The 57,498-nt window shown below is 72.6% G+C and carries 48 protein-coding genes, 1 tRNA gene, 1 pseudogene and 1 riboswitch (2 of these 51 cut by a window edge); of the genes and pseudogenes, 29 read left to right on the forward strand and 21 right to left on the reverse strand.

The window, feature by feature from the left end:
* Positions 1 to 352 carry the 5' portion of a carboxymuconolactone decarboxylase family protein gene (locus tag QK440_RS02180; RefSeq protein WP_282791191.1) on the reverse strand. The gene continues 245 nt to the left of window position 1, outside the view, so only the first 352 of its 597 coding nucleotides appear in the window; its start codon is at positions 350 to 352; the stop codon falls past the left edge of the window.
* Between the two features lie 47 nt (positions 353 to 399).
* On the opposite strand from QK440_RS02180, the gene QK440_RS02185 reads away from it, so the two are divergent.
* Positions 400 to 1,833 carry a PLP-dependent aminotransferase family protein gene (locus tag QK440_RS02185; RefSeq protein WP_282791192.1) on the forward strand — a complete coding sequence of 478 codons (1,434 nt, stop codon included), beginning with the start codon at positions 400 to 402 and terminating at the stop codon, positions 1,831 to 1,833.
* 78 nt (positions 1,834 to 1,911) lie between these two features.
* Here the strand turns inward: QK440_RS02185 and QK440_RS02190 are convergent, their stop codons facing one another.
* Complete coding sequence (locus tag QK440_RS02190; protein ID WP_282791193.1) at positions 1,912 to 2,361, reverse strand: cupin domain-containing protein; 450 nt, start codon at positions 2,359 to 2,361, stop codon at positions 1,912 to 1,914.
* Positions 2,362 to 2,585: 224 nt separating this feature from the next.
* On the opposite strand from QK440_RS02190, the gene QK440_RS02195 reads away from it, so the two are divergent.
* From QK440_RS02195 to QK440_RS02205, 3 genes are read left to right on the forward strand one after another with little or no spacing between them, the layout of a single operon-like run.
* On the forward strand, positions 2,586 to 2,822 hold the full coding sequence (locus tag QK440_RS02195; RefSeq protein ID WP_282791194.1) for a phosphopantetheine-binding protein: 237 nt from the start codon (positions 2,586 to 2,588) through the stop codon (positions 2,820 to 2,822).
* On the forward strand, positions 2,798 to 4,060 hold the full coding sequence (locus QK440_RS02200) for a beta-ketoacyl-[acyl-carrier-protein] synthase family protein (protein ID WP_282791195.1): 1,263 nt from the start codon (positions 2,798 to 2,800) through the stop codon (positions 4,058 to 4,060). The genes QK440_RS02195 and QK440_RS02200 overlap by 25 nt, the downstream gene beginning before the upstream one ends.
* Positions 4,061 to 4,084: 24 nt before the next feature.
* Positions 4,085 to 4,963 carry an alpha/beta fold hydrolase gene (locus QK440_RS02205; RefSeq protein WP_282791196.1) on the forward strand — a complete coding sequence of 293 codons (879 nt, stop codon included), beginning with the start codon at positions 4,085 to 4,087 and terminating at the stop codon, positions 4,961 to 4,963.
* Here the strand turns inward: QK440_RS02205 and QK440_RS02210 are convergent.
* Positions 4,960 to 5,391, reverse strand: a complete 432-nt coding sequence (locus QK440_RS02210) for a helix-turn-helix domain-containing protein (protein ID WP_282791197.1) — start codon at positions 5,389 to 5,391, stop codon at positions 4,960 to 4,962. The two genes, QK440_RS02205 and QK440_RS02210, sit on opposite strands and share 4 nt — an antisense overlap.
* 119 nt (positions 5,392 to 5,510) lie before the next feature.
* Between QK440_RS02210 and QK440_RS02215 the strand changes: the two genes are divergently transcribed.
* Positions 5,511 to 6,326: an NAD(P)H-binding protein gene (locus QK440_RS02215; RefSeq protein WP_282791198.1), complete on the forward strand. Its 816-nt coding sequence runs from the start codon at positions 5,511 to 5,513 to the stop codon at positions 6,324 to 6,326.
* Positions 6,327 to 6,365: 39 nt separating this feature from the next.
* Here QK440_RS02215 and QK440_RS02220 read toward each other — a convergent pair whose 3' ends face one another.
* The gene (locus tag QK440_RS02220) at positions 6,366 to 6,968 is read right to left on the reverse strand and encodes an ATP-binding protein (protein ID WP_282791199.1); all 603 of its coding nucleotides are present in this window, start codon (positions 6,966 to 6,968) and stop codon (positions 6,366 to 6,368) included.
* A 319-nt stretch (positions 6,969 to 7,287) separates the two neighbouring features.
* Between QK440_RS02220 and QK440_RS02225 the strand changes: the two genes are divergently transcribed.
* The 9 genes and pseudogenes from QK440_RS02225 (at position 7,288) to QK440_RS02265 (ending at position 18,102) form a co-directional block, all read left to right on the forward strand.
* The gene (locus tag QK440_RS02225; protein ID WP_282791200.1) at positions 7,288 to 8,127 is read left to right on the forward strand and encodes a hypothetical protein; all 840 of its coding nucleotides are present in this window, start codon (positions 7,288 to 7,290) and stop codon (positions 8,125 to 8,127) included.
* 251 nt (positions 8,128 to 8,378) lie between these two features.
* Positions 8,379 to 9,164, forward strand: a complete 786-nt coding sequence (locus QK440_RS02230) for a YcnI family protein (protein ID WP_282791201.1) — start codon at positions 8,379 to 8,381, stop codon at positions 9,162 to 9,164.
* Positions 9,165 to 9,254: 90 nt separating this feature from the next.
* Complete coding sequence (locus tag QK440_RS02235; protein ID WP_282791202.1) at positions 9,255 to 10,010, forward strand: SCO family protein; 756 nt, start codon at positions 9,255 to 9,257, stop codon at positions 10,008 to 10,010.
* Positions 10,007 to 10,480 (forward strand): annotated as a pseudogene (locus QK440_RS02240) (copper chaperone PCu(A)C); the annotation flags it as partial. The gene QK440_RS02235 and the pseudogene QK440_RS02240, both read left to right, overlap by 4 nt.
* Positions 10,481 to 10,775: 295 nt before the next feature.
* On the forward strand, positions 10,776 to 12,980 hold the full coding sequence (locus QK440_RS02245; RefSeq protein WP_282791203.1) for a copper resistance protein CopC: 2,205 nt from the start codon (positions 10,776 to 10,778) through the stop codon (positions 12,978 to 12,980).
* A gap of 6 nt (positions 12,981 to 12,986) precedes the next feature.
* Positions 12,987 to 14,246, forward strand: coding sequence for an iron uptake transporter deferrochelatase/peroxidase subunit (gene efeB, locus QK440_RS02250; protein WP_282791204.1), 1,260 nt, complete (start codon positions 12,987 to 12,989; stop codon positions 14,244 to 14,246).
* Between the two features lie 100 nt (positions 14,247 to 14,346).
* Positions 14,347 to 15,282 (forward strand): prephenate dehydratase, encoded by a 936-nt coding sequence (gene pheA / locus QK440_RS02255; RefSeq protein ID WP_282791205.1) that lies wholly within the window; start codon positions 14,347 to 14,349, stop codon positions 15,280 to 15,282.
* 727 nt (positions 15,283 to 16,009) lie between these two features.
* Positions 16,010 to 17,299: a serine--tRNA ligase gene (gene serS, locus QK440_RS02260; RefSeq protein WP_282791206.1), complete on the forward strand. Its 1,290-nt coding sequence runs from the start codon at positions 16,010 to 16,012 to the stop codon at positions 17,297 to 17,299.
* Positions 17,296 to 18,102: an HAD family hydrolase gene (locus QK440_RS02265; protein WP_282791207.1), complete on the forward strand. Its 807-nt coding sequence runs from the start codon at positions 17,296 to 17,298 to the stop codon at positions 18,100 to 18,102. Before serS ends, QK440_RS02265 begins: the two co-directional genes overlap by 4 nt.
* Positions 18,103 to 18,215: 113 nt before the next feature.
* Here QK440_RS02265 and QK440_RS02270 read toward each other — a convergent pair.
* The 5 genes from QK440_RS02270 to QK440_RS02290 form a co-directional block, all read right to left on the reverse strand.
* A tRNA-Ser gene (locus QK440_RS02270) sits at positions 18,216 to 18,302 on the reverse strand.
* A 308-nt stretch (positions 18,303 to 18,610) separates the two neighbouring features.
* Entirely contained in the window at positions 18,611 to 19,333 is a 723-nt protein-coding gene (locus QK440_RS02275; RefSeq protein ID WP_282791208.1) for an ABC transporter permease, read from the reverse strand.
* 11 nt (positions 19,334 to 19,344) lie between these two features.
* Positions 19,345 to 20,256 (reverse strand): ABC transporter ATP-binding protein, encoded by a 912-nt coding sequence (locus QK440_RS02280; RefSeq protein ID WP_282791209.1) that lies wholly within the window; start codon positions 20,254 to 20,256, stop codon positions 19,345 to 19,347.
* On the reverse strand, positions 20,253 to 21,161 hold the full coding sequence (locus tag QK440_RS02285; protein ID WP_282791210.1) for an ABC transporter permease: 909 nt from the start codon (positions 21,159 to 21,161) through the stop codon (positions 20,253 to 20,255). Before QK440_RS02285 ends, QK440_RS02280 begins: the two co-directional genes overlap by 4 nt.
* Positions 21,158 to 22,222 (reverse strand): ABC transporter ATP-binding protein, encoded by a 1,065-nt coding sequence (locus QK440_RS02290; protein WP_282791274.1) that lies wholly within the window; start codon positions 22,220 to 22,222, stop codon positions 21,158 to 21,160. The genes QK440_RS02285 and QK440_RS02290 overlap by 4 nt, the downstream gene beginning before the upstream one ends.
* A gap of 489 nt (positions 22,223 to 22,711) precedes the next feature.
* On the opposite strand from QK440_RS02290, the gene QK440_RS02295 reads away from it, so the two are divergent.
* The 6 genes from QK440_RS02295 (at position 22,712) to QK440_RS02320 (ending at position 29,100) form a co-directional block, all read left to right on the forward strand.
* Complete coding sequence (locus QK440_RS02295; protein ID WP_282791211.1) at positions 22,712 to 23,572, forward strand: M24 family metallopeptidase; 861 nt, start codon at positions 22,712 to 22,714, stop codon at positions 23,570 to 23,572.
* Positions 23,569 to 25,341 (forward strand): SDR family oxidoreductase, encoded by a 1,773-nt coding sequence (locus QK440_RS02300; protein WP_282791212.1) that lies wholly within the window; start codon positions 23,569 to 23,571, stop codon positions 25,339 to 25,341. Before QK440_RS02295 ends, QK440_RS02300 begins: the two co-directional genes overlap by 4 nt.
* Before the next feature lie 170 nt (positions 25,342 to 25,511).
* The gene (locus QK440_RS02305; RefSeq protein ID WP_282791275.1) at positions 25,512 to 26,444 is read left to right on the forward strand and encodes a MerR family transcriptional regulator; all 933 of its coding nucleotides are present in this window, start codon (positions 25,512 to 25,514) and stop codon (positions 26,442 to 26,444) included.
* Positions 26,445 to 26,658: 214 nt separating this feature from the next.
* A complete protein-coding gene (locus QK440_RS02310) occupies positions 26,659 to 27,105 on the forward strand; it encodes a hypothetical protein (RefSeq protein ID WP_282791213.1) in 447 nt (148 codons plus the stop codon).
* 56 nt (positions 27,106 to 27,161) lie between these two features.
* Entirely contained in the window at positions 27,162 to 28,064 is a 903-nt protein-coding gene (locus tag QK440_RS02315; protein WP_282791214.1) for an LLM class flavin-dependent oxidoreductase, read from the forward strand.
* A 133-nt stretch (positions 28,065 to 28,197) separates the two neighbouring features.
* Positions 28,198 to 29,100 (forward strand): HAD hydrolase family protein, encoded by a 903-nt coding sequence (locus QK440_RS02320; RefSeq protein WP_282791215.1) that lies wholly within the window; start codon positions 28,198 to 28,200, stop codon positions 29,098 to 29,100.
* 96 nt (positions 29,101 to 29,196) lie between these two features.
* Here QK440_RS02320 and QK440_RS02325 read toward each other — a convergent pair whose 3' ends face one another.
* The 6 genes from QK440_RS02325 to hisC form a co-directional block, all read right to left on the reverse strand.
* Entirely contained in the window at positions 29,197 to 30,267 is a 1,071-nt protein-coding gene (locus tag QK440_RS02325) for a M23 family metallopeptidase (RefSeq protein WP_282791216.1), read from the reverse strand.
* A 192-nt stretch (positions 30,268 to 30,459) separates the two neighbouring features.
* Positions 30,460 to 32,223 (reverse strand): GAF domain-containing protein, encoded by a 1,764-nt coding sequence (locus QK440_RS02330; RefSeq protein ID WP_282791217.1) that lies wholly within the window; start codon positions 32,221 to 32,223, stop codon positions 30,460 to 30,462.
* A gap of 228 nt (positions 32,224 to 32,451) precedes the next feature.
* Entirely contained in the window at positions 32,452 to 35,973 is a 3,522-nt protein-coding gene (cydD, locus tag QK440_RS02335; RefSeq protein WP_282791218.1) for a thiol reductant ABC exporter subunit CydD, read from the reverse strand.
* Positions 35,974 to 36,038: 65 nt separating this feature from the next.
* Complete coding sequence (gene cydB / locus QK440_RS02340) at positions 36,039 to 37,124, reverse strand: cytochrome d ubiquinol oxidase subunit II (protein ID WP_282791219.1); 1,086 nt, start codon at positions 37,122 to 37,124, stop codon at positions 36,039 to 36,041.
* A gap of 15 nt (positions 37,125 to 37,139) precedes the next feature.
* A complete protein-coding gene (locus QK440_RS02345) occupies positions 37,140 to 38,684 on the reverse strand; it encodes a cytochrome ubiquinol oxidase subunit I (RefSeq protein ID WP_282791220.1) in 1,545 nt (514 codons plus the stop codon).
* A gap of 671 nt (positions 38,685 to 39,355) precedes the next feature.
* Positions 39,356 to 40,435: a histidinol-phosphate transaminase gene (hisC, locus tag QK440_RS02350; protein ID WP_282791221.1), complete on the reverse strand. Its 1,080-nt coding sequence runs from the start codon at positions 40,433 to 40,435 to the stop codon at positions 39,356 to 39,358.
* A 700-nt stretch (positions 40,436 to 41,135) separates the two neighbouring features.
* Here hisC and QK440_RS02355 point away from each other — a divergent pair.
* The 3 genes from QK440_RS02355 (at position 41,136) to QK440_RS02365 (ending at position 45,413) form a co-directional block, all read left to right on the forward strand.
* Positions 41,136 to 42,257 carry a LacI family DNA-binding transcriptional regulator gene (locus tag QK440_RS02355; RefSeq protein WP_190134544.1) on the forward strand — a complete coding sequence of 374 codons (1,122 nt, stop codon included), beginning with the start codon at positions 41,136 to 41,138 and terminating at the stop codon, positions 42,255 to 42,257.
* 922 nt (positions 42,258 to 43,179) lie between these two features.
* A complete protein-coding gene (locus tag QK440_RS02360; RefSeq protein ID WP_282791276.1) occupies positions 43,180 to 44,340 on the forward strand; it encodes a metallophosphoesterase in 1,161 nt (386 codons plus the stop codon).
* A 194-nt stretch (positions 44,341 to 44,534) separates the two neighbouring features.
* Positions 44,535 to 45,413, forward strand: a complete 879-nt coding sequence (locus QK440_RS02365; protein WP_282791222.1) for a hypothetical protein — start codon at positions 44,535 to 44,537, stop codon at positions 45,411 to 45,413.
* A 387-nt stretch (positions 45,414 to 45,800) separates the two neighbouring features.
* On the opposite strand, the gene thiC is transcribed toward QK440_RS02365, so the two are convergent.
* The gene (thiC, locus tag QK440_RS02370) at positions 45,801 to 47,657 is read right to left on the reverse strand and encodes a phosphomethylpyrimidine synthase ThiC (RefSeq protein ID WP_282791223.1); all 1,857 of its coding nucleotides are present in this window, start codon (positions 47,655 to 47,657) and stop codon (positions 45,801 to 45,803) included.
* A riboswitch (TPP riboswitch) is annotated at positions 47,650 to 47,795 on the reverse strand. It overlaps the preceding gene by 8 nt.
* 71 nt (positions 47,796 to 47,866) lie before the next feature.
* Here thiC and QK440_RS02375 point away from each other — a divergent pair.
* The gene (locus tag QK440_RS02375) at positions 47,867 to 49,474 is read left to right on the forward strand and encodes a YibE/F family protein (RefSeq protein ID WP_282791224.1); all 1,608 of its coding nucleotides are present in this window, start codon (positions 47,867 to 47,869) and stop codon (positions 49,472 to 49,474) included.
* Between the two features lie 167 nt (positions 49,475 to 49,641).
* Here the strand turns inward: QK440_RS02375 and QK440_RS02380 are convergent, their stop codons facing one another.
* The 4 genes from QK440_RS02380 to QK440_RS02395 all read right to left on the reverse strand — a co-directional run bounded on the left by QK440_RS02380 (position 49,642) and on the right by QK440_RS02395 (position 52,516).
* Positions 49,642 to 50,079: an SsgA family sporulation/cell division regulator gene (locus QK440_RS02380; protein WP_190134548.1), complete on the reverse strand. Its 438-nt coding sequence runs from the start codon at positions 50,077 to 50,079 to the stop codon at positions 49,642 to 49,644.
* Between the two features lie 101 nt (positions 50,080 to 50,180).
* Positions 50,181 to 50,957, reverse strand: a complete 777-nt coding sequence (locus QK440_RS02385) for an IclR family transcriptional regulator C-terminal domain-containing protein (protein ID WP_282791225.1) — start codon at positions 50,955 to 50,957, stop codon at positions 50,181 to 50,183.
* Positions 50,958 to 51,597: 640 nt separating this feature from the next.
* Positions 51,598 to 51,825 carry a DUF5326 family protein gene (locus QK440_RS02390; protein WP_282791226.1) on the reverse strand — a complete coding sequence of 76 codons (228 nt, stop codon included), beginning with the start codon at positions 51,823 to 51,825 and terminating at the stop codon, positions 51,598 to 51,600.
* Between the two features lie 373 nt (positions 51,826 to 52,198).
* Positions 52,199 to 52,516 (reverse strand): cupin domain-containing protein, encoded by a 318-nt coding sequence (locus tag QK440_RS02395; protein ID WP_282791227.1) that lies wholly within the window; start codon positions 52,514 to 52,516, stop codon positions 52,199 to 52,201.
* 69 nt (positions 52,517 to 52,585) lie between these two features.
* On the opposite strand from QK440_RS02395, the gene QK440_RS02400 reads away from it, so the two are divergent.
* The 5 genes from QK440_RS02400 (at position 52,586) to QK440_RS02420 (ending at position 56,622) form a co-directional block, all read left to right on the forward strand.
* Complete coding sequence (locus QK440_RS02400) at positions 52,586 to 52,963, forward strand: phage holin family protein (protein ID WP_282791228.1); 378 nt, start codon at positions 52,586 to 52,588, stop codon at positions 52,961 to 52,963.
* A gap of 161 nt (positions 52,964 to 53,124) precedes the next feature.
* On the forward strand, positions 53,125 to 53,682 hold the full coding sequence (locus QK440_RS02405) for a low molecular weight protein-tyrosine-phosphatase (RefSeq protein WP_282791229.1): 558 nt from the start codon (positions 53,125 to 53,127) through the stop codon (positions 53,680 to 53,682).
* Positions 53,679 to 54,926 (forward strand): cystathionine gamma-lyase, encoded by a 1,248-nt coding sequence (locus tag QK440_RS02410; protein ID WP_282791230.1) that lies wholly within the window; start codon positions 53,679 to 53,681, stop codon positions 54,924 to 54,926. The genes QK440_RS02405 and QK440_RS02410 overlap by 4 nt, the downstream gene beginning before the upstream one ends.
* A 248-nt stretch (positions 54,927 to 55,174) precedes the next feature.
* Complete coding sequence (locus QK440_RS02415; RefSeq protein WP_282791231.1) at positions 55,175 to 56,080, forward strand: LysR family transcriptional regulator; 906 nt, start codon at positions 55,175 to 55,177, stop codon at positions 56,078 to 56,080.
* Positions 56,081 to 56,139: 59 nt separating this feature from the next.
* The gene (locus QK440_RS02420) at positions 56,140 to 56,622 is read left to right on the forward strand and encodes an NUDIX hydrolase (protein ID WP_282791232.1); all 483 of its coding nucleotides are present in this window, start codon (positions 56,140 to 56,142) and stop codon (positions 56,620 to 56,622) included.
* A gap of 35 nt (positions 56,623 to 56,657) precedes the next feature.
* On the opposite strand, the gene QK440_RS02425 is transcribed toward QK440_RS02420, so the two are convergent.
* Positions 56,658 to 57,498 carry the 3' portion of a globin domain-containing protein gene (locus tag QK440_RS02425; RefSeq protein ID WP_282791233.1) on the reverse strand. It continues 812 nt past the right edge of the window, so only the last 841 of its 1,653 coding nucleotides appear in the window; its start codon lies beyond the right edge, outside the window; its stop codon occupies positions 56,658 to 56,660.

The raw sequence follows: 57,498 nt of genomic DNA on the forward strand, positions 1-57,498 counted from the left end.
CCATGTGCAGCCGGTCCTCGCTCTCGCCCGCCTTGCGCGCGTCGTTGGTGTGCATGTGCAGGCAGTACGCGCAGCCGTTGAGGTGCGAGGCGCGGATCTGGATCAGCTCGACGAGGGCCGGGTCGAGCCCGTCACGGGCGGCGGCGTCCAGGCCGATGACGGCCTTGAAGACCCGGGGAACGGCCTTGGCGAAGTCGAGGCGGGGGGCCGGGGTCGCGGCACCGGCGGCGGCGGTCGTCGTGGCGCCCCCGGCAGCGGCAGCGGCCGTCGTGGACGCGGCGGAAGCGGCGGCGGTCGTCGTGGCGGCGATGGTCGTCGTGGCGGCGGCGGGAGCGTGCGTGGTGTTCGTCATGCCCATGAATCTAGGGTCTGGATAGACCACGCGTAGGGTGCATTCCCATGACGGAATCATGGGTCAATTCCGCCGAGCGTATCGGCCGTGACCTGCATGTCGACCTCTCCGGGGGCGGCAGCCGCCGGGCCGCCCTCCTGCACGCCCTGCGGGAGGCGGTGCGCTCCGGGCGCCTCGCGCCGGGCACCCGGCTGCCGCCGTACCGCTCCCTGGCGGCCGACCTCGGCCTGGCCCGCAACACCGTCGCCGACGCCTACGCCGAACTGGTCGCCGAGGGCTGGCTGACCGCGCGCCAGGGCTCGGGCACCCGGGTCGCCGAACGCGCCGCACCACCCCCGCGCGTACGCGTCCCCAAGCGCGCCCCCGTCGCGCCCGAGCCGCCCGCGCACAACCTCGTCCAGGGGCAGCCGGACGCCGGCTCCTTCCCCCGCGCCGCCTGGCTCGCGGCGGCCCGGCGCGCGCTGACCGCCGCGCCCAACGAGGCGTTCGGGCCCGGCGACCCCCGCGGCCGCGTCGAGCTGCGGCGCGCCCTCACCGCCTATCTGGCCCGCTCCCGCGGCGTACGGGCCGACCCGGAGCGGATCGTGGTGTGCTCCGGGTTCGCGCACGCGCTGCGGCTGCTGTTCGGCACGGGCGGCGGCGGAGTCCTGCGCGGGCCGCTCGCCGTGGAGGCCTACGGGCTCGGCTTCCACCGCTCCCTGCTCGCGACCGCCAAGGTGCGGACCGTACCGCTGCCCCTGGACGAACACGGCGCCCGCGTCGAGGAATTGGCGGACGCTCCGGTTCCGGTACGGGCGGTGCTGCTCACGCCCGCGCACCAGTTCCCCACCGGCGGGCCGCTGCACCCGTCGCGCCGGGCCGCCGTCGTCGACTGGGCCCGGGCCCGCTCCGGGATCGTCCTGGAGGACGACTACGACGGCGAGTTCCGCTACGACCGCGAGCCCGTCGGCGCCCTCCAGGGCCTCGACCCCGAACGGGTCGTCCACATCGGCTCGGTGAGCAAGAGCCTGTCCCCCGCCGTGCGGCTCGGCTGGATGGTCCTGCCCGAGCACCTCGTCGACGCCGTGGTCACCGCGAAGGGCGAGCGGGAGGCGTGGGTGAGCGTGCCCGACCAGCTCACGCTCGCCGACCTCATCGAGTCCGGCCACTACGACCGGCACGTACGCCGCATGCGCCAGCGCTACCGGCGCCGCCGCGACCAACTCGTCGCCGTGCTCGCCGAACGCGCCCCGCACGTCACCGTCACCGGCATCGCCGCCGGGCTGCACGCGGTGCTCCGCCTGCCGCCCGGCACGGAGGCGTCCGCGGTCAAGGCCGCGGCGTGGCACGGCGTCGGCCTGGAGGGGCTGGCCGCCTACCGCCACCCCGAGGCGCGGGCCCCGGCACCGGACGGGCTCGTCGTCGGCTACGCGACACCCGCCGAGCACGCGTACACGGCGGCGCTCGACGCGCTGTGCCGGGCCCTGCCGCCACCGCCCTAGCCCCGGCCCGCCCCTCGCGGCCCCGCCCACCCCGCTTGGGAATGGTCCTTCCTGGCGCGGCCCCTACTGGCACGGCCCTTACTGGCGCGGTGTCGACTCCGTGAGCTGGTACAGCTCCGGCACGGGCACCTTGATCGGCTCCTGGGTGGTGCGGGCGATGACGACGACCGCCGGCTCGTCCGGGTCGGGGTTCTCCTCGCGGTGCGGCACGAACGGGGGCACCAGTACGAAGTCGCCGGGGCCCGCGGTGATCCGCACCTCCCGCTCGCCGTCGTGGAAGACGAACACCGGGTGGCCGCTGACCACGTAGATGCCCGCCTCGGAGTCGCCGTGGTGGTGGTTGTCCGTCGAGCTCAGCGGCGGGTTCTCCACCTTCCCCATCCAGAGCCTCTTCGAACCGACCGTGTGCCCGCTGAGGGCGGCGTACCCGTCCAGCTCGTCGGCGCGGACGTGGTGCACCCGGTTGTTCAGCGACGAGCCGGTGTCCGTGGTGCGCGCGGAACCGACGCCTTCGTCAATCGCGGTCATGGGAAAGCCTCCTGACGGTCCTTCGAGTGCTGCGGTGCGGACCCCAGCGTGCGCCCACAACAACCGGTACGGCAACGAAAGTTGCCGTACCGGCAAAGTCGTCCTGAGACGCGGAGGCGTTGTGCCGAACGGGTCAATCACGGCCGCTCCGACGTCACTTCGCGCGCGGACCGGCGTTGCACAACGAGAGCTCTTGAGCAGTCCCGAGCAAGGAGCAGCAGTTGATGGATGCCGCGGACCGGGTCACCGCCGTACTGGTCAGGATGTACCGGCTCGCGCCGGAGACGGTGCTCCCCGACGTACCGCTGCACCGGCTGCACATCGACTCCCTGGCCCTGGAGGAACTGCGGCTGGTGCTGGAGGACGAGCTCCACATCGACCTCGAGGATGTGCGACTGACGTCCCGCAGTACCGTAGGGGAGCTGCTGGACGCCGTGTGCGCGAAGACGGCAGCGGTGTGACGGCGGGGACAGCAGGGCCCTGCGCCGCCGCGGTGACAGGGATCGGCCTGGTGACCGCGGCGGGCCACGATGCCAAGGAGACCTGGAGCGAGATCACCACGGCCCGGGCCCCCCGTGGCGTGCGCCGCCTGGAGTCCCTTCAGGGTCTGCCCTGCGACTTCATGTACACGGTGGAAGGGCTCGACCTCGAGGCGAGGCTCGGCCGCGCCACCCTGCTCCTGGACCGCTTCGCCCAACTGGCCGTGATCGCGGCCCGTGAAGCCGTGGCCGACGCCGGGCTCGATCCGGACACCTGGGACGGCACCCGCGTCGCGGTCGTCGTGGGCACCGCTCACGGCGGCCTGCACTACTACGACGAGCAGCAGGCCGTGATGGCCGAGCGCGGCGCCCGCAGGGTCGCGCCGAAAGTCGCGCCGCTGAGCGTCAACAACAACGCCGCCGGCGGGGTCTGCCAGGACCTGGGCGCCCGCGGGCCGAGCCTGGCGGTCAGCACGGCCTGCGCCTCGGGCACCGACGCGATCGGCACCGCCCTCGGCTGGCTGCGCGCCGGCCGCTGCGACATCGCCGTGGCCGGAGGGGCGGAGTCCCTGCGTTCCCGGCTGATGTTCGCCAGCACCTGCCGGATGAAGGCGCTGTCCACCCGGGTGGACGACCCGGCCGCCGCCTGCCGGCCCTTCGACACCGGCCGGGACGGCTTCGTCGTCGGCGAAGGAGCCGGACTGCTGGTGCTGGAGCGCCCGGAGCACGCCTGGGCCCGGGGCGCCGCCGTCCGGGCGCACCTGGCCGGGTACGGATCGTCCAACGACGCCCTGTCCCCCGTCGCCCCCGACGAGAGCGGCCAGGGCATCGAACGGGCGCTGCGCGCCGCGCTGACCGACGCCCGCGTCGCCGCCGAGGACATCGGCCACGTCAACGCCCACGGCACCTCCACGGTCATGAACGACCTCGTCGAGAGCGCGGCCCTGCACCGCGTGTTCGGTGACCGCCCGCTCGTCACGTCCACCAAGGCCATGACCGGACACGCCCTGGGCGCCGCCGGCGGCATCGAAGCCGCCCTGACCGCCCTGGCCCTGGAGGAACAGGTGGTCCCGCCGACGGTGAACCTGGAGGAGCAGGACCCGGGCGTGCTCGTGGACGTGGTGGCCGGGGCCGCCCGCCCCGCGCGGCTGGAGTGCGCGGCGACCTCCTCCCTCGGCTTCGGCGGCCACAACGCCGTCCTCGTCCTCACCAGGGCCTGACACGGGGACCGGATCATGGAACACGTGCGCACCCTGACCGCGGACGGGCTGACCTACCGCTACCGGCTCGTACATCCCACCGCCGCCCGGACCGAGCCGCTGATCGCGCTGGGCGGCGCCTTCCAGGGGCTGTACGACTGGGTGCAGCTCGAGGACGCCCTCACGGACGTCGCCTGCCTGGTCACCGCGGGCCTGCCCGGCGCGGACGGCTCCGACGTGCCGCGCCCCGAGCACACCGTCGACACCCTGGTCACGGCGCTCGACGCCGTCGTCGACGACCTGGACGTACCGCGCGTCAACCTCCTCGGCTACTCCCACGGCGCGGTCATCGCCTTCCGCTACGCGCAGCGCCACCCCCGGCGCTGCGCCCGCCTGCTCCTCGGCGGCGTACCCGCCCACCTCACCGACGCCCCCTTCGCCCACTACCGGGAAGCCGGCAGGCTGCTGGCCTCCGGCGACACCGAGGGCTTCGTCTCGGCGGTCTCCGCGGCGATGTTCTGCCTGGACGACAGCCGACGGGTCCACCGCCGCGCACTCGCCCTGCGCTCCTTCCGACGCTCCCTGCTGCACGTCACCCAGAGGCCGCACGCCGCGTACGTGCTGGCCCGCGCCCTGGGGGCCCGCACCGCCCTCACCGGAGGCCTGACCGGCGTGCCCACCCTGGTCTTCACGGGCGCGCACGACACTCTCACCCCTCCCGACCTGCAACGCGCCTTCGCCGCGACCATCGACGGCAGCCGCTTCGTGACGATCCCCGACTGCGACCACATGCTCCTGATGGAACGGCCCGACGCCGTCGCCGCCTTGGCCAGGGCCTTCATCACCGACAGCGAGCCACCCGCACACGCGCTGGGACCCGCTGTCGGCCGCGATGACCGCGCCGGGCGGGCAACGCCCCGCTAGCGCGGACCGCCCGGCACGCCCTGCGCCTCGTCGTACGCCTCCCGTGCCGCCGCTATGGCCGGGCGGTGCGCTATCGACCAGTCCGCCAGCGACTTGATGAGATGCGTCAGGCTGTGCCCCATCTCCGTCAGCTCGTACTCGACCTGCGGCGGAATCGTGGGGTGCACCGTCCGCCTCACCAGGCCGTCCCGCTCCAGGCGCCGCACGGTCAGCGTCAGCATGCGCTGCGAGATGCCGCCGTGGATGCGGCGCTGCAACTCCTTGAACCGCAGGATCCCGCCCGCGAGTTCGACCACGACGTACACCGACCACTTGTCACCGAGCCGGTCCAGCACGTCCCTGACACCGCACTCGTCCTGCGGCGTCTCACAACTGATCACCGGCCCCTCGACCGGTGACCCGGTTACCGTCTTGTGCCCGACTGACATCAAAGTGCCTCCTTACGCGCTCCCCCACCACCGATCCACGATGGTCACGCACCGAGTGCACCGCACCTCCAGCACCGGTCGTCATCCATCTCAACTGCCCACGACGGGGGATCGTTCCCATGCTGCTGATCACCGGCGCCACCGGCGCACTCGGCACCCTCATCACCACCGAGCTCACCGCCCGCGCGACCGACGACGTCGTCATCGGCACCCGCTCGCCCGGCCCCGGCCAACGCCGTGTCGACTTCGACGACCCGTCGTCCCTCGACTTCACCGACGTCGACACCCTGCTGGTCATCTCCGCCGGCGCCGCGGAGGACGACGTCGTCATCGCCCGGCACGACGCCGTCATCTCCGCCGCCGAGAAGGCCGGCGTCGGCCACCTCGTCTACACCAGCCTCAGCGGCGACGGCGACCACCTCACCTACGCCCTCGCCCACCGCTGGACCGAGCGCAGACTCCGCCGCTCCTCCCTGACCTGGACGGTCCTGCGCAACGGCCTGTACGCGGAGTTCCTCGCCGCCATCGCCGCGCCCGGCCCCGACGGGACGATAGCCGCGCCGCTCGGCGCCGGACGGCTGGCCGCGGTCGCCCGGGAAGACCTGGCCGAGGTCGCCGTCCGCGTGGCCACGGACCCGGCCCCGCACGCGGGCCGCACCTACGAACTCGTCGGCGAAGAAGCCCTGGGAGGCGCCGAGTTGGCCGCCGCGACGGGCGGCTCCTACGAACCGGGCACGCTGGAGGCGACCCGCGCCGCGGTGACGGCGGCCGGCGAGGCCCTGCCCTTCCAGATACCGATGCTGCTCAGCACGTACTCCGCGATAGCGGGCGGCTTCCTCGACGGCACGTCCATAGCGGACAACGCCCTGCGCACCCTCCTCGGCCGCGCGCCCCGCTCCGCCCTGGAGGTCTACGCGGCGGCGACGCGGAGCTGAACGCCGCCCCCGGCCACGGCGGGCCGGCAGGGGTGCCGCTCAGGACACCATCAGCGGCGCGTCCTCGCGCCACTTGAGGATCTTGTCGAAGCTGATCACGGCGCCGCCGTCGCGGCCCGGCTTGTTCCCGAAGTGCACGTCGTCGGCGAGCTCACGGATGAGACACAGACCACGTCCGCTTTCGGAGGTCTCAGGGGGAGGGGTGGGGGAGGGGGAGGGGGAGGGGGGAGCCCCCTGAGGACGCGACTGACGCCGCCCCCGCACCGCCTCCGTCCGAGCCCTCCGCCGCGTCCGGCGCCCCCGTCGGCCGTCGTCCCTCCGGCCCTGGGCGGGCCGCGGGGCGAGGGTGCTCGCGCCACTGGCGAAGACGCGGCCCGGCGGCAGGCCGGGGCCGGAGTCGGCCACCTCGATGCGGCACTTCTCGCCGTCGAGGTAGGCGGTGACGCGGTACTCGCCGGTGGCGGGGTCGGTCTCGCCGCCGTGCTCCACCGCGTTGGCGCAGGCCTCGGTGAGGGCGAGCGACAGGTCGTACGAGACCTCCGGGTCCACGCCGGCCGTCTCCATCGTGCCGATGAGCAGACGGCGGGCGAGCGGGACGCTTGCGGCTTCACGCCGCAAATGGAGGGACCACCAGATGCTCATGCTTCAGCCTCCTGGCATGCTCCAGCCCTCTGGCCGCGGCTCGACATACCCCTACGTATTGCCGCGAGTGCCCGGGGATAAGCGCTCAGTTGACGTGATGACGCCCATACGGCGGACGCGGCGGGAAGCTTGTCCGGTGTACCGGGACACGCGCCGTCACGTCCCTGCCGGTGCGGGCAGATGCGTCACGAGCAGGCCTTACCCGCACTTTCCGGGCTAGCCGCATCATTTCGGGTGATTCCGGCATCTTGCGGCATCCACGGGAGCATGCGGACCTGCCGTACGGCGTCGGGCGGCCCAGTGCGATGATGGCCCGGCCATGACTGCCCCCCACCAGCGCCAGGCGCGCGCCGGAGCCGATCTCCGGCTGCTGCGGGCCGCGATGTTCGCCGCGGTCTGCCTCGTGCTGTCCGCCGGGGGCCATGTGCTCGCCTCCTGCGCCACCGTCCCGCTGTGGACGCTCGGCGCCGGCTTCCTCGCCGTACTCGTGGTGGCGGTGCCCCTGGCCGGGCGGGAACGCTCGCTCCCGGGCATCGCGGGGGCGCTCGCGGCCGGCCAGCTCGGGCTGCACGCGCTGTTCGGGCTCGGCCAGCACGGCACGGCCATGGCGACGGCCGGCGGCACCGAGAGCCTCTCCCTCGTCGAGCGCGCCGCGCGCATCGTGTGCGGGGCGGGCGGGGCGACGATCACCCCCGTCCAGGCCCGGCACATCCTCGAAACGGCGGGCATCGACCCGTCCGGCGCCCACGGCGCCCACGCCCACGCCACGGGCGGGGCCGCGGCCACCCACAGCGGGATGGCCGCCGGTTCCGCGGCGTCCCTGCTGCCGTCCCTGCCGATGCTGCTCGCGCACCTGCTCGCGGCGCTGGCCGCGGGCTGGCTGCTGCGCCGCGGTGACGTCGCGCTCACCCGGCTCGTCCGGCTCTCCGCCCAGGGGGCGCAGGAAGTGGCGCAAGGGGCGCTCATGCGTTCCCTGCGCGCCGCCCTCACGCTGGTGCGCGCGCTGCGGGTCGGCCTGATCGGTACGCCCGACCCGGTGACCGGCCCGGCGCGGGCCGCCGGTGCCCTGGTGCCGCCGAAGCTCCGGGCGGCCGCTCTTCAGCACACGGTGATCCGGCGCGGCCCGCCCGCGGCCGCCGCGCTCACGCTCGCCGCCTGACGCGGGCCGCTCCGAGTCGACGTACGCGTACATCCGTACGTACTGCTGTACGTCCGTACGTACTGCTGTCGGAGGGGTGCCGCGCGGCGTGTCCGCGCGCGTGCGGGGGCCGACCGGTCCGCCGCGGCGCGTCCCCCCTTTCCGATCACCCAGTACGCACGGCCGTGCCTTCCGCTCCGCGCGGGTCCTCCGGGGTCCGCCGCGCCGGGCCCGGTCGCAGCGCACTCCTGCCGAAACCGGAGTACTCCGCCATGACGACCCAGACTCAGACCCAGCAGTCCTCGACGTCGCCGAAGTCCGCTCTGACCCGCGTCTCCCTGGTGGGCGGCGTCGCCGCCTCCGCCGTCCTCCTGCTGTCCGTGCCCGCCTTCGCGCACGTCAGCGTCAGCCCGGAGGGCGAGGCCGCGAAGGGCGGCTACGCGACCGTCAACTTCAAGGTCCCCAACGAGCGCGACAACGCCTCGACGACCAAGCTGGAGGTCACCTTCCCGGCCGAGCACCCGCTCGTGTCCGTGATGCCGCAGCCGGTGCCGGGCTGGAAGGCGAAGGTCACCAAGACCAAGCTCGACAAGCCGCTCGAGATGCACGGCAAGAAGATCGACGAGGCGGTCTCCAAGGTCACCTGGACCGCCGACGGCAAGGGCGTCGAGCCCGGCTACTTCCAGAAGTTCCCGCTGTCCCTCGGCCAGCTTCCCGAGGACACCGACCAGCTCGTCTTCAAGGCGCTCCAGACGTACGACAACAAGGAGGTCGTCCGCTGGATCGAGCCGCAGCAGAAGGGTGCCGAGGAGCCGGAGTTCCCGGCGCCCGCGCTCCAGCTCTCCGCCGCCTCGGACGACCACCACGGTGCCGCCGCCTCCGACAAGGACGACGCCAAGTCCGGCGGCGCCGACTCCGGTGACAAGAAGGAGTCCGCCTCCTCCGACGGCGACAGCAGCGACACCACCGCCCGCACCCTCGGCATCGTCGGCATCGTGGTCGGCGCCGCGGGCGTCGCCTTCGGGGTGCTCGCCCAGCGCCGCCGCGCCAACGGCTGAGGCGTCCGCCCCCGGCTGCCCTCGGGACGCGCCGCCCGGCCACACCGGCCCCGGCGCGTCCCGGCCCCCTCACATCTGGGACATTTTCGTATGCGCAAGTTGAGCAACCACACCCTCACCCCGGGCTCGAAGACCCCTCGGACCACGGCCTCGCGGACGGCGACGTCGCGGGCGCTCGCCACCGCGGCCCTGCTCGCCGCCGCAGGCCTGACGCTGAGCGCGTGCGGCAGTGACAGCGGCGACAAGGGCGACGCGGCGGACAAGGTCGCCGACGTCTCCGTGGAGCCCGAGTCGAAGCAGGCCGCGACCGTCCTCGACCGGCCGTTCAAGAAGCCGGACCTGGTCCTCACGGACACCCACGGCAAGAAGTACGACCTGCGCGAGCGGACCAAGGGCAAGCCCGTGCTGCTGTACTACGGCTACACCAACTGCCCGGACGTCTGCCCGCTGACGATGAGCAACATCGCCGTCGCCAAGAAGGACCTCCTCCGCAAGAAGGCCGTCAGCAAGGCCGAGCTCGACCAGCTCCAGGTCGTCTTCGTCACCACCGACCCCGAGCGGGACACCCCGAAGGAGCTCGGCAAGTGGCTGAAGGCCCAGGACCCCGAGTTCATCGGCCTGACCGGTGACTTCTCGACCATCCAGGCCAGCGCCCGCACCGTCGGCATCAGCATCGAGCCGTCCAAGAAGCTCAAGAACGGCAAGATCGAGTCGATGCACGGCACCCAGGTCGTCGCCTTCTCGCCGAAGACCGAGGCGGGCTACGTCGTCTACAACGGCCAGGACACCCGCGCCGAGGAGTACGCGCAGGACCTCCCCAAGCTCATCAAGGGACAGAAACCGTGAACCACCGCACCACCCGGCGCCGCCTGCTCACCGGCGGAGCCCTGGCACTGGCCGCGGGCCTGGTCCTGACCGGCTGCGACAGCGGCGGCGACGGCTCCGGCGACGCGGCGAAGAAGCCCGAGCTGAAGGTCAGCGGCGCCTACATCCCCGCCCCGGCCATGGCCGACATGGCGGGCGGCTTCTTCACGCTGACCAACAAGGGCGCCGCCGACAAGCTCACCTCGGCGTCCAGCCCGCTCGCGGGCAGCGTCACCCTGCACGCCACCCGGGGCGGCACGATGAAGGAGCAGCGGTCCTTCGACGTGCCCGCGAACGGCGAGCTCGTGTTCGCGCGGGGCGGCAACCACATCATGCTCGAGAAGCTGAAGCGCAAGCCCAAGCAGGGCGACACGGTGGAGGTCACGCTCCGGTTCGAGAAGGCGGACCCGATCACGGTGGAGATGCCGGTGAAGGCCGCCACGTACAACCCGGGCACCGGCGGTGACCCGAGCGCGCACTCGGGCGACTCCACGTCCCACGAGGGGCACTCGAAGTCGCACGAGGGGCACTCGAAGACCGGCACCGGCGACCCGCAGCCGCACACCGGCGCGTCGAAGACCCACGGCGAGGAGTCCCGCTCCGGCGGGGCGACCCGCTCCGGCGATCCGACGGACCGCTCCGGACACCCGAAGACGCACACCGAGAACGATCAGCACGGCACGGCCGAGGAACCCCCGGCCGAGATGCACGCCTCGCACTCGTCGCACTGAGGGGACTGAAGAGTTGATGCGGACCACCGCCCCCCGCCCGGGGCCGGACCTCGCCGGACGCGGACGGCTGCTGCTCGTCGTCGCGGCCCTGTTCGCCGCCGCGCTCGGGGCCGTCCTCGCCACCGCGGCGCCCGCCGGCGCGCACGCCGCGCTCACCGGCAGCGACCCCCAGCGGGGCGCGGTGGTCGCGAAGGCACCCGACCAGGTGTCCCTGACCTTCTCCGAGAAGGTCGCCATGGCCGACGGTTCGGTACGGGTCCTCGACCCCGCGGGCAAGCGCGCGGACACCGGCAAGACCAGTGACCTCGGCTCGAACACGTACGGGGTGAAGCTGAAGCCGGGCCTGCCCGACGGCACGTTCACCGTGGCCTACCAGGTCGTCTCCGCCGACAGCCACCCCATCGCCGGGGCCTTCACCTTCTCCATCGGCGCCCCGTCCGACACCAAGGTCGTCCTGCCCGACCAGGAGGTCGGCGGCGGCCTCGTCGGGACGCTCTACGACACCGCGCGCTACCTCGCGTACGCCGGGTTCATCGTCGTCGTCGGCGGTGCGGCGTTCGTCCTCGGCTGCTGGCCGCGCGGCGCGGGGGTGCGGCCGTTGCAGCGGCTTGTCGTGGCCGGCTGGCTCGTCCTGACCGGTGCCACCCTCGCGACGCTGCTGCTGCGCGCCCCCTACACCGGCTCCGGGAAGCTCGCCGACGCCTTCGACCTGGCCGCGCTCGGCGACGTCCTGCAGACCAAGACGGGCGCCGCGCTCGTCTCCCGGCTGCTGCTGCTCGCCGCCGCCGCGCTGTTCATCGCCGTCCTGTTCGGCGCGTACGACAAGCGCGAGGACCCCAAGGAGAAGCGGGACCTCGCCTTCGGTCTGGCCGTCGGCGGCGGGGTCGTGGCCCTGGGCATCGCGGCGACGTGGGCGCTCGCGGAGCACGCCTCGACCGGTGTCCAGGCGGGGCTCGCCATGCCCGTCGACGTGCTGCACCTGGTGGCCGTCGCCGTGTGGCTGGGCGGGGTGGGCACGCTGCTGCTGTGCCTGTACCGCGCGCCGCTCGTCGACGCGCGGGCCGTGCGCCGCTTCTCCCGTGTCGCCTTCGCCAGTGTCGTGGTGCTGGCCGTGACGGGCCTGTACCAGTCCTGGCGGCAGGTCGGCTCCTGGACCGCGCTCGTGGAGACGGACTACGGGCAGCTCCTCCTGGTGAAGGTCGCGCTGGTCGTGGTCCTGGTGGGCATCGCGTCGGTGTCCCGGCGCTGGACGGGGCGCATCGCCGCCGAGGCGGGCGGTCTGGCGCCGGAGGCGGCGGCCGCGGCGGTCGTCGAGCAGCGCGGCCGGGCCGCCGCCACCTCCACCGCCACGGCGGCCACCACGACGGCCGCCAAGGCGACCGGCAAGGCGACCGGCAAGGCCTCCAGCAGGAAGAAGAAGCCCGTCGCTGTCGCGCACAGCTCCAGGACCGGCGCGGCGACCGACAGGGCCACCGGCAAGACCACCGACAAGGCCACGGACACAGCCACCGACAAGGCCACCGGCGGGACCACGGGCGGGACGGCCGAGGCGGACAGCGGCAAGACCGGTCCCGGGAAGACCGACTCCGGAAAGTCCGGCCCCGGAAAGACCGGCCCCGCGAAGTCCGGTCCCGGAAAGCCGGCTGGTGACGACAAGCGCGCCGCTCAGCTCGCCCGCCAGCGGGCCGCCATGGACGCCGCCCGGGAGAAGCGGGTCCGCGACGCCGACCCGCACCGCTCGGGCCTGCGCCGCTCGGTGCTCGCCGAGGCCGGGGTGGCCGTGGTCCTGCTCGCCGTCACCACGGCGCTGACCACGACCGAGCCCGGGCGCACCGTGGAGGAGGCCGAGAACACGGCCTCGTCCGCGCAGCGGGCCGCCGGGCCCGTCAAGCTGGAGGTCCCCTTCGACACCGGCGGCCGGGACGGCAAGGGCACCGTGCGGCTGGAGCTCACTCCGGGCCGCACCGGCAGCAACGACCTGCACGTCTACGCGAACCGGCCCAACGGCAGCGCCTTCGACCTGCCCGAGGTGAAGGTGGCCTTCACGCTCAAGGCCAAGGACGTCGGTCCACTGCCGGTGGCTCCGGACCGCATCGCTACCGGACACTGGAGCGCCACCGGGGTGCAGGTCCCCATGGCAGGCAAGTGGAAGGTCGCGGTGACCGTCCGCACCTCCGACATCGACCAAGTGACCCTCGACAAGAACGTGCAGATCGGCTGAACCACCATGGCGGACCACACCATTTCGCGACGGCGCCTGCTCGGTACGGCGGGCGCCACCGGCCTCGCCCTGGGAGCGGCGGGCGGCGCGGCCGGGTACGCGGCGGCGTCCTCGGGCTCTTCCGGCGGCTCGGACGCGTCGCGGCCGCCGCTGACGTCGCTCGGCTCGGACGAGGTGATGTTTCACGGGAAACATCAGCCGGGGATCACCACGCCCGTGCAGTCCTGCGGTCATCTCGTCGCCTTCGACCTGGCCCCGGGTGCCGGGCGCAAGGAGGCGGCGGCCCTGCTGCGCCGGTGGTCGGGGGTGGCCGGGCGGCTGATGGCGGGCGAGCCGGTAGGCGGCGAGGACCGGGACACGGACATCGCGCGGGACGCGGGTCCGTCCTCGCTGACGGTCACCTTCGGCTTCGGCCACGGCTTCTTCGGCCGTACCGGTCTGGAGGAGCAGCGGCCGGCCGCGCTGGACCCGCTGCCGGAGTTCTCCTCGGACCGACTCGACAAGGCCCGCAGCAACGGTGATCTGTGGGTGCAGATCGGCGCGAACGACGCCCTGGTGGCCTTCCACGCGCTGCGGGCGGTGCAGCGGGAGACGGGTGCGGCGGCGCGGCTGCGCTGGCAGATGAACGGCTTCAACCGTTCGCCGGGGGCCACGGCCCGCCCCATGACGACCCGCAACCTGATGGGCCAGGTCGACGGCACGAACAACCCGAAGCCGTCCGACGACGACTTCAACCGGCGGATCTTCGTGCCGGACAAGCCGGCGGACGCCGACCCGGCCTGGATGGCGGGCGGCTCGTACGCCGTCGTACGCCGTATCCGGATGCTCCTGGACGACTGGGAGAAGCTCTCCACGAAGGCCCAGGAGGACGTCATCGGCCGCCGCAAGGCCGACGGCGCGCCGTTGACGGGCGGTACGGAGACCACGGAGATGGAGCTGGAGAAGACGACCGAGGGCGGTGACCTCGTCATCCCCCTCAACGCGCACGCCCGGATCAGCCGTCCCGACCAGAACGGGGGCGCGGCGATGCTGCGGCGGCCGTTCTCGTACCACGACGGCTTCACCGCCAAGGGCGAGCCGGACGCGGGGCTGCTGTTCGTCTGCTGGCAGGCGGACCCGCTGCGGGGGTTCGTCCCGGTGCAGCGGAAGCTGGACCGGGGTGACGCCTTGTCGACGTTCGTACGGCACGAGGCGAGCGGTGTCTTCGCGGTGCCGGGCGGGGCGGGTCCCGGGGAGTACGTGGGGCAGGCGTTGCTGGAGGGGTGAGCCGGGGATGTCGGTGCCGTTCGTGGTCCCGCGGGCCGTCGCGCCGGTGCCGTTCGTGATCCCGTGTCCTGCGGGCCGTCGCGCCGCATAGGCTGACCGCATGTCGGCGACGCGCTACACCTACCTCGGCCCTGAAGGCACTTTCACCGAAGCCGCCCTGCGCACGCTGCCGGAGGCGGCGACCCGTGAGCTGGTGCCGATGGTGTCGGTTCCGGCGACGCTGGACGCCGTGCGCGCGGGGGAGGCCGCCGCGGCGCTCGTCCCGATCGAGAACTCGGTGGAGGGCGGTGTCACGACCACCGTCGACGAGCTGGCCAAGGGCGAGCCGTTGATGATCTACCGCGAGGTCGTGCTGCCCATCACCTTCGCGCTCCTGGTGCGTCCGGGTACCGAGCTGAAGGACGTCAAGACGGTGACGGGCCACCCGGTGGCCCAGCCGCAGGTGCGCAACTGGCTGGCCGCGCACCTTCCGGACGCGGTGTGGGAGTCGGCGGCGTCGAACGCGGACGGCGCGCGGCTGGTCCAGGAGGGCCGGTTCGACGCGGCGTTCGCGGGTGAGTTCGCCGCGGTGACGTACGGCCTGGAGCCGCTGGTGACGGAGATCCACGACGCGGCGAACGCGGAGACGCGGTTCGTGCTCGTGGGCCGTCCGGCCCGGCCCGCGGCGCCGACCGGCGCGGACAAGACGTCCTTGGTGATCTGGCTCGGCCACGACCACCCGGGTGCGCTCCTGGAGCTGCTCCAGGAGTTCGCGGTGCGCGGCGTCAACCTGATGCGGATCGAGTCCCGTCCGACGGGACGCGGCATCGGCGACTACTGCTTCTCCGTGGACGCCGAGGGGCACATCACGGACCGCCGGGTGGGCGAGGCGCTGATGGGCCTGAAGCGGATCTGTCCGAAGGTGCGTTTCCTCGGGTCGTATCCGCGCGCGGGGGTGGCGCCGCAGGATGTGCGGGTGCTGCGGCCGGGGACGTCGGACGAGGAGTTCATGGCGGCTTCGGACTGGCTGGCGCGGTGCCAGGACGGCCGGTTCTGAACGTTTAGCGGCTGAGCACCGGGGGTGTCCCGGTGCTTTCGCATGCCCGTGTGCGGGTTCGTGTCGGCCGACGGGGGCTCGTGCCGGCTCGTGTGGGCTCATGCGGGCTCGTGCGGGGCTGCTGTCCGCGGTCCTACCTGCAGATTTAACTTGTCCACAGAAGTTATCCACAGGTCCCCTTCTCGACCTGGGGACAAGTCGACAAGGGAACTCGACATCACCGACATATCGGCACTCAGTGCGCAAGACCGCCCAGAGTCGCTCTCGTCACTCCTTCGTCCACCGCTTTCCATGCGGCGACTCTTTGGAGTTAACCATTTCCACTCGAAAGTGGGCGCTGAGCAGGTTTGGACCGGGATTCCTTCGATGCGCGGGAGCATGGAGAGGGGCTTCTCTCGGCATCCACAGATCTTTCGCACAGCCTGTGGATAACTTTCCGAACACGCCCATTCCTGTGGACAACCCTGTCCCCAAGTCCCGTTCCGCACAAGGAAATCGGGTCAAGGCGGCGCGGGGCATCTGCCCCGATTCAGGGAACGGCGCCCCTTTTATTGACCTCCCCGTCGCCACCCTTCGCGGCCGTACGGACAGCCGCGAGGAGCGCGTTCCGCCGCCGTCGAGGGTGAAGCGGGGGGCGAGAAATTCACATTCCGGCAAATCGGGCATAACGGAGTCAGGTGTGAATATCGAGTCGTGACCCGGAAGCGCCCGACGGTAGCCTGGAGGGGTGATTGACCTTCGCCTGCTCCGTGAGGACCCCGACCGTGTTCGCGCTTCGCAGCGCGCCCGTGGAGAGGACGTCGGCCTCGTCGACTCCCTGCTCTCCGCCGACGAGCGGCGCAGGTCGTCAGGTGTCCGCTTCGACGAGCTCCGTTCCGAGCAGAAGGCGCTCGGCAAGCTCATCCCCAAGGCCTCCGGCGACGAGAAGGCCGAGCTCCTGAAGAAGGCGGGCGAGCTGGCCGCCGCGGTCAAGGCCGCGAACGCCGAGCAGGACGAGGCCGACGAGGAGACCAAGCGCCTCCTGCTGCGCCTCGGCAACCTCGTGCACCCCGACGTCCCGGTCGGCGGCGAGGAGGACTTCGTCGTCCTGGAGACGCACGGCACGATCCGTGACTTCGCCGCCGAGGGCTTCGAGCCGAAGGACCACCTGGAGCTCGGCCAGGCGCTCGGCGCGATCGACGTGGAGCGCGCCGCCAAGGTCTCCGGCTCGCGCTTCTACTACCTGACGGGCATCGGCGCGCTCCTCGAGCTCGCCCTGGTCAACGCGGCGATCGCGCAGGCCACGGAGGCCGGGTTCATCCCGATGCTGACCCCCGCGCTGGTACGCCCGCACGCCATGGAGGGCACCGGCTTCCTCGGCCAGGCCGCCGAGAACGTGTACCACCTGGAGAAGGACGACTTCTACCTGGTCGGCACGTCCGAGGTCCCGCTCGCGGCGTACCACATGGACGAGATCATCGACGCCGACAAACTGCCCCTGCGGTACGCGGGCTTCTCGCCCTGCTTCCGCCGCGAGGCCGGCACGTACGGCAAGGACACCCGCGGCATCTTCCGGGTGCACCAGTTCGACAAGGTCGAGATGTTCTCGTACGTCGCGCCCGAGGACGCGCAGGACGAGCACAAGCGGCTCCTGGACTGGGAGAAGCAGTGGCTGACCGGCCTGGAGCTGCCGTTCCAGGTCATCGACGTCGCCTCGGGCGACCTGGGCGCGTCCGCCTCGCGCAAGTACGACTGCGAGGCCTGGATCCCCACCCAGGGCAAGTACCGCGAGCTGACCTCCGCGTCCAACTGCGACGGCTTCCAGGCCCGCCGCCTGTCCGTGCGCATGCGCGAGGACCGCGACGGCAAGAAGCACGTGCAGCCGCTGGCCACGCTGAACGGCACGCTGTGCGCGGTGCCGCGCACGATCGTGGCACTGCTTGAGAACCACCAGCTCGCGGACGGCTCCGTGCACGTGCCCGAGGTGCTGCGCCCGTACCTGGGCGGCCGGGAGATCCTGGAGCCCATCGCCAAGTGAGCGCCCCCTTCCCGTACCGGCTCGTCGCCACCGACCTCGACGGGACGCTGCTGCGTCCCGACGACACGGTCTCGACGCGTACCCGTGACGCGCTCGCCGCGGCCACCGCGGCGGGCGCGGCCCACATCGTCGTCACCGGGCGCTCCGTGCCCTGGACGCGGCACATACTGGAGGACCTCGGGTACGACGGCATCGCGGTCTGCGGCCAGGGCGCGCAGGTGTACCACGCGGGCGAGCGGCGCCTGCTGACGTCGGTCACGCTCGACCGGCAGCTCGCGGGCCTGGCCCTGGCGAAGGTCGAGGCCGAGGTCGGGCCGCTGGCGCTCGCCGCGAGCCGCGACGGCCTGGAGGGCGAGGTCCTGGTGGGGCCCGGGTACGTGGTCCAGGAGGGCCCGCTCCCGGTCGTCCCGCTCGCCGACCCGGCCGACCTGTGGTCGGCGCCGCTCAACAAGGTGTACATCCAGCACCCCGGCCTCGACGACGACGCGCTCGCGGCCGTCGCGCGGCAGGTGGCGGGTGACCTCGTCGGCGTCACGATGGCGGGAGAGGGCATCGTGGAGATACTGCCGCTGGGTCTGACCAAGGCGACGGGCCTGTCCCTGGCGGCCCGCCGCCTGAAGGCGAAGGCCGCGGACACGATCGCCTTCGGCGACATGCCCAACGACATCCCCATGTTCGCCTGGGCGGCGCACGGCGTGGCCATGGCCAACGCCCACGAGGAGCTCAAGGCGGTGGCGGACGAGGTCACGGCGTCCAACGAGGCCGACGGCATCGCGGTGGTCCTGGAACGCCTCCTGCGCTGACCTCCGCGCGGCACGCCCCTGTACCGCTGTGGGCGGCCGACTCGGCCGGCCCGCTGCCGGGGCAGCCAGGGGGGCAGCGGGGCTGCCCCGCTCAGCCACGTGCGACATAGGGGCGGAGGATGCGCGGATCGAACGCGCGCGGGGCGCCGGCCCCGACGACGGCTTAGCAAGCCGCTGCCTTACCACTCGGCCAATCCTCCGGGTGGGCGGCCCGCGCAGAGGTCTGCGCGCTCGAAGCGGCCGCCCCGGACGGTCTCCCCCGTGGCGGGGCTCTCACGGAGTGGGTGAGGACTCCGGAGCCTGCCGCGGACCGCCCTGTCGGGAGTGCGACGGACTACTGGTGCTCAACGCCGCCTCCTCTCCCGGTAGGTGCGCGCCCGGCCGTGGGCCTCGCGCGGTGACACACCTACTGTGCCGGGCGGGCCGGGACGCCCGCCACCGAATTTCCCGCACCCCGCGCGCCCGCATACCGCGCGCCCGCACCCCTTCCACCCCCCCCCCCGCGGGACTATTCGTCGCCCGCGACCGTCAGCGTCCGCAGGCGCCTGCCGGCGTACCAGGTGGTGCCGGCCGTGACCACGAGCAGCAGGACGACGGCGGCGGGCAGGCCCACGTCGGAGGTGACGAGGTCCCCGGCGTCGGTGGCCTTGTGGGCGACGGCGAGCGACCACTGCTGGACGCTGAGCGTGCGCGCCCCGGAGACCAGGGAGCCGAAGACGGCCTCCCAGACGAGCGCGTAGACGAGCCCGAAGACCACCGCGTGGCGGGTGACGGTCCCGAGCAGCAGGAAGATCGCCGCGTACGCGATGGAGGAGACGAGGGCGGCGATGGTGTAGGCGACGGCGATCTGCTGGCTGTTGCCGTTCAGGATCAGCCCGGCGACGAGCGTCGGGACCGCGGAGAACACCATGGTGACGGCGATGGCGACGGTCAGCTTGGTGACGATGATCGTGGGCCGTTTGACCGGCTTGGACAGCAGGTACATCACGGAGCCGTCGTCGATCTCGGGGCCGATGGCGCCGGTGCCCGCGATGACGCCGATGATCGGCACCATGGTGGCGAGCGCGAAGCCGCCGAGCAGGTCGGAGGCCACTTGGTCGTCGGCGCCGCTGAAGCCGCGGACGGCGGCGGCGATCACGACGAGCAGCAGGGGCAGGGCGAAGAGGATGAGTGCCCGGCGGCGGCCGAGCAGGGCCCGGTAGGTGAGCCGGGCGACAGTGGGGTCGTACACGGTGGCTCCCTTCAGGCCGCGACGAGGTAGGAGAAGACCGACTCGAGGGACTCGTCCGAGGGCGAGACCGTGAGCAGCCGGATGCCGTGGGCGCGCGCGACGCGGGGCAGCAGGCTGGTGAACCGGCCGAAGTCGACGGCCTGGACGCGCAGTGCGCCTTCCTTGAGGTCGACCTCGATGCCCGCGGTGGACGGGTCGGCGATGAGGGCGGCGGCGAGGGCGCGGTCGTCGCTGGAGCGCACCAGGTAGCGGTGCGGGCGGTCGGTCATGAGGCGGCGGATTTTGCGGAAGTCGCCGCTGGCGGCGTGCCGTCCGGCGACGATCACCTCGATGTGCGAGGCGAGCTGTTCGACCTCTTCGAGGATGTGCGAGGAGAACAGGACGGTGCGGCCCTCGTCGCCCATCGCCCGCAGCAGGTCCATGAGCTGCATGCGCTGGCGCGGGTCCATGCCGTTGAACGGCTCGTCGAGCAGCAGCACGGAGGGCTCGTGGACGAGCGCGGACGCCATCTTCACGCGCTGCCGCATGCCCTTGCTGTACGTGGAGATCTTTCGGTCCTGCGCGTACTCCATCTCGACCGTGGCGAGGGCCTTCTGCGCGGCCTTCTTGCCGAGGCCGTGCAGTTCGGCGTTGGCGACGACGAACTCGCGGCCGGTGAGGAAGTCGTACATCCCCTCCCGCTCGGGTACGAGGCCGAGCTGCTTGTAGATCTCCTCGTTGCGCCACGTGGGCTTGGAGTCGAGGGTGACGGAGCCGGTGGAGGGGGCGAGGAAGCCGCCCATCATGCTGATGAGGGTGGACTTGCCGGCGCCGTTGGGGCCGAGGAGGCCGGTGACACCGGGGCCGATGGTCATCGTGATGTCGTTGACGGCCACCACGTTGCCGAACCAGCGGGATACGTGGTCGATGCTGATCGTTGTCACAGTCCGGCCTTCCGGTAGCGGCGCATGAGGGCGGCGTAGCTGGCCGCGACGAGGGCGAGGACGACGAGGAGGTACACGGCGCCCACCGAGGCCGAGGGGCCCTCGCCGCCGGGGAAGGAGGAGGTCGCGCCGAGGAACGCGGTCTGTACGCCGTCGATGAGGGTGATCGGCGAGAACAGGCCGAGCCACTGGATGGCGGTGTCGTTGCCGCCCTGTTCGTGCGCGATGGCCTGGACGGTGGACACCGCTCCGTAGGAGATGGTCAGGACGGCGATGACGGCGGCGATGCCGAAGCCGCGGCGGGGCGTGACGGCGGAGATGACGAGGGCGATCCCGGCGAACAGCAGGGACAGCAGGGCCACGGAGACGAGTCCCTGGGTGAAACCCTTCGTCTGCTCCGGGAAGTCGAGTTTCGCCAACAGGGCCCCTACGTAGAGCACGATCAGTGGCGCCGCGGTCAGGATGAACAGGGCGGACGCCATGGCGGCGAACTTCGCGCGCACGTAGTCGACGTGTTCGACGGGCCGGGAGAAGTACAGGGGCACTGTTTTGAACCGCAGGTCCCTGGACACGGTCTGTGGGGCCTGGGCCGCCAGGTAGAGGCCGATGACGGCCTGGAGGATCACGGCGTAGCGCGTGTAGTCGACGGGCAGCTTGTCGGCCTTGGTGGTGACGGCGACCGCGACCATGATCAGCGCGGGAGCGCACATCACCCCGAAGAGGATCATCGGGAGCACCTTGGACTTGGCGGAGCGGCCGAGGCCGTAGGCGCCGCGCAGGCTCTGGGAGTACAGGGAGCGGGTGGCGTAGGCGCGGCCGAGGCGGGGGCCGTCGTAGGTGCGGTACCCGATGTTGTGGATGCGGCTGGCGTCGGCGCCCTGGGCGGGTGGGGTCTCGGCGGTCATCGCTGGGCGCCTCCGGTCTGCGGGGCGGGGGACGTCGTGGTGGGCGTGGTCGGTGTGGCCTGCGTGGCCTTCGTGGTCTTCGTGGTCGGCGCGGCGGGGCGGCCGGGGGCTCCTTCCGGCTGGCCGTGCTCGTCGCCGGTGCGGAAGACCTCGGCGATGTGGTGCCTGCGCTGTTCCATGCGGACGAGGCCGAGGCCGAGGTCGGCGACGGTGTCCCGGACGAGGTCGTACGTGGCCTCGTCGGCGGCGTCCAGCAGGACGATGTGGCCGGCGCCGGGCAGCCCCCCGCCGTCGTCGTGGGTGCTCACGCCGCGGGCGTCCAGGGCCGCGCGCAGCGCGCTCGTGCCGTCGGGGTGCTCGTCGCTGTCGGTGACCTCGACGGCCAGGGTCGTGGTGGTCTGGGTGAAGTCCGTGGTGGAGCTGGAGCGCAGCAGCTTGCCGCCGTCGATGACGACGACGTGGTCGCAGGTGCGCTCCAGTTCGCCGAGGAGGTGCGAGGTGACCAGGACCGAGATGCCGAAGTCGGTGTGGACGCGGCGGATCAGGTCCAGCATCTCGTCGCGGCCGACGGGGTCGAGGCCGTTGGTCGGCTCGTCCAGGAAGACCAGTTGGGGGTCGTGCACCAGGGCCTGGGCGAGTTTCACACGCTGCTTCATGCCGGTCGAGTAGCCGCCCATGGGGCGGTAGCGCTCCTCGTAGAGGCCGACGTGGCGCAGGGTGTCCGCGGTGCGCTCGCGGGCCGCGGCGGGCGGCAGGCCGGACATGCGCGCCATGTGGACGACGAACTCGGTGGCCGAGACGTCGGGCGGCAGGCAGTCGTGCTCCGGCATGTACCCGACGCGCTCGCGGATCTGGCCGCCGCTCGTGGCGACGTCGAGACCGAGCACGGACGCGGTGCCCTCGGTGGCCGGGGACAGACCCAGCAGGATCTTGATCATCGTGGACTTGCCGGCTCCGTTGGCTCCGACGAGTCCGGTCACACCGGGCCCGATGTCCAAGGTCAGCCGGTCAAGCGCGGTCACCTTCGGGAACCGCTTGCTCAGGCTTTCGGTCGCGATCACAGTCACGTGTCCGACGGTAGGGGCGGGGAGCGGACGGGTCGTCAGTCCAGGGGCTTGTCCCGCGTCACTCTCGAGTATTACGGGCCCGTAGGGGTCGTCCGGACGTCGGTCCCGTGGGGGATCTTCCGGAGGCCTTCTCGGGGGCGTCGGGAGGCTCGTCGGGGTTTCCCGGATGCCTGCTCAGGGCTCTCCCCAAGACCCACTCGGGGTTCTCCCGAAGACCCTCTCAGGGTTCTCCCGAAGACCCGCTCGGGGTTCTCCCGAAGACCCGCTCGGGGTTCTCCCGGAACGGCCCCGGAGGCTCATGCGGACCTCTTGACGCAGCCGCCGGTCATTGTCACATTCGTCAGTGTCACGTTGCGGGCGCGCAGGGGGCGAGCGCATAAGGGGATGAACGCGCAAGGGAGCGGGGGCGCAGGGGACGAGGGCGTACGGAGACGGCGCGGTCAGGTGTGCGGCGGGCGGTACCGACTTGGGACGGACGGTGGCATGACCTCAGCAGGGAAGGGTGAACTCGCCGCGGAGCTGCGGGGGTTCCAGCGTGTGCAGGCCCTCGCGTACGCGTGTGCGGAGGCGGTCGCCGCCCAGCTCAAGCCGGGGGTGACGGAGCGCGAGGCGGCGCGGATGCAGCGGGTGTGGCTGCGCGAGCGGGGGGTGCGGGACTGGTTCCACCTGCCCTTCGCGTGGTTCGGCGACCGCACGGCGTTCGTGAACTTCCGGGTGCCGCTGCAGTTCTTCCCGACGAACCGCGCGCTGGAGCCGGGGATGCCGTTCATCCTCGACATGGCGCCGGTGTACGAGGGGTACACGGCCGACATCGGCTACTCGGGCTGTCTCGGCCTCAACCCCGTGCACGACCGGCTGCTCGCCGACCTGGAGGCGCACCGGGACCTGATCCTGCGCGAGGTGCGCGAGCGCCGTCCGCTGCGCGAGATCTACGAGGACGTGGACCGCCTCATGGTCCGCCAGGGGTACGCCAACCGCCATCGCGCCTACCCTTTCGGCGTCATCGCGCACAAGGTCGGCCGGGTCAGGCAGCGCCGCTTCTCGCCGCACGTCCTCGGTTTCGGTACGCAGTCCCTGAAGGGCCTCGCGAGCGACGCGCTGCGCGGCCACCGGGACGGCTGGTCGCCCCTGTGGTCGCCGTACCGCTTCTCCGACCATCCGCCGCGTCCGGGCCTGTGGGCGGTGGAGCCGCACCTCGGGTTCCGGGGCACGGGCGCGAAGTTCGAGGAGATCCTCGTGGTCACCGACTCCGCGGACCCCGAGGAGAGCGCGTTCTGGCTGGACGACGACCTGCCGCACGTGCGGCGCTGGGCCGAGGACAACGCTGCGAGGGCTGCCGCATGACGACCGTGGATCTTCCGGGCGCGCGTGAGCGCCGGGTGCGCACCGGCGGGGTGGAGCTGTGTGTCGCCGAGCTGGGGGAGGCCGGGCGGCCCACGGTGCTGCTCGTGCACGGCTATCCGGACTCCAAGGAGGTGTGGTCCGAGGTCGCCGTGCGCCTGGCCGAGCGGTTCCACGTGGTGCTGTACGACGTGCGGGGCCACGGCCGGTCGTCGGCGCCGAAGCCGCTGCGGGGCGGCTTCACGCTGGAGAAGCTGACCGACGACTTCCTCGCGGTGGCCGACGCGGTCAGCCCGGACAGGCCGGTGCACCTGGTGGGGCACGACTGGGGCTCGGTGCAGGGCTGGGAGTTCGTGACGGTCCGCCGCACCGAGGGGCGCGTGGCGTCCTTCACCTCCATGTCGGGGCCGTCCCTCGACCACTTCGGGCACTGGATCGCCCGGCGCCTGAGGCGGCCGACACCGCGCCGGGCCGCGCAGCTCGCCGCCCAGGGCGCCAAGTCCTGGTACGTGTACATGCTGCACACCCCGGCGCTGCCCGAGCTGGCCTGGCGCGGCCCGCTCGGCCGGCGCTGGCCGGGGCTCCTCCGGCGGCTGGAGAAGGTGCCCGCGGACGGCTACCCCACGCCGTCGCTGCCGACGGACGCGGCGCACGGCGCCTGGCTCTACCGCGACAACGTCCGCGCCCGCCTGCGCAGGCCCCGCACGGACGCCTACGCGCACGTGCCGGTGCAGCTCATCACGCCGACCGGCGACGCGTTCCTGTCGGAGCGACTGTACGACGACTTGGAGCGGTGGGCCCCGCGGCTCACCCGGCGCACGCTGCCCGCCAAGCACTGGGTGCCACAGACCCGCCCGGACCAACTGGCCGCCTGGATCACCGACTTCGTTACGGCGCACGAGGACGGGGTGCCGCCGGTGAACGCCGCCGCGGCCCCGCGGCCGTACGCGGACCGGTTCTCGGGCCAGTTGGTGCTCGTCACGGGTGCGGGCAGCGGCATCGGACGGGCCACGGCGTTCGCGTTCGCGGAGGCCGGGGCACGGGTGGTGGCCGTCGACCGGGACGCGGAGGGCGCCGCCCGCACCGCCGAGCTGTCCCGGCTCGTCGGTGCTCCGGCGGCCTGGGCGGAGACGGTCGACGTCAGCGACGGGCAGGCGATGGAGAAGCTCGCCGAGAAGGTCGCCACCGAGTACGGCGTGGTGGACATCCTGGTCAACAACGCGGGCATCGGCCTGTCCGGCGCCTTCCTCGACACCAGCGCCGAGGACTGGAAGAAGGTCCTGGACGTCAACCTGTGGGGGGTCGTCCACGGCTGCCGCCTCTTCGGCAGGCAGATGGCCGAGCGCGGACAGGGCGGCCACATCGTCAACACCGCATCGGCGGCGGCCTTCCAACCGTCCCGGCTGCTGCCCGCGTACAGCACGTCGAAGGCGGCCGTCCTCATGCTCAGCGAGTGCCTGCGCGCCGAGCTGGCTGGCCGGGGCATCGGCGTCACCGCGATCTGCCCGGGCCTGGTGAACACGAACATCACGGCGACCGCCCGCTTCACCGGGGTGGACGCCGAGGAGGAGATGCGCCGCCGCAAGAAGTCCGCCCGGTGGTACGGGCTGCGCAACTACCCGCCGGAGAAGGTCGCCGACGCCGTCCTGCGCGCCGTGGCGCAGAACCGGGCCGTAGTCCCGGTCACCCCGGAGGCCCGCGTCGCCCACCTCCTGTCCCGCTTCACGCCCAGGACCCTGCGCGCCCTCGCCCGCTGGGAGCCTCCGCTGTGAGCACGGACCAGGAGAGCCGGGCCCAGGGGAGCCCGGACCACGGGGGCACGGCCCAGAGAGGCCCGGCCCACGGGAGCACGGCCGCCGCCGAGGATCACGGCCGATCCCCGGGGGACACGGGGCGGCGCGCCCCGCAGGAGAACCACGGCCCGGCCCCGGGCCGGCCTGTCGTGGAGTACCGCATCGAGGACCTCGCCCATCACAGCGGCGCCACCGTGCGGACCATCCGCGCCTACCAGGACCGGGGGCTGCTGCCGCGGCCCGAGCGACGCGGCCGCTCCAATGTGTACGGCGACACGCACTTGTCCCGGCTGCGGCAGATCGCCGACCTGCTCGACCGGGGGTACACCCTGGCCTCCATCAAGGAGCTGCTGGAGGCCTGGGACGCGGGCCGCGGCCTCGGCGGTGTGCTCGGCCTGGTCGCCGAGGTGGACGGCCCGTGGACGGATGAGGAGGCCGACAGGATCACCCGGGAGGAACTGGACGCGGCGTTCGGCGGCGCCCAGGACGACGCGGCGGTGGCGGACGCCGTGGCGCTCGGCGTGCTCGAACCCCTCCCCGGCAAGGACGACGAGTTCCTGGTGCCCAGTCCGCAAGAGCTGGCTGCCGCAGTGGAGTTGCACGCGGCGGGTGTTCCGCTGTCCGCCATCTCCGGCCATCTGCGCGAGTTGCGGGGGCAGGTCGAGCACATAGCGGCGCGTTTCCTGGAGTTCACCAATGAACACGTCTTCGCGCGCTACCTCGCCGACCATCCCCCCAGTGAGGCGGACGCCGCGGAGGCGGCCGCGCTCGTACGCAAGCTGCGCCCCCTCGCGCAGAAGACGGTGGACGCCGAACTGGCGCGAGCCATGCGCCTGTTCGCCACCCGGTACCTGCGCCAACACCTCACCGACGAGGAAGCGCCGAGCCATGGCGTGAGGGTGCAATACGTACCACTGCCCGCAGAAACAACCAGGGCGGTTCAGGCACTGGTTGGCCCGGAGAACGTGGCAGCCTTCGTCACGGCGGCTGCCGAACGCGAGGTGCAGAGCCGGACCTTGGACGCTCTGGCGGCAACCTCCGTCGCGGAGAGCAAAGTTACCCAAAAGCCGCAAATGCACTAGTCGTTATCCACAGAAGACGCAACTAGCCTGTGGATAACGGCACTTGGTTGTGGATCAAACATGGAGCGCGGAATTCGTCGGTGAAACCTCGGTGACGAGGAGCCGAGACAGGAAGAAACGGAGGCCTGACCCGCGCGCGGCACCCGCGAAACGAGCGGCGCCCGCCGCGCCCGCAGCGCCTCCGGCCCGCCCCCGTCAGGCAAGATCGACCGGTATGGAGCACCTGCACACCACCGAGGCAGCCGTCCGCGCGCTGCGGGAGATCGCCCGTGAGTACGGGCGCGAGATCGAGGTCGCCCACGACATAGGAGCCGACCAGACCTCCCGCCGGACCGCCGCGGGCGTCGGCGTGACCACCGACCCGGACGGTTCGCTGCCGCACGAGGCGTTCGTGGAGCTCGGCGGCTCCCCCTCCGTGACCGTGCGGCTCCACCCGGACGACGACGCGCTGATCACCGTCGACGGCGTCGAGTTCCACGACGTGCCGCGCGACGCCGTGCCCGCCTTCCTGCGGTCCGTCTACGGCGGCCTCGCGTACGTCAGGGGGCGCCGCTTCCCGCCCGGCTACTGGCTGGTCGTGCCGCTGCCCGGCGACGAGACGTACAAGGAACTGATCCTGCCGGTGACGCTCACGCCCTGGCTCAGCGGGAAGGTCCGCTGAAGGGGCCGGGAAGGTCCGCTGCGGGGGCGCCCGCGCCGACCCGTACGCTCGACCGCATGAGTCTGCGTCTGAGTACCGTGATCCTGCCCGTGCAGCGCTGGCACGAAGGCGGCCGGGAGCGCTGGCGGCGCGCCGAGGAGCTGGGCTTCCACACCGCGTACACCTACGACCACCTGTCCTGGCGGAGCTTCCGCGACGGCCCGTGGTTCGGCGCGCTGCCCACGCTGACCGCCGCCGCGGCCGCCACGGACCGCATACGCCTGGGCACCCTCGTCACCTCGCCGAACTTCCGGCACCCGGTCACGCTCGCCAAGGAGCTGATCACGCTGGACGACGTGTCGAACGGTCGGATCACCCTCGGCATCGGCGCGGGCGGCAACGGCTTCGACGCCCACACGCTGCGCCGCGCCGACGAGGCACCCTGGACACCCCGGGAACGCGCGGACCACTTCGCGGAGTTTCTGCCGCTGCTCGACCGGCTGCTCACCGAGGACGCGGTCACCCACGAGGGCGAGCACTACGCCGCGTACGAGGCGCGCACCATCCCCGGCTGCGTGCAGCGCCCGCGGCTGCCGTTCGCCGTGGCCGCGACCGGGCCGCGCGGCCTCCGGCTCGCCGCCCGCCACGGCCAGGCATGGGTGACCACCGGTGACCCGAAGACCTCCGAGACCGGCTCCCCGGACGAGTCCCTGGAGGCCATCCGCGGCCAGGTCGACCGCCTCGGCGCGGCCTGCGCGGAGGCCGGCCGCGACGCCGCCGAGCTGGACAAGATCCTGCTCACCGGGTTCACGCCGGACCGGCCCCTGGAGTCCTTCGACGCCTTCGTGCACTTCGCGGGCAAGCACGCGGCGCTCGGCTTCACCGAGATCGTGCTGCACTGGCCGCTGCCGGGCACGGACTTCGCCGCGGACGAGAAGGTCTTCGAGCGCATCGCGACGGAGGCACTGGCGCAGTTGTAGACCGCGCCGGGCAGCTCGGGTAAACCCCTCGGGGCCCTGAAAGCTCCCGGAATCCGTGGTCAGAGGTGTGGACGGGGCGCACGGGGGTGCGCCGTACTCACATGTGCGCTCCGCCACACACCCGTGCGCGCATATGCGCGACAATCGCGTGGTGACCTCAGCTACCGCCCGGCCGCGGACCCCGGCCCACTCCGTCCCGCCCCGGTTGATCGCCACCGACCTGGACGGCACGCTGCTGCGTGACGACAAGTCCGTGTCGGAGCGCACGGTCGCGGCGCTCGCCGCCGCCGAGACGGCCGGGATCGAGGTCTTCTTCGTGACCGGCCGCCCGGCCCGCTGGATGGACGTGGTCAGCGACCACGTCCACGGGCACGGCCTGGCGATCTGCGCGAACGGCGCGGCGGTCGTCGACCTGCACGGCGGCCCCGGCGCGCACCGCTTCGCCAAGGTGCGGGCCCTGGCCGCGCCCCACGCCCTGGAGGTCGTCGAGCTGCTGCGGGCGGCCGCCCCGGGCACGTCCTTCGCCGTGGACCGCACGGGCGGCGTGCACCACGAGCCGCACTACCCGCCGCTGCGGATGGACCCCGCGGTGAGCGTGGCGCCCGTCGAGAAGCTCCTCGCGGGCGACTCCGGTGGCGCGGACCAGCCCATCCTCAAGGTCCTCGCCCACCACCCCGACCTCGCGCCGGACGCCTTCCTGGCGCTCGCCCGCGCGGCCGCGGGCGACCGCGCCGAGATCACCCGCTCCAGCCCGACCGCGCTGCTCGAGATCAGCGCCCCCGGCGTCACCAAGGCGGGCACCCTCGCGCTGTGCTGCGCCGAGCGCGGCATCTCCCCCGCCGAGGTCGTCGCCTTCGGGGACATGCCGAACGACGTGGAGATGCTCACCTGGGCCGGTTCCTCGTACGCGATGGGCAACGCCCACCCCGACGTGATCGCCGCCGCCTCGGGCCGCACGGTCGCCAACAACGACGACGGGGTGGCGGTCGTCATCGAGCGCATCCTGGCGGAACGCCTCTCCGGAGGGACCCGTTGATCCTCTCCCGTTGTCCCGCTCCTGTTGACCCGCTCCCGCTGGCCCTCTCCCGCTGAGCCGGTCGCTCCCTGCGGCCCGCGGTCCCGCGTGGGCCGTTCACAGCGTGACCCCGCGTTCCTCCAGCCACTCCACCGGGTCCACGCCCGAGCCGAGGTCCGGCGTGAGCCGGGCCTCGAAGTGCAGGTGCGGGCCCGTCGAGTTGCCGGTCGTGCCTGCCTGGCCGACCCACTGCCCGGCGCCGACCGCCTCCCCCTGGTCGACGGTCACGGCGGCCAGGTGCGCGTACTGCGTGTAGTAGCCGTCGGGGTGGCGCACCACGACCTCCACGCCGAAGGGGCCACCACAGGCGACGCGCACCACGCGCCCCTCGCCCACCGCGCGCACCGGCGTGCCGATGTCGACGGCGAAGTCCTGGCCGGTGTGCCGCCCCGCCCACCGCTCACCCGCGCTGGCGAACCCCGCGGACAGCTCGTACGACTCCACGGGCGGCACCCACGCGTCCGTGGCGGCTGGTTCCGGCTGGTCGAGCCGTACCGCGCCTCGGCAGCGGCCCGCGGCGGCGGCCGCGTCCGCCTCGTCCTGGAGCGCCCACTGCGCGGTCTCCAGCTTCGCCTCGATGTCCCGCTTGAGCCGGGCGAGCCCGGCGGTGCGCTGGTCGAGCACGTTCCGCGCCTGCTCCGCCGACCGCTTGGCGGCCTTGAGGCGGTCGGCGGCCTGCTGGGTCCGGGCGACGGTGTGGGTGACGGCGAGGTCCGCCTGCCCCAGGGCGCGCCTGCCCCGCAGCAGCGCGTCGGGGCTGTCCGCGAGCAGCAGCCGTACGGTCATCGAGAGTCCACCGCCGGTGCGGTACTGGGCGCTGGCAAGCCGTCCGAGGTCCTCACGCAGGACGGCGACCTGGTAGTGCTCCTCGGCGAGCAGCCGGTCGAGCTCCCGGACGCGGGCACGCTGGGCCTTTGCCGCCTGCCGCCCCGCCTCGTAGCTCTCGGTGGCCCTCGCCGCCTCCTCGTAGAGGCGTGCCACCCGGGCGCTGGTGCTCGGCCCGTCGCCTCCGTCGGCGCCGCCGGACTCGTGGTCGGCCGCCGCCGGCGGCGCCCCCAGGGCGAGGAGGGCGCACAGCAGGACGGGGAGGGGGAGCAGACGGCGCGGACGGCGAGGACGTGGGCGCATGGTTCGCATGGTTGCCCGCACGCGCGCGGAGCCTCGCGGGAACTCGTACGCGTGGGGGGACCGGGTGACCCGTACGGTGCACGCGGGTACCGCCGAACAGCGGCCGGTCCCCCGGCGCGGACCCGGCTTCCCCGGAGGCCTCGGCGGCGGCCCGGCCGCCTAGGAGGGCGCGGTGCGGTGCCGGGCAGGCCCTCAGTGCGGTGCCTGCCACACCACCGTCGTGCCGCCGCCGTCCTCGCCGATGCCCGGCCCGTACCCACTGGTGCCGCCCAGGGTCTCGGCCCGCCGCTTGAGGTTCTTCAGGCCGCTGCGGCGGCCGCCCTCGGGGATGCCGACGCCGTCGTCGGCGACGGTCAGGCGTACGCCCGGGCGGCCGTCCGGCAGGACGGCCGTGGCGTCGACGACGACCTCGATGCGGCCGGCGCCCGCGTGCCGGAACGCGTTGGACAGGGCTTCGCGCAGGGCCGCGACGAGGTTCTTGCCGGTGAGTTCGCCGACGACCGTGTCGACGGGCCCGACGAAACGGTGCGCGGGCCGGAAGCCGAGCGGTACGGCCGCCATGTTGATCTCGCGCAGGACCCGGGTCCGCAGCCCCGCGGGCGCCTCGGCGGGACCCTGCTGGAGCGCGAAGATCGCCGTACGGATCTCCTGGATGGTCACGTCCAGTTCGTCGACGGCCTTGCCGACGCCCCGCACCACCTCGGGCACCACGGACCCGCGCTGGGCGCCCTCCAGCATCATCCCGGTGGCGAAGAGCCGCTGGATGACCAGGTCGTGCAGGTCGCGGGCGATGCGGTCGCGGTCCTCGTACACCGCGAGCCGCTCCCGGTCGCGCTGCGCCTCGGCCATCATCAGCGCGAGCGCGGCCTGTGCGGCGAACTGTGTGGCGAGCGTCCGCTCCGTCCCGGTGAACGGCCGTGCCCCCCGCGCGCGCGGGGTGACGAGGGTCCCCAGGACCCGGCCGTCGCTCCGCAGCGGCAGCATCATCACGGGGCCGTAGCCGCGCGTGAGGTCGGTCATGACGCGCGGATCGCTCGCGGCGTCGTCGAGGAACACCGCCTGCCCGTCCAGGAGGTCGGTGACGATGCGGCTCTCCGGGGGGACGATCGTGCCGAGCGCGCCGCCGGGCTCGTCCGCGGAGACGGCCACGATCTCCATGCCGCCCTCCTCGTGCGGCCGGAGCACGATCCCCGCCGCCGAGTCCGCGAGGCGCCGGGCGTGCTCCGCGACCACCCCGAGGGCGTCCTCCGCGTCCGCACCCGAGAGCAGGGCCGTGGTGACCGCGACGGAGCCGTCGATCCACCGCTCGCGCTGCTGGGCGGCCTCGTAGAGGCGGGCGTTGCCGATCGCGATGCCCGCCTCCGCGGCGAGCACCCGCACCATGCGCACGTCGTCGTCGCTGAACTCCGCGGCGCTGGCCGACGTGGTGCCGCCGCGCTTCTCGGTGAGGTACAGGTTCCCGAAGATCTCGCCCTGGACGCGGATCGGCACCCCAAGGAAGGTGCGCATCGGCGGGTGGTGGGCGGGGAAGCCGCAGGAGCGCGGGTCGGCGGAGAGGTCGGCCAGGCACAGCGTCTCCGGCTGGTGGATGAGCGCGCCGAGGAGCCCCCGGTGGCCGTCCGGCAGCCGGCCGATGCGGTCGGCGGTGGCCTCGTCGAAGCCGTGGTAGACGAAGTCCGACAGCCCCTCGCCGTCCTCGGCGACGACGCCGATCGCGGCGTAGCGGGCGTCGGTGAGCTGGGCCGCGGTCTCGCAGATGCGGTCCAGGGTGGTGTGCAGCTCCAGCCCGGCACCGACGGACCGCATGGCCTCCAGGAGCTGCGGCACGCGCGCGGTGAGCCCGGAGGACAGCCCGTGCAGGCCGCGGGCGGCCCGCGCTTCCGGACTCCCCGCGCCCGGGGCGTCGTCGGCGGGCGGCGGCGCGGCGGAAGCCGGAGGGACCGGAGGGAGGGGCATGCCCTGAGCGTAATTAGTCCCATTTGCCGAGGAAAGTCGGAGCGCGTCCCGAGGCGGCACACCAGCGACGCGCCGCAGCGCCCGGCACCCGTGCCCTAAGCACTGCGGCGTCCTGCTCGCCCACCTCCCCGAGGCTCCGCCCGGCACGCCGGCCCGAAGCCCTGTCCGGCACGCTGGCCCCACGCACCCCACGCGCACCCCACGCGCGCCCGGCGCACCGCCCGGCCGTCAGCTGACGCCCGCGGCCGTCAGCCGGTCGGCGGCCGCCTCCCGCTCCCGCATCCGCCGCAGCGGCCCGTCCACGGCCACCAGGTCCCCGTACGCGCCGCGCTGCACGACCCGACCGGCCTCCAGGACGATCACCTCGTCAACTTTGTCGAGTCCGGCGAGACGGTGCGTGATGAGCAGCGTCGTACGCCCCTCGGTGGCCGCGAGCAGGTCGGCGGTGAGGGCGTCGGCGGTCGGCAGGTCGAGGTGTTCGGCGGGCTCGTCGAGGAGGAGGACGGGGAAGTCGGCGAGCAGCGCGCGGGCCAGTGCGAGCCGCTGCCGTTGTCCGCCGGAGAGGCGGGCCCCGTGCTCCCCGACCAGGGTGTCGAGCCCGTCGGGCAGGGACCGCGCCCAGCCGTCGAGCCGGGCCCGGGCGAGGGCCGCGTACAGCTCGTCGTCGGTCGCGTCCTTGCGGGCGAGCAGCAGGTTCTCGCGTACGGAGCTGTCGAAGACGTGCGCGTCCTGCGCGCACAGACCGACCAGGCGCCGCACCGCGTCGCTGTCGAGCCCGGCCGCGTCGGCGCCGCCCAGGGTGTACGTGCCGCCGGTGGTGCCCAGGAAGCGCAGCAGGGCGTGGGCGAGCGTGGTCTTGCCGGAGCCGGACGGGCCCACGACGGCGACGCGGCGGCCGCGGTCGAGGGTCAGGGACACGCCCGCGAGGGCGTCGCGGTCCTGCCCTTCGTACCGGGCCCGCAGGCCGTCGAGGCGCAGCGGGAACGGCGTCGGCGGCACCGGCGCCGGTGCGGCGGGCTCCGGCAGGGGGTCGGGGGCGTCGACGACCTCGTGGACGCGCTCGGCGCTCTTCTTGACGCGCTGGCGGTACTGCACGGCGAGCGGCAGCCCCGTCACCGCCTCGAACGCGGCCAGCGGCGTGAGCACGACCGCGGCGAGCGCGACCCCGCCGAGCCGCCCGTCGTGCACCGCCTGGGCGCCGACGAGGGCCGTCGCGGCGACCGTGAGGCCTGTGGCGAGGGCGCCGAGCCCGTCGCCGAGCGCGGTGGCCTTCGCCGTCCGGGACGCGATCCGGGTCAGCTCGGCGTCGGCGTCCCGGACGTGGGCGGTACGCCGCCGCAGCGCGCCGGCGACCGTCAGCTCGGCCGTCCCCGTGAGCAGGTCGGCGACGCGTGTGGCGAGCACGCCGCGCGCGGGGGCCAGACCGCGCTCCGCACGCCGGGCGACGGCGCCGCTCACCAGCGGCACACCGGCCCCGGCGGCCAGCAGGCCGACGGCGAGGACGGCGCCCGCCTCCGGCAGCAGCCAGGCGGTGAAGCCCACCGCTCCGGCGCTGACGACGGCCGCCGCGCCCGCGGGCAGCAGCCAGCGCAGCCAGTAGTCCTGGAGGGCGTCCACATCGGCGACGAGCCGGGACAGCAGGTCGCCGCGGCGGGTGCGGCGCAGGCCCGCGGGCGCGAGGCGCTCCAGGCGGCGGAAGACGGTGACCCGCATGTCGGCGAGCATCCGCAGCACCGCGTCGTGCGACACCAGGCGCTCGGCGTAGCGGAAGCAGGCACGCCCGATGCCGAAGGCCCGCGTCGCCGTGACGGCGATCATCAGGTGCATCACGGGTGGCTGCTGCGACGCCCGCGAGATCAGCCACCCGGAGGTGGCCATCAGCCCCACGGCGCTGCCCAGGGCGAGGCTGCCGAGCAGCAGGGCGAGGCCGAGCCGTCCCCTGCGGGGGCGCGCCACCGCCCGCACGCGGGCGAGCACGCCTGCCCGGGACCGCGAGTCCTCCGTCGGTGCGCCCGGCTCCCGGGTGTCCCTGCCGGCGGGGGCGGCGCCGTCCCAGGTCTGCGCGTGTGTGCCGCGAGGCGGCTCGGGGGAGCCCGCGGCCCTCGTCCCGGCCGCCGTGTCGGGGGCGTCCACCCGGATGACGCGGTCCGCGACGGCCAGCAGGGCCGGCCGGTGCACGACCAGCACGACGGTCCGCCCGGCCGCCAGCCGCCGGACCGCCTCGACGACCCCCGCCTCGGTCTCCCCGTCGAGCGCGGCGGTCGGCTCGTCGAGCAGCACCACGGGCCGGTCGGCGAGGAACGCCCGGGCGAGGGCGACGCGCTGCCGCTGCCCGGCGGACAGCCCCGCCCCGTCCTCCCCCAGGACGGTCCCCGTCCCCAGGGGCAGGGCGGCCACGAACTCCAGGGCCCCCGCCGCGTGCAGGGCGTCCCGCACGGCCGCGTCGTCCGCGTCGGGCCGCGCGAGCCGTACGTTGTCCGCGATGGTCCCGGCGAACAGGTGCGGCCGCTGCGGCACCCACGCGATCCGCTCCCGCCACCGCTCCAGGGACACGTCGGCGAGGTCCGTGCCGCCGACGCGTACCCGTCCCGCGGTGGGTTCGACGAAGCCGAGGAGGGCGTGCAGGAGCGTCGACTTGCCCGAGCCGCTCGGCCCGACCAGGGCCACGGTCTCGCCCGGCTCGACGGTGAACGAGACCCCGGCGACGGCGTCCGCCGCCCGCCCGGGGTAGCGCACGCGCAGGTCCTCCACGCTCAGGCCGCCCTCGGGCACCGGCCCGGCGCCTCCGGCCGGGACCGGCGTCTCCAGGACCGCGAAGATTTCCTCCGCGGCAGCGAGCCCCTCGGCCGCCGCGTGGTAGCGGGCGCCGACCTGCCGCAGCGGCAGATAGGCCTCGGGCGCGAGGACGAGCACGACCAGGCCGTCGTACAGCGCCATGTCGCCGTGGACGAGCCGCATGCCGATGGTGACCGCGACCAGGGCCACGGAGATGGTCGCGAGGAGTTCCAGGGCGAAGGACGACAGGAAGGCGATGCGCAGCGTCCGCATCGTCGCGCGCCGGTACTCGTCGGTGATCTTGCGGATCGCCTCGGCCTGCGCCTTGGCGCGGCCGAACACCTTGAGCGTCGGCAGACCCGCGACGACGTCCAGGAAGTGGCCCGACAGCCGCGAGAGCAGCCGCCACTGGCGGTCCATCCGGGCCTGCGTCGCCCACCCGATCAGGATCATGAAGACCGGGATCAGCGGCAGCGTGCCGGTGATGATCGCCGCCGACACCCAGTCCTCGGTGACGACGCGCGCGAGCACGGCCACCGGCACCACCACCGCGAGCCCGAGCTGCGGCAGGTAGCGGGAGAAGTAGTCGTCGAGGGCGTCCACGCCCCGCGTCGCCAGGTTGATCAGCGAGCCCGTGCGCTGCCCGCTCAGCCACCCCGGGCCGAGCGCGCCCGCCCGCTGGACCAGCCTGACCCGCAGCTCCGACTTGACCGCCGCGCTTGCCCGGTGCGCGGCGAGCTCGGTCAGCCAGGCCACCGCTCCCCGGCCCACGGCGACCGCCACGAGCAGCAGCAGGGGCGTCCTCAGCTCACCAACCGACAGCCCGTGCTGGAAGGAGCCCACCACGATCTCGGCGATGAGCATCGCCTGGGCCACGACCAAGGCCGCCCCGGCGAGGCCGAGACCCACCACTGTGGCGAGGAACACACGGGTGGCGCGGGCGTACCGCAGCAGGCGCGGGTCGATTGGTTTCACGTGAAACACACCCTCCGAAGAACCGGGGCGGCGGTGTCAGTCGCTGCGGGGCCCATGGTCATGGACTAGTGCGTGCTGCTGCCGGCCGGCAGGTCCGGCTTGCTGTGCGGCAGGTCCGGCGTGCTGTGCGAAGGGTCCGGTGCGCTGTGCGGCAGGTCCGGCGCGATGTGCTGCGTGCCGATGCGCTTGCGGAACACCCAGTACGTCCACGACTGATAAAGCAGCACGACGGGGGTCGCGATGCCCGCGCACCACGTCATGATCTTCAGGGTGTAGGGGCTCGACGAGGCGTTGGTGACGGTGAGGCTCCAGTCGTCGTCCAGCGACGAGGGCATGACGTTCGGGAAGAGCGTCAGGAAGAGCATCGCGACGGCCGCGACGATCGTGAGGCCCGACAGTGTGAAGGACCAGCCCTCCCGGCCGAGTTGGTTGGCGCCGAGGGCCGCCAGCAGGGCCACGACGGCCACGACCAGCGCGACCATGCTCGCCCCGTCGCCGTTGTCCGCCTGGGTCCAGCCGAGGAACCCGAGCGCGAGCACGGCGGTGAGCAGGCCGAGCGCGAGGGCCAGCCTGCGGGCCCGCAGCCGGATGTCACCGACCGTCTTGAGGGCCGTGAACACCGTGCCGTGGAAGGTGAACAGCGTCAGCGTGACCAGGCCGCCGAGGAGCGCGTACGGGTTGAGCAGGTCCCAGACGCCGCCCACGTACTCCTTGCGCGCGTCGATCTCCACGCCGCGGACGATGTTGCCGAAGGCCACGCCCCACAGGAACGCCGGGAGCAGCGAGGTCCAGAAGATCGTGTGCTCCCAGTTGGTCTGCCAGCGCTCGTCGGGCCGCTTCGCCCGGTACTCGAAGGCGACGCCGCGCAGGATCAGGCAGAGCAGGATGAGCAGCAGCGGCAGGTAGAAGCCGGAGAAGAGCGTCGCGTACCACTCGGGGAAGGCGGCGAAGGTCGCACCGCCGGCCGAGAGCAGCCACACCTCGTTGCCGTCCCAGACGGGCCCGATGGTGTTGATGAGCACGCGCTTCTCGGCCCGGTCCCGGGCGAGCAGCTTGGTGAGGACGCCGACCCCGAAGTCGAAGCCCTCCAGGAAGAAGTAGCCGATCCACAGGACGGCGATCAGTACGAACCAGACGTCGTGCAGTTCCATGTCCGGTCAGCTCCTTCAGTACGAGAAGGCCATGGGCCGGTCGGCGTCGGCTTCGGCGTCCGTGCCGGTGCTCGCGCCACCGGGAGGGCCGCCGATCCTGGTGGGCGGGTTGAGGTCGGCCTCGGACAGCTCCGGCGGGCCCTGCCTGACGTACTTGAGCAGCAGCCGGACCTCGATGACGGCGAGGATCGCGTAGACCAGCGTGAAGACGACGAGCGAGGTGATCACTTCACCCTGGGAGACGCCGGGGGAGACCGCGTCCTCGGTGCGCAGCACGCCGTAGACGACCCAGGGCTGGCGGCCGGTCTCGGTGAAGATCCAGCCCCAGGCGGTGCCGATCAGCGGGAAGATCAGCGTCCACTGGGACAGCCGCCACCACCAGGCGCCCAGCTTCGGCGCCAGCTCCTTGTTCCTGGTGAGCATGAGTTTCGGCACCTCGTCGGGTCCCGTGCGGTGCTCGGGCGCGAGCCACACCTTGCGCCGGGTCAGCCACAGCCCGGCCGTGCACAGGGCCATGGAGACGCCGCCGAAGCCGATCATCCAGCGGTAGGACCAGTACGCGGTGGGGATGTTGGGCCGGTAGTCGCCGGGGCCGAACGTGTCCTGTGCCTCTTTGTTGAGGTCGTTGATGCCGGGGATCTCGGCGTTGAAGTTGTTCTTGGCGAGGAAGGACAGCACGCCGGGTATCTCGATGGCGACCTTGTTGTGCCCCTCGGCGACGTCACCGTAGGCGAACAGCGAGAACGGCGCCGGCTTCTCCGACTCCCACAGGGCCTCGGCGGCCGACATCTTCATCGGCTGCTGCTCGTACATGACCTTGCCGAGCGTGTCGGCGCTGATCACGGTCAGCAGGGTGCCGACGAACGCGGTGACCAGGCCGAGCCGCAGCGACATGCGCATCGTGCGGACGTGCCGCTTCCGGCGCAGGTGGAAGATGGCGATGCCCGTCATGAAGGCGCCGCCGACCAGGATCGTCGCCGCGATCACGTGGAAGAAGTTGACGAGCGCCGTCTCCTGGAACAGCACCTTCGCGAAGTCGGTGAGCTCGGCGCGCGGCACGCCGTCCCGCTCCACGAGCCGGTAGCCGACCGGGTGCTGCATAAAGGCGTTGGCGGCGATGATGAAGTACGCCGACAGGACGGTCCCGATGGAGACCATCCAGATCGTCGCGCAGTGCAGCTTCTTCGGCAGCTTGTCCCAGCCGAAGATCCACAGGCCGATGAAGGTCGACTCGAAGAAGAAGGCGATCAGCGCCTCGAAGGCGAGCGGGGCACCGAAGACGTCGCCGACGAACCGCGAGTAGTCGGACCAGTTCATGCCGAACTGGAACTCCTGCACGATGCCGGTGACCACGCCCATCGCGATGTTGATCAGGAACAGCTTGCCCCAGAACTTGGTGGCCCTGAGGTACTGCTCCTTGCCCGTACGCACCCAGGCGGTCTCCAGGATCGCCGTGAGGGCGACCAGGGAGATCGTCAGCGGGACGAAGAGGAAGTGGTAGACGGTGGTGATGCCGAACTGCCATCGCGCCAGGGTCTCCGGCGCCAGTGCCAGGTCCACGTCGTCTTTCTCCTTACGTGCCGTGGTCGTAGCGGCAGTTTGCCCCTTATGTCATGGACATCCCGGGGCAAGCGGGGCACGCTTGTGAACGCGTTCACATTCACAAGCAATTATGTCCTATGAGCACCACGGCTTGAAAGGGGGGTCCCGTTACCGCCGGGAACGGGCTAGAGCGCGGGCGCCTGTGCGGCGTCCCACCGCCCTGATCAGGCACTTTCGCGCCCGGTGGGGTGCTGAGGGCGCGGGTGAGGCTGCCCGCAAGGCCGTCACGCGCGTCAATCTCTCACCGGAGGGGTCCTCGGGGCCCTTCGGCCCTAGCGGAGTCCCGAGGCACCGGGGACACCCCGGCTCCCGTGAGCCCCACTCGTGAGCCTCTCGCGGGAGCCGGGCGCGCGACGGACCCGCGGCGGTCGGCAAGGCGCCGAGGCGGTAGACCGCACCATGCCGAAGGCCCCGAGGTGGCAGACCGGGCCATGACATACGAAGGCCGGACGGCCACGCGCACGCGCCGTCCGGCCCTACGCCTCACCCAGGGCGGCTGGGTGGCCGGAGCTGCCTGGCCCGACTCCCGCGACGCCCCTCACCCCGGAGGGAAACGCAAGGCCAGGACCAGAGCTTCTCGCGGAAGGCGGAAGCGGCGGTCCAGGCCGCCGCCTCCCCCTGCTGGAGTTTCAGAGCTCCTTACGGAAGGCCTCCGCCGCCTTCAGGAAGATGTCGTTGGCCTCCGTCTCACCGATCGTGACGCGGACGCCCTCACCGGCGAACGGCCGCACGGTGACGCCCGCCTGCTCGCACGCGGCGGCGAAGTCCACGGTCCGGTCGCCGAGGCGCAGCCAGACGAAGTTCGCCTGGGTGTCGGGCACCGTCCACCCCTGCCCCCGCAGCCCCTCCAGGACACGTGTGCGCTCGGTGACCAGGGTGTCGACGCGGCTGAGCAGTGCGTCCTCCGCGCGCAGCGAGGCCACCGCGGCGTCCTGGGCGAGCTGGCTCACTCCGAACGGCACCGCCGTCTTGCGCAGGGCGGCCGCCACCGGCTCGTGCGCGATCGCGAAGCCGACCCGCAGCCCCGCGAGGCCGTAGGCCTTGGAGAAGGTGCGCAGCACGCAGACGTTGGGCCGGTCACGGTAGAGCTCGATCCCGTCGGGGACCTCGGGGTCCCGGACGAACTCGCGGTAGGCCTCGTCGAGCACCACGAGGATGTCGCCGGGCACCCGGTCGAGGAAGCGCTCGAGGTCGGCCCTGCGGACCGACGTTCCGGTGGGGTTGTTGGGGTTGCAGACGAAGATCAGGCGCGTGCGGTCGGTGATGGCCGCCGCCATGGCGTCGAGGTCGTGCACCTCACCGGACGTCAGCGGCACCCGCACCGACGTGGCCCCGCTGATCTGCGTGATGATCGGGTACGCCTCGAAGGAGCGCCAGGCGTAGATCACTTCGTCACCGGGGCCGGAGGTGGCCTGGATCAACTGCTGGGCGACGCCGACGGAGCCGGTACCCGTCGCGACGTGCGTCGCCGGTACTCCGAAGTGCTCGGCCAGCTCACTCATCAGCTCCGTACAGGCCATGTCCGGGTACCGGTTGAAGGAGCGGACCGCCTCCATCGCGGTCTCCATCACGCCGGGCAGCGGCGGATAGGGGTTCTCGTTCGAGGACAGCTTGTAGGCCTGCGCGCCCTCGGCCGCGGCGGGCTTGCCCGGCTTGTAGGTGGGGATACCCTCCAGCACGGCACGCAGCCTGGGGCTCGTCTCGCTCACCGCGGTCCTCCTCGTGATCATCCGACCTTCAATGCTTCTCACCTTATGAGGATTCGCCGCCGCTGCGAATGCCCTGGCTGAGTAATCGGTGGGGACGGGCTCCGCGAGGCCGGCGCGGGCACCCTGCCCGGGTGGGGCCGCCGCACCCTTTGCCCGCGAGCGGCGGAGGGGCCTTCCGTCGATCCGCCGGCGCGCCTGCCACCCCGAGCACTCCAGCGGAACCATCCCGAGGCCGGCTTCCCACAGCACCACCCACGGCTTCCCGCGGCACCACCCGGCCGCCCGCGGCACCACCCACGGCCTCCCGCAGCACCACCCCCGAAGGCCCGGCGGCCCCCTCTCCGGCCGCTCGGCCACGGTCCCCGCGGTGGCTCCCGCGCCGGACCCACTCCGCACCCCGCTGAACCCGCTCCGGCTCACCACCACCGCGCACACTCCGAAGGGGCGCCCCCGCCAGAGCCACGCGCCGGTGGCTCACTCCGTGGCGCGCGTCCCCCGTGCAGGTGAGTTGAGACCTCTTCGAGACCTGACCCATTTGGCAGGCCCCTACGCGACGACAAGGGGGCGATACCGAGTCACTGGCCCAACTCCCTTGCTTTCGAAGGTGATTGCCCCGTCACAGCCATGCAGAATCGTGCCTGTCAACGGGTGAATATGCGCCCGCACTACCCACCCCCATGAGCCCTACTATCGGCTCGCCATGACAGCAGCAGGGAAGCACCAGGTGAGCCGAGCGGAGACCGCCCGCCGGGGCAACAGGCAGAGCCGAGCCGGCATCAGAGACGTCGCCGCCGCAGCCGGTGTCTCCATCACGACTGTCTCCGACGCGCTCAACGGCAAGGGCCGGTTGCCCGACGCCACTCGACGCCATGTCCGTGAGGTCGCCGACCGCCTCGGCTACCGCCCGTCGGCCGCGGCCCGCACGCTGCGCACGGGCAAGTCGGGGCTCATCGGCCTGACCGTGACGACATACGGGGATGAACCTTTCACCTTCACGGAGTTCGCGTACTTCGCGGAGATGGCGAGAGCCGCCACCTCCGCCGCGCTCGCCCGGGGCTACGCCCTGGTCATCCTGCCCGCGACCTCGCGCCGCAGCCCCGTCGACGTCTGGTCGAACGTGGCGCTCGACGGCACCGTCGTCGTCGACCCCTCCGACCACGACCCGGTGGTCAGCGAGCTGGTCCGCCAGGGCCTGCCGGTGGTCTCCGACGGCCGCCCGGCCGGGGCGCTGCCGGTGACGGCCTGGGTCGACAACGACCACGAGGCCGCGGTCCTGGAGATCCTCGAGCACCTCGCCGCCGCCGGCGCCCGCCGCATCGGCCTGCTCACGGGCACCACCACCGACACGTACACCCATCTGTCCACGACCGCCTACCTGCGCTGGTGCGAGCGCGTCGGCCAGGACCCGGTCTACGAGTCCTACCCGGCCCACGACCCGTGCGCGGGCGCCGTGGCCGCCGACCGCCTGCTCGCCCGGCCGGACCGGCCCGACGCCGTGTACGGCCTGTTCGACCCGAACGGCACCGACCTGCTCGCCGCGGCCCGCCGCTACGGCCTGCGCGTACCGGACGACCTGCTCCTCGTGTGCTGCAGCGAGTCGACGGTGTACGCCACCACCGAGCCGCCCATCACCACGCTGTCGCTGAAACCGCGCCGCATCGGCACGGCCGTCGTCCAGTTGCTCATCGACGCCATCGAGGGCTTGGACACCGGCCGGCCGGTCGAGCAGGTGATACCGACCGAGCTGATCGTGCGCACCTCGTCCGAGCGACGTCCGCCGCGCACGACCGTCAGTCCGCCCCGCTCGCCCGGCCACAGCTAGGTTCCGGCGCGTCGGCCCCGGTCCACGACCCGGGGCCGGCGCCCGCCCGGATCCGCCCGGGCTGTCGTGACCTGTGGGGAAACCTCGGTCCAATTCGGGAGAAAACCATGGTGAAGTGGGGCTCCCCGCCGATTCACCACCCCTGGTGCACCACACAGCGACAGCCGCATTCCTATGATGGGCGGACGACACCGCGGGCCGCTGCGACCAGGCAGTCCGATCCCGGTGCAGATGCGGCGCAATGGTGGTGGAGGGGTCGATGACTCAGGGGGCCGGTCAGGGACCCGAGGTGCGGACGGCGACGCTGCGCGACTTCCGCGTTCCCGCATATGTGTACGAGGGCGTCCGCGAGACCGTGAACCAGGCCGCCGACCAGGCCCATCCGCCCGCCGACCAGGCCCATCCGCCCGCCGACCAGGCCCACCGCCCCACCGGCCCCGGCCACCACCAGCCGGTCGAACCCGGGCACCAGCCTGTCGGACCCGGACACCGGCCTGCCGACTCCGGGCACCCGTCCGCCGTGAACGGTCACCACCCGGCCGAGCCCGGTCAGCACCCCGCCGCCCCCGGCCCCCGTTCTCCCCAGTACGGCGAGCAGCCCGGGGACCACGGCTACCGCCCCGGCGCGCCGGGCGACCAGGGCCCGCACCCCGTCGAGTACGTCGGACAGCCCGTCGAGCAGATCCCGCACCCGGTCGAGTACGACGAGCAGCCGGACCCGTACGACGGGCAGTCGGCCGAATACGACGGACAGTCGGCCGAGTACGCCGGACAAGCGGTCGCCTATGCGGACCAGGCGGGTCCGGCAGGCGCGACGGGCCGACCGGACCAGACCGCCGAGTACGCGGACCGCTCCGCGGAGTTCGCGGACCGCTCTACCGAGTACGCCGAAGCCGAGCGGCAGCCCGCCGCCCCGCACGGCGTGCCGACCGCCCCGGCCCCCGCGCCCGCCCAGGACCAGACCCACGTCGTCCACCCCGCGGAGGCGCAGGGCGGTCCCCCGCCGCGCGTTCCCGCGCAGCGGGGCCCGGAGCTCGCCGCGCACGCCCCCGACAGCCCCGCGCGCCCCGCGGCCCCGCAGACGGCCGTGGGTGCCCCCGACCCCCTGGTGGCGCAGACCCACCCCGGGTCGGCCGCCGACCTGCCCGAGGGCTACACCCCCACCGAGCGCGACCTGCCCGTCATCGGCCGCCGCGGCGACACCGTGCAGGTCGAGGTGCGCGAGATGCCCGAGCCGCCGCCCGCTCCCGGCACGGAGGAACTCGGTCCGCTGTACGTCGTCGGCGACGTCCACGGCTACCTGGACGAGCTGGTCGCGGCGCTCCAGGCCGAAGGGCTCATCGACGCCGACCTCACGTGGTGCGCGGGCAACACCCGGCTGTGGTTCCTCGGCGACTTCACCGACCGCGGGCCCGACGGCATCGGCGTCATCGACCTGGTGATGCGCCTGTCCGCCGAGGCCGCCGCCGCGGGCGGCTACTGCAAGGCGCTCATGGGCAACCACGAGCTGCTGCTCATCGGCGCCAAGCGCTTCGGCGACACGCCGGTCAACTCCGGCGCCGGCACCGCCACGTTCCAGGCCGCCTGGCTCCTCAACGGCGGCCAGAAGACGGACATGGAGCGCCTGGAGGACCACCACCTGCAGTGGATGGCCCGCCTGGACGCCATCGAGGAGGAGGACGGGCACCTGCTCGTGCACTCCGACACCACCGCGTACCTCGACTACGGCGACTCCATCGAAGAGGTCAACGACACCATCCGCGAGGCCCTCACGCGCAACGACCCGGACGAGTACTGGGACCTCTTCCGCAAGTTCACCAAGCGCTTCGCCTTCCGCGACGACAACGGCGCGCAGGCCGTGCGCGAGCTCCTCGACGTCTACGGCGGCAGCCGCATCGTCCACGGCCACAGCCCCATCCCGTACCTCCTGGGAGAGGTCGGCTCCGAGTACGACGGGGATGACGACGGCCGTCCCGTCATCGAGGGGCCGCACATCTACGCCGACGGCCTCGCCATCGCCATGGACGGCGGAGTGACCATGGCCGGAAAACTACTGGTGTGCCAGCTCCCTCTGGCTAACTGAGCGTTCACCGGGCAGGGGCACCACGAGTACACCGCGCGGAGACAGGTCCCGCTGGCCAGCGGGCCAATTCTGGAAACCCCCTGTCACCGCGTACTGTCACGGCTCTACCATCGCTCTATCCGTAGCAGGCTCCCCTCCGTTCCTGCCCGACGGCTCGTGACCCTGCGAGCCCCAGCCCTACGGAGCATCGGGGGATGCACATGAACAGCGCTCCACACCTGCTCAATGAGGACCGCCCCGAGTACACGCGGATCCTCGACGAGGCGCTGCGCACCGCACCGAACCGCCCGGAGCTGGCCGCGGTGGGCCAGCGACTCAACCCCGAGCAGCTACGCACCATGGCGCTCAACGCCACCGCACTGATCACGGCCGCCGCAGCGGCTGAATACCGCCATTATGTGAAGGTCCGTGAGGATCTGCGCGACTCCGGCACCTCCGCCTCACCACCGGTCCGTGAAGGGAGCGGGCCCAGCTCCACCCCGGCCGAATCCGCGTCCGGCGGCGTCGGTCTCGCCACGATGGGCGAGGTCACCGAGACCGCCGGGGCCGGAGCGGTCGCCGTGGTCGCGGTTCTCGCCCCGCTGCTCGCGGGCGCGGCCGCCGCGATCTTCCTGCTCGTCGGCTACATCCTGAAGATGCTCGACCCCGAGCCCGCCTTCGCGGACACCCTGCTCACCGCCGGGTGGCTGTTCGGCGCGCTCACGGCGGCCGCCATCCTGGTCGCCGCGGTCGGCCTGCTCCTGACCGCCCTGCGCAACGGCTCCACTTCCCTCCAGGCAGGCTCGCACGACGAGCGGAACACGGAAGTGGAACGGGCCAGGGAGGCCTGGAGCCAGGCACTCCTGGAGCGCGGCATCCTGCCGTTCCTGCGGGAGGCGCTCGCGGAGCCGGGCACGGCGCCCGGCCCCCGGACGCCGCCCGCCGGCCCGACCGGACGCATGCCGCAGCTCGGCTACCACAAGCCGGGGTTCAGCAGCCCTGAGGGCGGCTCCACCACCGGCACCCGGCCGAGCTACTCCAGCCCGGACTTCTCCAGCCCGGACTACGGAGGGCCCGAGCACCGGCCCGAGTAACCCGACGGACGTCACCCGGTCGCCGGTCGGCGACGGGAGCGGCCCGGTCGCCGCCCGGCGACGGGGCCACTCCGGTCCGCCCGGGACCAGCACCGGCCCCCGCGCAGGGCGCGCCAGGCCCCCGCCCCGGCGCGCCAAGAGGCCGCTCCACCCTGCCCGTACACCGGTACGGACCACGAACAGGCGGGTACGGACCACTGAACAGGCGGGCCCGACTGCCCGGAGACCCGACTGCCCGGGGCCCGACCGTCCGGAGACCCGACCGTCCGGGGACCCGACCGCCGCCCGGAGGGCGGCCGCCCGGCCCCGCGTCCGCCCGGTCCGGGACCGGCGCCGAGTGCGGGACCGACGCCGAGGCCGGGACCGGCACTCAGCCGGGACCGGCGCTCAGTCCGCGATCGGCAGATAGACCCGGTTCCCCGCCGCCGCGAACTCCTTGGACTTCTCCGCCATGCCCTGCTCGATCTCGACCTGCGTCCCCCCGTGCTCCCGGCGGATGTCCTGGGAGATCTTCATCGAGCAGAACTTCGGCCCGCACATCGAGCAGAAGTGCGCCGTCTTCGCCGGCTCGGCGGGCAGCGTCTCGTCGTGGAACTCCCGCGCCGTGACCGGGTCGAGCGCCAGGTTGAACTGGTCCTCCCAGCGGAACTCGAACCGCGCGTCCGACAGCGCGTCGTCCCACTCCTGCGCCCCCGGGTGCCCCTTCGCGAGGTCCGCCGCGTGCGCCGCGATCTTGTACGTGATGACGCCGGTCTTCACGTCGTCGCGGTTGGGCAGGCCGAGGTGCTCCTTCGGCGTGACGTAGCAGAGCATCGCCGTGCCCCACCAGCCGATCATCGCGGCGCCGATGCCGGACGTGATGTGGTCGTAGGCGGGCGCGATGTCCGTGGTCAGCGGGCCGAGGGTGTAGAACGGCGCCTCCTCGCAGATCTCCTGCTGGAGGTCGATGTTCTCCTTGATCTTGTGCATCGGGACGTGGCCCGGGCCCTCGATCATCGTCTGCACCTGGTGCGCCTTGGCGATCTTGTTCAGCTCACCGAGGGTCTCCAGCTCGGCGAACTGGGCGCGGTCGTTGGCGTCCGCGATCGACCCGGGCCGCAGACCGTCACCGAGGGAGTACGTCACGTCGTACGCCGCGAGGATCTCGCAGAGCTCCTCGAAGTGCTCGTACAGGAAGCTCTCCTTGTGGTGCGCGAGGCACCAGGCGGCCATGATCGAGCCGCCGCGCGAGACGATGCCGGTCTTGCGGTTCGCGGTGAGCGGCACGTACGGCAGCCGGACGCCCGCGTGCACCGTCATGTAGTCCACGCCCTGCTCGGCCTGCTCGATGACCGTGTCCTTGTAGATCTCCCAGGTCAGCTCCTCGGCCTTGCCGTCGACCTTCTCCAGGGCCTGGTAGAGCGGCACGGTGCCGATCGGCACGGGGGAGTTGCGCAGCACCCACTCGCGCGTGGTGTGGATGTTGCGGCCGGTGGACAGGTCCATGACCGTGTCGGCGCCCCACTTCGTCGCCCACGTCATCTTCTCCACCTCCTCCTCGATGGAGGAGGTGACCGCGGAGTTGCCGATGTTGGCGTTGACCTTCACCAGGAACCGCTTGCCGATGATCATCGGCTCGATCTCCGGGTGGTTCACGTTGGCCGGCAGGACCGCGCGCCCCGCCGCGATCTCCGCGCGGACGACCTCGGGTTCGACGTTCTCCCGGATGGCCACGTACTCCATCTCCGGCGTGATCTCCCCGCGTCGCGCGTACGCGAGCTGCGTCACCGCCTGGCCGGCGCGGGCGCGGCGCGGCTGGCGCGGGCGGCCGGGAAAGACCGCGTCGAGGTTGCGCAGGCCACCGCGCGGCGAGGTGTGCTTGATGCCGTCGTCCTCGGGACGGACCGGGCGGCCCGCGTACTCCTCGGTGTCGCCGCGCGCGATGATCCAGTTCTCCCGCAGGGGGGCGAGCCCCCGGCGCACGTCGGTGTCGATCGCCGGGTCCGTGTACGGGCCCGAGGTGTCGTACAGGGTCACGGTCTTGCCGTTGGTCAGGTGCACCTGGCGGACCGGCACGCGCAGGTCGGAACGCGACCCCTCCGGGCCCGTCACGTATGCCTTGTGCCAGCCGATGGACTTCCCGGCCTCCGAGTCGTTCTGCCCGATCTGGGCGTTCTCCCTGCCCTGGACGCTTTCTCCGCCCTGGGCGGTTTGTCCGCTGGCGGACTGTGTGGAGGCAGGCGTGCGTGTGTCCGATGTGGTCATGAGACCTACTCCCTACGCCGGCATTACCCGGTAACAGGTTCGGCGGTCGACGCAGCGGTTCCCGTACGGTCCGAATGCCGTTCGTACGGAGGTCAGCGCCCTCTCAGCCCGGTGCTCCGAGCTCCCGCGTGTGCAAAGGTGCCTCCACGCTAGCGTCATATCGGGCGCGGTGAACAGAGGGCCCCCTCCGTTCTTGCGATGATCGGGCCGTGACCACGACAGAGCCCCCCACACCGCCGCCCGTCCCGGAGCCGCACGGACACGGGCACGGCCACTCCCACAGCCATGGCCCTGCCGCGCCCGTCTCCCAGCATCTGCGCAAGGTCATCGCCGCCGTCCTGATCCCCTTCGCCGCGGCCGTCCTCGTGGGCCTCGCGGTGCTCTGGCCCGGCGGCACACCGGACCACGAGCGCACCGGCGTCGGCTTCGACCGGCAGACCAGGTCCGCCACCGTGGCGAAGGTCGACACGCTGCCCTGCAAGGACGTGAACGGCTCGCAGCCCCTGCCCAACGGCGACACCTCCACCGCCGAGGGCCAGTCCGCCCAGTCCCGCGCCCAGGGCACCTGCAAGAAGGCCACGATCAAGGTGACCAGCGGCCCGCACAAGGGCTACACCTTCACGGAGATCGTCCAGCCCGACGCCCCCCGCCAGCTCGAACAGGGCCAGGACGTGGTGGTCTCCTACGAGCCCAAGGCGCCCAAGGGCCTGCAGTACTCGGTCACCGACGTGGACCGCGAGGTGCCGATGGCCCTGCTCGCCGGCATCTTCGCCCTCGCCGTCGTGGTGGTGGGGCGGCTGCGTGGCGTGATGGCCCTGGTCGCCCTCGCGGTGAGCTTCATGGTCCTGACCTTCTTCATCCTCCCCGCGATCCTGCAAGGCTCGAACCCCCTGGTCGTCGCCGTCGTCGGGGCGAGCGCCATCATGCTGATCGCGCTCTACATGTGCCACGGCCTGACCGCGCGCACCTCGGTCGCGGTCCTCGGCACCTTGATCTCCCTCCTCCTCATCGGCCTGCTCGGCTCGCTCTTCCTCGGCTGGGCCTCCCTCTCCGGCAACACCGACGACAACACCGGCCTCATCCACGGCCTGTACCCGTCCATCGACATGAGCGGCCTGCTGCTCGCCGGCGTCATCATCGGCTCCCTCGGCGTGCTCGACGACGTCACCGTCACCCAGACCTCCGCGGTCTGGGAGCTGCACCAGGCCAACCCGACGATGGGCTGGCGCGGCCTGTACCGCGCGGGCATCCGCATCGGCCGCGACCACATCGCCTCGGTCGTCAACACCCTGGTCCTCGCCTACGCGGGCGCCGCCCTCCCCCTCCTGCTGCTCTTCTCCATCGCCCAGAGCAGCGTGGGCACCGTGGCCAACAGCGAGTTGGTCGCCGAGGAGATCGTCCGCACCCTGATCGGCTCGATCGGCCTCGTCGCCTCCGTCCCCGTCACCACCGCGCTCGCCGCCCTGGTCGTCTCCGCCGACCGGCAGAACACGTCCACCGCCCCGGCCGCGGCGGGGGTCCCGGGCCCGGGCGGGCCCGTCGGGCCTTACCCGGGCGCGCCGTTGGGACCTGGCCCCGCTGGGGCCCCACAGCCGGGGACGCAGCAGGGGGCGGCCGGGCCTGCTGGTCCTGCCGGTCCCGCTGGCCCCGGGGGCCCCGCCGGGCCGATGGGCGCCCCGGGGGCACCGGGGGCTGCAGGGCCGACGGGCACTCCAGGGCCGACGGGAACCCCGGGCCTCACGCCTCCCCGCTCGGGCACCGGCCCCACCCGCCCTCGCCTCACCCGCGGCGGCACGGGCCGCCGCCGAAAACCCTGAACCCTCTGCGAACCTGCGCCACGGGGCAGCCCCCGCACCACGCAACGCAGGTCCGCGCCCCACCCTTCGGCGGTTACTCACCGTCACAGGCATCGCACCGTCACGGACATCCCACCGCCGCGGACATCACACCCCCGCGGCTCTTCCGCCACGGCTCGGAGCGATGCTCAGCCGGCGCTCTGCTCCTCCGCGAGGATCCGGTCCAGCGCCTCGTCCAGGTGCGCGTCGAAGTCCGCCAGCGCCCGCTCCTGCCCCAGCGGCACCAGCTTGTCCGTCCGATCGAGGAAGGCGAGGAGCGGCGGGATCCCCGCTCTGAACAACGCCTGGTCGGCCCCGACCTGCAGCCTGATGAAGGCTTCATCGAGCGCGTCGGGATCGGCGGGCGCGATGTGCACATCCCCGTCGCCGCAGGCCCGGCCCACCCCGTCCACCAGCAGCTCCCGCCCGAAGGCCCACGTCACCGGGGTGTCACCGGGCAGGTGGAAGGTCAGCCGCACGGCATAGGGATCGCACGTCTCGTACCGGAGCTCCACCGGGATGCGGAACGACAGCTCCTCGGACACGAGGAAGCTCATCATGACCTCTGCCTGGACCGACTCTCGCATCGCCGCCTACCCCGTCAGTAGCCTTCCGTGGCCAGGAACCAGCTCCCTGACACTCGGGTCATCTTGCTCAACGTACACAACAGATCACAAGGAGTGAGTTTTCAGATGCTGATAGAGAAGGCGAGTGTCCTGAGAAGCCTCCCGAGGTCCTCCTGCAAGGCACGTGCCGCGGGCAACAGCCGCTCCGCCTGAGCCGACGGAACCGAGATCGCCAACGTGGCCGCCGTGGTACCCACCGTGATCGGAATCGCGGCACAGACCGTGCCCAGTACGTACTCCTGGTGCTCCACCACCGGTGTCATCCGGCCAAGGCCGTCGAGCCTGCGGAGTAACGCCTGCTCGTCACGGACCGTGTTGGGCGTGAGCGACCGCACCGGGTAGCGGTCGAGGTGCTCCCGCCGTGCATCGTCGTCGAGTTGGGCCAGCAGACACTGCCCGATGGCGTGGGCGTGCCCGGTCTCCCGGAAGTCGGCCCACTCCTCGACAGCCGGGGTGCCGGGGGCGTCGGCGATGGAGACGACCTCAATCTCACCGTCGCGGTAGAGGGCGAAGTACACGGGCGCGCCGATGGCATCGCGCCAGTGCGCCAGCACGTCGTCCACCATGGAACGACGTTTCTGCTGCGCCGCGCTGGCCCCCAGCCGCTCCGCCGCCTCCCCGAGCACGAACACCCCGTTCTCCCGCCGCAGATAGCCCTCGTGGGTCAGCGTCCGGAGCAAGTGGTACGCCGTCGGGAGCGCCAGCCCCGACTCCCGAGCCAACTGCTTGGCGGGCGCCCCGCCCTCGTGCGACGCGGCGGCTTCCAGCAGGCGCATCGCCCGCTGCACCGAGCCGATCAGCGTCGGTCCGACGCCGGTCGAGCCGGTGTCCGCCGACATCGGCGCCGTGGGGGTCGCCAACGGCCTCGGTGCGAGTGTCGATGGCGGTGTCGGGGTCGGTGACGGTGTCGGTGACGACGACGTCTGGCGCGAGGAGTTTCTTGGTGAGGGGTTCGGGCGCCAGGGGTTCGTGGACGTGGACGAGGGGTGCGGCTTCGGCGAGTTGGGGTTCGGGTTCGGGCTCGGGTTCGACGAGCTCAGGCCCGGCGGGCTCGGGCGCGACGGGCTCGGGCGCGACGGGCTGGGGCGCGGCGGACTTGTGGGCGGTGACTTCGGCCGCAGCGGGTGGGCCGGCGTCGAGTCGGGGGACGCCGGAGCACGAGAGGGCGCCTGTGCAGGGGCGCTCCTCTCAAGGCCACCGTCGTGCGCCGGGACGGCTTCGCGGGGACAGCCGACTTCGTCCGCGGGGGTGGCTTCGCCTGCGGAAGCGGTGCGTTGGGGTGGGGGTGAGGCGTCAACCGTGGCCATGGGTCACTCCCTGCGCATGGGGGTTCCCTCCGTGCCGGGGGTACACGGGAGGGGGCAGTGGGCCCGCCTGCGGGGGCAGCCCCGCGTCGGTTTCCGGACTCTAACCCTTGGCCACCGCTCTAGGGCCCAGCCTGGGGAAACTTCCCCCTCGGGAGGGAACCCCCGGACGGCCTCACCACTCGGCGCGTGACTTGCTGCGGGACGACAGCGAGCCGGTTATGAACTTCCGCACCACATACACGAGTCCGCCGACCAGCGCCACGAAGAGCAGCACCTTGAAGAGCAGGGCGAACACAAAGCCGACGACACTCGCTATCAGGCCGCCGAACACGACCAGGGCGATGAGGGGCACCGCGACCCACTTCACCCACCACGGCATACCGCCGAAGATCTCTCCCATTGCCCTTGCCCTTTCTGTTCTCCGCCATGGGGCGGAACTCCCCGAGGTGCTGAAACTCCACGAGGTGCTGGAACTTCACCAGGTGCTGAAACTCCACCAGGCGCTGGACCTCCGACGACGGAACTCCGTCAGCAACGGAACTCCGCTCCTGCCCGAGGCTCCGCACCTGCGCGGATTCCGTGCCTCACGTATTCGATGCTAGAGCGGCGAGCATCCGTTCGGGGCGGCTCGATCCCTTGTCCTCCCCTGACTCTTCCCCTAGGGAACCCTGAGGTCCGAACCCTGAGGTGCGACCCCTGATCCGGGCCGCGCCCCCGGCACCGGCCGGGCGCCGCCGGACGCGGGCGTCGGGGGCGCTGCTCCGGCGGCGGGATCACTGCTCCGGCGGCGAGAACACGACGAGCACCCGCAGGTCCTCGGTGATGTGGTGGAACTTGTGCGGCACCCCGGCGGGGACGTACACCACACTGCCGCGCGCGACCGACGTCGTCTCCATGCCGACCGTGATCGAACCGCGGCCGCTGACGACCATGTACACCTCGTCCTGCCGGTGCGGCTGCTGCGGGTCGGTGCCCCCGGCATCGAGCGCGTAGAGCCCGACCGACATGTTCCGCTCCCGCAGGAATTGCAGATACGCGCCCTCGTTGGCGGCCCGCTCCGCTTCGAGCTCGTCCAGTCGGAATGCCTTCATCGCTGCTGTATGCCCCTTGCCAAGTCGTGGGCCGACCGCTGCCGGCCCAGGTCTGCCACGATCAGACACATGAAGAATTTCGTAGTCAAGACGCTCGCCAACGCGGCGGCCCTGGCCGTCGCCGTGTGGCTGCTCGACAAGATCACGCTCACCGGCGACAGCACGGGCTCGAAGACACTGACACTCCTCGTGGTCGCCCTGCTCTTCGGTCTGGTGAACTTCTTGGTCAAACCCGTCGTGCAGGTCCTCACGTTCCCGCTGTTCATTCTGACGCTGGGCTTGATCACACTGGTGGTCAACGCCCTGATGCTGCTCCTGACGTCCTGGCTCGCCGACAAGCTGGACGTCAGCTTCCATGTCGAGGGCTTCTGGACCGCCGTACTGGGCGGCTTGATCATCTCGGTCGTCTCCTGGGCCCTGAACGTCGCCCTTCCCGACAAGGACTGACCCGCCACCCCAGGGCCGTCCCTCGACCGCGTCGCCGCCTCCTACACGCCCCGTACCCCACGCGACGCCCCGTACCCCACGCGTCCCGTACCCCACGCACGCCGTACGTTCCGCGCGCCCCTCCCGGGGCCGCCTCACCCCGAGGACTGTGAACCGACCCCATGCCTCCCTCCGCGCCCTCGCCCCGCCCTGCCACCGCGGCGTTCGCCGTCTGTTTCGTGTGCACCGGCAACATCTGCCGTTCACCCATGGCCGAGTCGGTCTTCCGCGCCCGGGTGCGCGACGCCGGTCTCGAGGACCGCGTCCTGGTGGACAGTGCGGGCACCGACGGCTGGCACGAGGGCGACGGCGCCGATCCGCGCACCGTCGCCGTCCTCGCGGCTGCGGGCTTCGAGACCGACCACGTGGCCCGGCAGTTCCAGGCCGACTGGTTCGACCGGCTCGACCTGGTGATAGCCCTCGACCGCGGCCACCTGCGCACCCTGCGCCGCCTGGCACCGACCCCGCGGGACGCCGAGAAGGTGCGCCTGCTGCGCTCGTACGACCCGGCCGTCGGCCCCGAGGACGACCGCGGCAGCCGCCTGAGCGGCGACCTCGACGTCCCTGACCCGTACTACGGGGACTTTGCCGGGTTCGAGGAGTGCCTGAAGATGATCGAGGCGGCGAGTGACGGCCTGCTCGACGCCGTACAGGAAGTGCTGGAAGGGCGGGCGGCATGACGGAGCGGGCACAGGCACCGCACGGCGGGGACCCGGCGGCCGGGCGCTCGGCGGAGGACGCGGGCGCGACACCCACCGCGGCGACGGCGGGCACGGGTGCGGCCGCGCGGGAGGCGCGCGCCGGCGACGGTACGCGCGCCGTACGCGCCGGGCTCCCGGAGCCCGTGAAGTACGAGCCGACGCTCCCCGGCCCCGTCTTCGCCGCGCACTACCACCTGCCGGGGGAGCCCACGGGCCCGTACACCTACGGCCGCGACGAGAACCCCACCTGGACGCGCCTGGAGCGCGCCATCGGTGAGCTCGAACGCCCGGCGGGCCGGGAGGAGGACGTGGAGACGCTGGTCTTCGCCTCCGGGATGGCCGCGATCTCCGCGGTGCTCTTCTCCCAGCTCCGCGCCGGTGACGCCGTGGTCCTGCCGGACGACGGCTACCAGGCGCTTCCCCTGGTCCGCGAGCAGCTCACGGCGTACGGCATCGAGGTACGCACCGCGCCCACCGCCGGTGACGCGCAGCTCGGCGTGCTCGACGGCGCCCGGCTGCTGTGGCTGGAGACCCCGTCGAACCCGGGCCTCGACGTCTGCGACGTCCGCCGTCTCGCCGACACGGCGCACGCGCGGGGCGCCCTGGTCGCCGTCGACAACACCCTCGCCACACCCCTCGGCCAGCTCCCGCTCGACCTCGGGGCCGACTTCTCCGTCGCCAGCGGCACCAAGCAGCTCACCGGCCACGGCGACCTCCTGCTCGGCTACGTGGCCTGCCGCGACGCCGGGCGTGCCGCCGCCGTCCGGCGCTGGCGCAAGATCGTCGGGGCGATCCCGGGACCCATGGAGGCCTGGCTGGCGCACCGCTCGCTCGCGACCCTCCAGTTGCGCGTCGACCGGCAGGACGCCAACGCCCTGGCCGTCGCCGAGGCGCTGCGAGGCCGTGCCGAGGTGACGGGGCTGCGTTATCCGGGGCTGCCGGACGACCCCTCGTACGCGATCGCCGCGCGGCAGATGCGGCGCTTCGGGTGTGTGGTGTCGTTCGAGCTGCCGTCACGCGCGCGTGCGGAGCGCTTCCTCGACGCGCTGCGGCTCGTGGACGACGCGACGAGCTTCGGCGGCGTACGCTCCACGGCCGAGCGGCGCGGCCGCTGGGGCGGGGACGCGGTTCCGGAAGGGTTCATCCGCTTCTCCGCCGGGGCGGAGGACGCCGAGGACCTGGTGGCGGATGTGCTGCGCGCGCTGGACGAGACGGCTGACTGACTCCTGCGCCCCACGAGGGGGCAGGATCGCCGCGCGTGCGGTGGGCATCTCGTACGCGGCTACGCACAACGGACGGTCCGAGCCTCCCCCCTCGTGGCTCGGACCGCCCTCGGTTCCATGTGTGAAGAACCGCGCGAACAAGGCTAGTTGACTCTGTGTCAGTGTCCAATCACAGTAGCGACAGCAACCTATCGACAAATTTATAGTTGGGGTGCGCCGGGGGCCGACACGGAGGAAAGGCTGAGGACATGGATCTGGCCCTGCTGCGCACATTCGTCACGGTGCACCGGGCGGGGTCCTTCACGCGTGCCGCCGCCCTCCTGGGACTCTCCCAGCCCGCGGTGACGTCCCAGATCCGTACGCTGGAGCGCCAGTTGGGCCGCCCGCTCTTCCTGCGCCAGGCCCGCGGAGTCACCCCGACGACCATGGGCGACGAGCTCGCCCACAAGGCCGCGCCCCACCTCGACGCCCTGGTGGAGATCGCCGAGGCTGGCATCGACGAGGACTCGTCGGTCCGTACGCTGCACCTCGCGGGACCACCGGAGTTCACGGCGGAGCGCGCTCTCCCCTCCCTCACCTCGCTGGCCGGGGGCGACGGCCAGCGCATCGCGCTGCGCGCGTCCTTCGGCAACGCCGAGGAGGTCCTGGAAGGGCTCGCCGCCGGGCACCACGACCTGGCCATCACCACGGCCCGCCCCCGCGGGGCGCTGCTCACCGCGACGCCGCTGTGCGACGAGGAGCATGTGCTGGTGGCGGCGCCACGCTGGGCCTCCCTCATCGGGCCCGGCAAGCTGCGCCGCAAGGGCGCTCTCACCGTGGAGAACCTGCCGGTGGTGGAGGTCCACGAGTCGCTGCCGTTCGTCTCGCGCTACTGGGCCGCGGTCTTCGACTCCCGCCCGGCCGCGGCCGGCGCCGTCATCGTGCCGGATCTGCGCGCCGTCCTGGCCTGTGTGGTCCAGGGCGCCGGGCTCGCCGTCCTGCCCCGCTATCTGTGCGCGTCCGCCCTGGAACGGGGCGAGATCGCGGCGCTGCTCGACCCCGCGGTGCCGCCCCTGCGCACGTACTTCCTCGTCGTACGCACCGGCACGCTCGCCATGCCCCCCGTCGCGCGGGCGCACGAGTGGCTGCTGCGTGCTGCGGTCGGCTGGACGTAGGGCTGCTCCTGGCCGGTTCGCGATGTTTCACGTGGAACAGCGCGGGCCACATTTCCCCCATGACCGTCCGACCCGTGGTCAAGCGCACCGCACGTGCCGTCCTCCTGGACGGAGACGACCTGATCCTCATCAAGCGGACCAAGCCCGGCATGGATCCGTACTGGCTCACTCCGGGCGGCGGGGTGGAGCCGGGGGACGCGACCGTGGTGGACGCGCTCCACCGCGAGGTCCACGAGGAGCTCGGGGCGAAGATCACCGACGTGGTGCCGTGCTTCGTGGACACCCTTGAGCACATCGGTGAGGACGGCGGCGCCACCGGGGTGAAAGTGCAGCACTTCTTCGTCTGCCGCCTGGAGTCCATGGACCCGGCGCAGCGGCACGGCCCCGAGGTCGAGGACCCCTGCGGCGAGTACGAGATCGTGCGCGTGCCCTTCACCCGCGTCGGGATCGCCTCCGTCCATCTCGTCCCGCTGTCCCTGCGGCACTATCTGGACGGCAACATCGAGGGCGTGCGGGCCATGCACGCGCCGGACCTGGGCTGAGCACCACCTCGTCGGGGCCCGGCCCGAGTCCTCCGTCAGCTCCCCGCCACCACGAGCTCCTCCACGGCGTCGTGCCTGATCCGGCCCGCCGGTATGCCCGCTCGCCGCAGCGTGTCCACGCCGCTGCGGATCATTCCGGGCGGGCCCGACAGATACGCGTCGTACTCGTTCCACGGGCCGTACGCGCGCACGGCGTCGGGGAGCTGCGCGCGGTTGTCCACGACCGGCCGGACGGCCAGCCAGGGGTGGGACCGCTGCAGCCGCAGCATGGTGTCGATGTCGTACAGGTCGTGGTCGGTGCGGGCGCCGTAGAAGACCTCGACGGGCCGGCGCCTGCCGTGCTCGGCGACGTCTTCCACGAGCGCCTTGATCGGGGCGATGCCGGTGCCGCCGCCGACGCAGAGGAGGCCGCTGTCGGTGCTGTGGTCGACGGTCATGGAGCCCGTCGGCGGACCGAGCCGCAGCACGTCACCGGGCCGGGCGCGGTGCACCAGCGCGTTCGAGACCCAGCCCGCCGGGACCGCCTTGACGTGGAAGGAGAGCAGCCCGTCGGAGCGCGGCGCCGACGCGAAGGAGTAGTGCCGCCAGATCCGCGGCCACCAGGGGGTCTCCAGGCTCGTGTACTGCCCGGCGAGGAACGGGTACGGCTGGTCCGGGCGGACGGTGATGACGGCGATGTCGGAGGTCCGCGCGTCGTGCGAGACGATCTCCGCGTACCACCACGCGGGGGCGCGCAGCTCGTCCTCGGCGGCCGCGTCGATCATGATCTGCGAGATCGTCGTGTACGTCCTGACCCACGCCGCCTCGGTCTCGTCGTCCCAGCTCGCGCTCGCGTACCGGCTGAGCGCCCCGATCAGGCACTCCCCGACAGCGGGG

The sequence above is a fragment of the Streptomyces sp. CC224B genome (assembly GCF_030010595.1).
GTDB classification, from domain to species: domain Bacteria; phylum Actinomycetota; class Actinomycetes; order Streptomycetales; family Streptomycetaceae; genus Streptomyces; species Streptomyces longispororuber.

Bases quoted from the DNA above. Each gene is read 5' to 3' on its own strand.
- QK440_RS02405 (WP_282791229.1), top strand. From the start codon at position 53,125: ATGCCTCCCTCCGCGCCCTCGCCCCGCCCTGCCACCGCGGCGTTCGCC.
- QK440_RS02325 (WP_282791216.1), bottom strand. From the start codon at position 30,267: ATGCGCCCACGTCCTCGCCGTCCGCGCCGTCTGCTCCCCCTCCCCGTC.
- QK440_RS02385 (WP_282791225.1), bottom strand. From the start codon at position 50,957: ATGTCGGCGGACACCGGCTCGACCGGCGTCGGACCGACGCTGATCGGC.
- QK440_RS02380 (WP_190134548.1), bottom strand. From the start codon at position 50,079: ATGCGAGAGTCGGTCCAGGCAGAGGTCATGATGAGCTTCCTCGTGTCC.
- QK440_RS02190 (WP_282791193.1), bottom strand. From the start codon at position 2,361: ATGACCGCGATTGACGAAGGCGTCGGTTCCGCGCGCACCACGGACACC.
- QK440_RS02395 (WP_282791227.1), bottom strand. From the start codon at position 52,516: ATGAAGGCATTCCGACTGGACGAGCTCGAAGCGGAGCGGGCCGCCAAC.
- QK440_RS02195 (WP_282791194.1), top strand. From the start codon at position 2,586: ATGGATGCCGCGGACCGGGTCACCGCCGTACTGGTCAGGATGTACCGG.
- QK440_RS02365 (WP_282791222.1), top strand. From the start codon at position 44,535: ATGCACATGAACAGCGCTCCACACCTGCTCAATGAGGACCGCCCCGAG.
- QK440_RS02295 (WP_282791211.1), top strand. From the start codon at position 22,712: ATGACCTCAGCAGGGAAGGGTGAACTCGCCGCGGAGCTGCGGGGGTTC.
- pheA (WP_282791205.1), top strand. From the start codon at position 14,347: ATGTCGGCGACGCGCTACACCTACCTCGGCCCTGAAGGCACTTTCACC.
- QK440_RS02355 (WP_190134544.1), top strand. From the start codon at position 41,136: ATGACAGCAGCAGGGAAGCACCAGGTGAGCCGAGCGGAGACCGCCCGC.
- QK440_RS02330 (WP_282791217.1), bottom strand. From the start codon at position 32,223: ATGCCCCTCCCTCCGGTCCCTCCGGCTTCCGCCGCGCCGCCGCCCGCC.
- QK440_RS02410 (WP_282791230.1), top strand. From the start codon at position 53,679: ATGACGGAGCGGGCACAGGCACCGCACGGCGGGGACCCGGCGGCCGGG.
- QK440_RS02390 (WP_282791226.1), bottom strand. From the start codon at position 51,825: ATGGGAGAGATCTTCGGCGGTATGCCGTGGTGGGTGAAGTGGGTCGCG.
- QK440_RS02185 (WP_282791192.1), top strand. From the start codon at position 400: ATGACGGAATCATGGGTCAATTCCGCCGAGCGTATCGGCCGTGACCTG.
- efeB (WP_282791204.1), top strand. From the start codon at position 12,987: ATGGCGGACCACACCATTTCGCGACGGCGCCTGCTCGGTACGGCGGGC.
- QK440_RS02400 (WP_282791228.1), top strand. From the start codon at position 52,586: ATGAAGAATTTCGTAGTCAAGACGCTCGCCAACGCGGCGGCCCTGGCC.
- QK440_RS02235 (WP_282791202.1), top strand. From the start codon at position 9,255: ATGCGCAAGTTGAGCAACCACACCCTCACCCCGGGCTCGAAGACCCCT.
- QK440_RS02215 (WP_282791198.1), top strand. From the start codon at position 5,511: ATGCTGCTGATCACCGGCGCCACCGGCGCACTCGGCACCCTCATCACC.
- QK440_RS02420 (WP_282791232.1), top strand. From the start codon at position 56,140: ATGACCGTCCGACCCGTGGTCAAGCGCACCGCACGTGCCGTCCTCCTG.
- QK440_RS02210 (WP_282791197.1), bottom strand. From the start codon at position 5,391: ATGTCAGTCGGGCACAAGACGGTAACCGGGTCACCGGTCGAGGGGCCG.
- QK440_RS02230 (WP_282791201.1), top strand. From the start codon at position 8,379: ATGACGACCCAGACTCAGACCCAGCAGTCCTCGACGTCGCCGAAGTCC.
- QK440_RS02285 (WP_282791210.1), bottom strand. From the start codon at position 21,161: ATGACCGCCGAGACCCCACCCGCCCAGGGCGCCGACGCCAGCCGCATC.
- QK440_RS02225 (WP_282791200.1), top strand. From the start codon at position 7,288: ATGACTGCCCCCCACCAGCGCCAGGCGCGCGCCGGAGCCGATCTCCGG.
- QK440_RS02245 (WP_282791203.1), top strand. From the start codon at position 10,776: ATGCGGACCACCGCCCCCCGCCCGGGGCCGGACCTCGCCGGACGCGGA.
- thiC (WP_282791223.1), bottom strand. From the start codon at position 47,657: ATGACCACATCGGACACACGCACGCCTGCCTCCACACAGTCCGCCAGC.
- QK440_RS02415 (WP_282791231.1), top strand. From the start codon at position 55,175: ATGGATCTGGCCCTGCTGCGCACATTCGTCACGGTGCACCGGGCGGGG.
- QK440_RS02310 (WP_282791213.1), top strand. From the start codon at position 26,659: ATGGAGCACCTGCACACCACCGAGGCAGCCGTCCGCGCGCTGCGGGAG.
- QK440_RS02300 (WP_282791212.1), top strand. From the start codon at position 23,569: ATGACGACCGTGGATCTTCCGGGCGCGCGTGAGCGCCGGGTGCGCACC.
- QK440_RS02315 (WP_282791214.1), top strand. From the start codon at position 27,162: ATGAGTCTGCGTCTGAGTACCGTGATCCTGCCCGTGCAGCGCTGGCAC.
- QK440_RS02220 (WP_282791199.1), bottom strand. From the start codon at position 6,968: ATGAGCATCTGGTGGTCCCTCCATTTGCGGCGTGAAGCCGCAAGCGTC.
- cydB (WP_282791219.1), bottom strand. From the start codon at position 37,124: ATGGAACTGCACGACGTCTGGTTCGTACTGATCGCCGTCCTGTGGATC.
- QK440_RS02320 (WP_282791215.1), top strand. From the start codon at position 28,198: ATGCGCGACAATCGCGTGGTGACCTCAGCTACCGCCCGGCCGCGGACC.